The 57671-nt window shown below is 61.8% G+C and carries 53 protein-coding genes (2 of these 53 only partly in view); 20 read left to right on the top strand and 33 right to left on the bottom strand.

The genetic code is table 11. The features are described 5' to 3' along the window. The 3 genes in view from B0E55_RS26095 to B0E55_RS26085 are tightly spaced (at most 4 nt apart) and all read right to left on the bottom strand, a layout consistent with a single transcriptional unit that may run on beyond the window. Positions 1 to 315, bottom strand: the 5' portion of a protein-coding gene (locus B0E55_RS26095) for an ABC transporter ATP-binding protein (RefSeq protein WP_031332129.1). 528 nt of this gene lie to the left of the window's left edge; 315 of the gene's 843 nt are visible here — the first part of the coding sequence; it begins with the start codon at positions 313 to 315; its stop codon lies beyond the left edge, outside the window. Continuing rightward, positions 312 to 1169, bottom strand: a complete 858-nt coding sequence (locus B0E55_RS26090) for an ABC transporter permease (RefSeq protein ID WP_020971388.1) — start codon at positions 1167 to 1169, stop codon at positions 312 to 314. The genes B0E55_RS26095 and B0E55_RS26090 overlap by 4 nt, the downstream gene beginning before the upstream one ends. 4 nt (positions 1170 to 1173) lie before the next feature. Beyond that, a complete protein-coding gene (locus B0E55_RS26085; RefSeq protein WP_019746070.1) occupies positions 1174 to 2226 on the bottom strand; it encodes an NrtA/SsuA/CpmA family ABC transporter substrate-binding protein in 1053 nt (350 codons plus the stop codon). A 247-nt stretch (positions 2227 to 2473) separates the two neighbouring features. Between B0E55_RS26085 and B0E55_RS26080 the strand changes: the two genes are divergently transcribed. From B0E55_RS26080 to B0E55_RS26060, 4 genes are all read left to right on the top strand, one after another. Next, positions 2474 to 3223 (top strand): IclR family transcriptional regulator, encoded by a 750-nt coding sequence (locus tag B0E55_RS26080; RefSeq protein ID WP_198538455.1) that lies wholly within the window; start codon positions 2474 to 2476, stop codon positions 3221 to 3223. Between the two features lie 117 nt (positions 3224 to 3340). After that, a complete protein-coding gene (locus tag B0E55_RS26075) occupies positions 3341 to 3811 on the top strand; it encodes an NfeD family protein (protein WP_080910792.1) in 471 nt (156 codons plus the stop codon). After that, on the top strand, positions 3808 to 4623 hold the full coding sequence (locus B0E55_RS26070) for a slipin family protein (RefSeq protein ID WP_080910778.1): 816 nt from the start codon (positions 3808 to 3810) through the stop codon (positions 4621 to 4623). The genes B0E55_RS26075 and B0E55_RS26070 overlap by 4 nt, the downstream gene beginning before the upstream one ends. A gap of 249 nt (positions 4624 to 4872) precedes the next feature. Continuing rightward, positions 4873 to 5541, top strand: coding sequence for a hypothetical protein (locus B0E55_RS26060; protein WP_133053449.1), 669 nt, complete (start codon positions 4873 to 4875; stop codon positions 5539 to 5541). Between the two features lie 101 nt (positions 5542 to 5642). Here the strand turns inward: B0E55_RS26060 and B0E55_RS26055 are convergent, their stop codons facing one another. Further along, positions 5643 to 6350 (bottom strand): pyridoxamine 5'-phosphate oxidase family protein, encoded by a 708-nt coding sequence (locus tag B0E55_RS26055; protein ID WP_069145284.1) that lies wholly within the window; start codon positions 6348 to 6350, stop codon positions 5643 to 5645. 97 nt (positions 6351 to 6447) lie between these two features. Here B0E55_RS26055 and pdxR point away from each other — a divergent pair, with 97 nt between their 5' ends. Together pdxR and B0E55_RS26045 are read left to right on the top strand one after the other, a co-directional pair. Further along, positions 6448 to 7833 carry a MocR-like pyridoxine biosynthesis transcription factor PdxR gene (gene pdxR, locus B0E55_RS26050; RefSeq protein ID WP_080910775.1) on the top strand — a complete coding sequence of 462 codons (1386 nt, stop codon included), beginning with the start codon at positions 6448 to 6450 and terminating at the stop codon, positions 7831 to 7833. Positions 7834 to 7892: 59 nt separating this feature from the next. Then, complete coding sequence (locus tag B0E55_RS26045; RefSeq protein ID WP_070797618.1) at positions 7893 to 10010, top strand: oxidoreductase; 2118 nt, start codon at positions 7893 to 7895, stop codon at positions 10008 to 10010. A gap of 8 nt (positions 10011 to 10018) precedes the next feature. Here the strand turns inward: B0E55_RS26045 and B0E55_RS26040 are convergent, their stop codons facing one another. From B0E55_RS26040 to B0E55_RS26015, 6 genes are all read right to left on the bottom strand, one after another. Further along, positions 10019 to 11077, bottom strand: coding sequence for an isopenicillin N synthase family dioxygenase (locus B0E55_RS26040; RefSeq protein ID WP_019746062.1), 1059 nt, complete (start codon positions 11075 to 11077; stop codon positions 10019 to 10021). A gap of 144 nt (positions 11078 to 11221) precedes the next feature. Continuing rightward, positions 11222 to 12325: an inositol-3-phosphate synthase gene (locus tag B0E55_RS26035; RefSeq protein ID WP_003945979.1), complete on the bottom strand. Its 1104-nt coding sequence runs from the start codon at positions 12323 to 12325 to the stop codon at positions 11222 to 11224. Beyond that, complete coding sequence (locus tag B0E55_RS26030) at positions 12318 to 12881, bottom strand: PadR family transcriptional regulator (protein WP_003946014.1); 564 nt, start codon at positions 12879 to 12881, stop codon at positions 12318 to 12320. Before B0E55_RS26030 ends, B0E55_RS26035 begins: the two co-directional genes overlap by 8 nt. Before the next feature lie 116 nt (positions 12882 to 12997). Further along, positions 12998 to 13768, bottom strand: coding sequence for a DUF1707 SHOCT-like domain-containing protein (locus B0E55_RS26025; protein WP_069145287.1), 771 nt, complete (start codon positions 13766 to 13768; stop codon positions 12998 to 13000). Positions 13769 to 13776: 8 nt separating this feature from the next. Next, entirely contained in the window at positions 13777 to 14598 is an 822-nt protein-coding gene (locus B0E55_RS26020; protein WP_080910774.1) for a DUF1707 SHOCT-like domain-containing protein, read from the bottom strand. Between the two features lie 9 nt (positions 14599 to 14607). Next, on the bottom strand, positions 14608 to 15447 hold the full coding sequence (locus B0E55_RS26015; protein WP_080910773.1) for a DUF1707 SHOCT-like domain-containing protein: 840 nt from the start codon (positions 15445 to 15447) through the stop codon (positions 14608 to 14610). Between the two features lie 128 nt (positions 15448 to 15575). Between B0E55_RS26015 and B0E55_RS26010 the strand changes: the two genes are divergently transcribed. The 3 genes from B0E55_RS26010 (at position 15576) to B0E55_RS26000 (ending at position 20352) form a co-directional block, all read left to right on the top strand. Next, positions 15576 to 15995: a DUF5318 family protein gene (locus B0E55_RS26010; protein ID WP_042448217.1), complete on the top strand. Its 420-nt coding sequence runs from the start codon at positions 15576 to 15578 to the stop codon at positions 15993 to 15995. A gap of 592 nt (positions 15996 to 16587) precedes the next feature. Beyond that, positions 16588 to 18735, top strand: a complete 2148-nt coding sequence (locus B0E55_RS26005; protein WP_019746057.1) for a transglycosylase domain-containing protein — start codon at positions 16588 to 16590, stop codon at positions 18733 to 18735. Positions 18736 to 18774: 39 nt separating this feature from the next. After that, positions 18775 to 20352, top strand: a complete 1578-nt coding sequence (locus B0E55_RS26000) for a glycosyltransferase family 87 protein (RefSeq protein ID WP_029256732.1) — start codon at positions 18775 to 18777, stop codon at positions 20350 to 20352. Between the two features lie 2 nt (positions 20353 to 20354). Here B0E55_RS26000 and B0E55_RS25995 read toward each other — a convergent pair whose 3' ends face one another. Then, positions 20355 to 20654 (bottom strand): helix-turn-helix transcriptional regulator, encoded by a 300-nt coding sequence (locus B0E55_RS25995; protein ID WP_020909716.1) that lies wholly within the window; start codon positions 20652 to 20654, stop codon positions 20355 to 20357. Between the two features lie 187 nt (positions 20655 to 20841). Here B0E55_RS25995 and B0E55_RS25990 point away from each other — a divergent pair, with 187 nt between their 5' ends. Then, positions 20842 to 23409, top strand: a complete 2568-nt coding sequence (locus tag B0E55_RS25990) for an nSTAND1 domain-containing NTPase (protein ID WP_241896152.1) — start codon at positions 20842 to 20844, stop codon at positions 23407 to 23409. Further along, positions 23364 to 24683: a WD40 repeat domain-containing protein gene (locus B0E55_RS32305; protein WP_241896151.1), complete on the top strand. Its 1320-nt coding sequence runs from the start codon at positions 23364 to 23366 to the stop codon at positions 24681 to 24683. Before B0E55_RS25990 ends, B0E55_RS32305 begins: the two co-directional genes overlap by 46 nt. Positions 24684 to 24689: 6 nt before the next feature. Here the strand turns inward: B0E55_RS32305 and B0E55_RS25985 are convergent, their stop codons facing one another. From B0E55_RS25985 to B0E55_RS25975, 3 genes are read right to left on the bottom strand one after another with little or no spacing between them, the layout of a single operon-like run. Further along, positions 24690 to 25469, bottom strand: a complete 780-nt coding sequence (locus tag B0E55_RS25985) for a DUF4190 domain-containing protein (protein WP_020971364.1) — start codon at positions 25467 to 25469, stop codon at positions 24690 to 24692. Between the two features lie 45 nt (positions 25470 to 25514). After that, entirely contained in the window at positions 25515 to 26099 is a 585-nt protein-coding gene (locus B0E55_RS25980; RefSeq protein WP_069145291.1) for a GNAT family N-acetyltransferase, read from the bottom strand. Beyond that, complete coding sequence (locus B0E55_RS25975; protein ID WP_080910772.1) at positions 26099 to 27454, bottom strand: glycosyltransferase family 87 protein; 1356 nt, start codon at positions 27452 to 27454, stop codon at positions 26099 to 26101. The genes B0E55_RS25980 and B0E55_RS25975 overlap by 1 nt, the downstream gene beginning before the upstream one ends. A gap of 210 nt (positions 27455 to 27664) precedes the next feature. Here B0E55_RS25975 and rpsF point away from each other — a divergent pair, with 210 nt between their 5' ends. The 5 genes from rpsF to dnaB all read left to right on the top strand — a co-directional run bounded on the left by rpsF (position 27665) and on the right by dnaB (position 31212). Continuing rightward, positions 27665 to 27952 carry a 30S ribosomal protein S6 gene (gene rpsF, locus B0E55_RS25970; RefSeq protein ID WP_003941237.1) on the top strand — a complete coding sequence of 96 codons (288 nt, stop codon included), beginning with the start codon at positions 27665 to 27667 and terminating at the stop codon, positions 27950 to 27952. 64 nt (positions 27953 to 28016) lie between these two features. Continuing rightward, positions 28017 to 28541, top strand: coding sequence for a single-stranded DNA-binding protein (locus tag B0E55_RS25965; protein ID WP_003941248.1), 525 nt, complete (start codon positions 28017 to 28019; stop codon positions 28539 to 28541). 39 nt (positions 28542 to 28580) lie between these two features. Beyond that, positions 28581 to 28823 carry a 30S ribosomal protein S18 gene (rpsR, locus tag B0E55_RS25960; protein WP_003941245.1) on the top strand — a complete coding sequence of 81 codons (243 nt, stop codon included), beginning with the start codon at positions 28581 to 28583 and terminating at the stop codon, positions 28821 to 28823. Positions 28824 to 28841: 18 nt separating this feature from the next. Beyond that, on the top strand, positions 28842 to 29297 hold the full coding sequence (gene rplI / locus B0E55_RS25955; RefSeq protein WP_007735531.1) for a 50S ribosomal protein L9: 456 nt from the start codon (positions 28842 to 28844) through the stop codon (positions 29295 to 29297). A 508-nt stretch (positions 29298 to 29805) separates the two neighbouring features. Next, the gene (gene dnaB / locus B0E55_RS25950; protein ID WP_019746049.1) at positions 29806 to 31212 is read left to right on the top strand and encodes a replicative DNA helicase; all 1407 of its coding nucleotides are present in this window, start codon (positions 29806 to 29808) and stop codon (positions 31210 to 31212) included. Between the two features lie 98 nt (positions 31213 to 31310). Here dnaB and B0E55_RS25945 read toward each other — a convergent pair whose 3' ends face one another. From B0E55_RS25945 to B0E55_RS25935, 3 genes are all read right to left on the bottom strand, one after another. After that, positions 31311 to 31661 (bottom strand): hypothetical protein, encoded by a 351-nt coding sequence (locus tag B0E55_RS25945; RefSeq protein ID WP_080910771.1) that lies wholly within the window; start codon positions 31659 to 31661, stop codon positions 31311 to 31313. Positions 31662 to 31840: 179 nt separating this feature from the next. Continuing rightward, entirely contained in the window at positions 31841 to 32302 is a 462-nt protein-coding gene (locus tag B0E55_RS25940; RefSeq protein ID WP_080910770.1) for an Hsp20/alpha crystallin family protein, read from the bottom strand. A 631-nt stretch (positions 32303 to 32933) separates the two neighbouring features. Next, a complete protein-coding gene (locus B0E55_RS25935; protein ID WP_080910769.1) occupies positions 32934 to 33899 on the bottom strand; it encodes a hypothetical protein in 966 nt (321 codons plus the stop codon). Between the two features lie 283 nt (positions 33900 to 34182). Between B0E55_RS25935 and B0E55_RS25930 the strand changes: the two genes are divergently transcribed. Then, a complete protein-coding gene (locus B0E55_RS25930) occupies positions 34183 to 35079 on the top strand; it encodes an SDR family oxidoreductase (protein ID WP_080910768.1) in 897 nt (298 codons plus the stop codon). 1083 nt (positions 35080 to 36162) lie between these two features. Beyond that, a complete protein-coding gene (locus B0E55_RS25925) occupies positions 36163 to 36432 on the top strand; it encodes a DUF7218 family protein (RefSeq protein ID WP_080910791.1) in 270 nt (89 codons plus the stop codon). A 633-nt stretch (positions 36433 to 37065) separates the two neighbouring features. On the opposite strand, the gene B0E55_RS25920 is transcribed toward B0E55_RS25925, so the two are convergent. Beyond that, positions 37066 to 37896, bottom strand: coding sequence for an MBL fold metallo-hydrolase (locus tag B0E55_RS25920; RefSeq protein ID WP_080910790.1), 831 nt, complete (start codon positions 37894 to 37896; stop codon positions 37066 to 37068). 1048 nt (positions 37897 to 38944) lie between these two features. On the opposite strand from B0E55_RS25920, the gene B0E55_RS25910 reads away from it, so the two are divergent. Further along, positions 38945 to 40120 carry a glutamate--cysteine ligase 2 gene (locus tag B0E55_RS25910; RefSeq protein WP_080910766.1) on the top strand — a complete coding sequence of 392 codons (1176 nt, stop codon included), beginning with the start codon at positions 38945 to 38947 and terminating at the stop codon, positions 40118 to 40120. Between the two features lie 1037 nt (positions 40121 to 41157). Here the strand turns inward: B0E55_RS25910 and B0E55_RS25905 are convergent. From B0E55_RS25905 to B0E55_RS25830, 15 genes are all read right to left on the bottom strand, one after another. Next, positions 41158 to 41832 carry a HemK2/MTQ2 family protein methyltransferase gene (locus tag B0E55_RS25905; protein ID WP_192713186.1) on the bottom strand — a complete coding sequence of 225 codons (675 nt, stop codon included), beginning with the start codon at positions 41830 to 41832 and terminating at the stop codon, positions 41158 to 41160. A gap of 697 nt (positions 41833 to 42529) precedes the next feature. Then, positions 42530 to 42724, bottom strand: coding sequence for a hypothetical protein (locus B0E55_RS31560; RefSeq protein ID WP_133053448.1), 195 nt, complete (start codon positions 42722 to 42724; stop codon positions 42530 to 42532). A gap of 555 nt (positions 42725 to 43279) precedes the next feature. Then, positions 43280 to 43816: a hypothetical protein gene (locus B0E55_RS25900; protein ID WP_080910765.1), complete on the bottom strand. Its 537-nt coding sequence runs from the start codon at positions 43814 to 43816 to the stop codon at positions 43280 to 43282. A 260-nt stretch (positions 43817 to 44076) separates the two neighbouring features. Then, a complete protein-coding gene (locus tag B0E55_RS25895) occupies positions 44077 to 44664 on the bottom strand; it encodes a hemerythrin domain-containing protein (RefSeq protein ID WP_080910764.1) in 588 nt (195 codons plus the stop codon). Between the two features lie 74 nt (positions 44665 to 44738). After that, positions 44739 to 45629 carry a manganese catalase family protein gene (locus tag B0E55_RS25890; protein WP_080910763.1) on the bottom strand — a complete coding sequence of 297 codons (891 nt, stop codon included), beginning with the start codon at positions 45627 to 45629 and terminating at the stop codon, positions 44739 to 44741. A 999-nt stretch (positions 45630 to 46628) separates the two neighbouring features. Then, positions 46629 to 46976 (bottom strand): cold shock domain-containing protein, encoded by a 348-nt coding sequence (locus tag B0E55_RS32680; RefSeq protein WP_133053447.1) that lies wholly within the window; start codon positions 46974 to 46976, stop codon positions 46629 to 46631. Beyond that, positions 46973 to 47431 carry an SPW repeat protein gene (locus tag B0E55_RS25875; protein WP_198538454.1) on the bottom strand — a complete coding sequence of 153 codons (459 nt, stop codon included), beginning with the start codon at positions 47429 to 47431 and terminating at the stop codon, positions 46973 to 46975. Before B0E55_RS25875 ends, B0E55_RS32680 begins: the two co-directional genes overlap by 4 nt. 180 nt (positions 47432 to 47611) lie before the next feature. Continuing rightward, entirely contained in the window at positions 47612 to 48781 is a 1170-nt protein-coding gene (locus tag B0E55_RS25870) for a zinc-dependent alcohol dehydrogenase (RefSeq protein WP_080910759.1), read from the bottom strand. 15 nt (positions 48782 to 48796) lie between these two features. After that, on the bottom strand, positions 48797 to 49327 hold the full coding sequence (locus tag B0E55_RS25865) for a hypothetical protein (protein ID WP_133053446.1): 531 nt from the start codon (positions 49325 to 49327) through the stop codon (positions 48797 to 48799). A gap of 631 nt (positions 49328 to 49958) precedes the next feature. Beyond that, positions 49959 to 50105, bottom strand: coding sequence for a hypothetical protein (locus B0E55_RS31720; protein ID WP_206745221.1), 147 nt, complete (start codon positions 50103 to 50105; stop codon positions 49959 to 49961). Between the two features lie 296 nt (positions 50106 to 50401). Beyond that, entirely contained in the window at positions 50402 to 51475 is a 1074-nt protein-coding gene (locus tag B0E55_RS25860) for a beta-ketoacyl-ACP synthase III (RefSeq protein ID WP_080910757.1), read from the bottom strand. Positions 51476 to 51741: 266 nt separating this feature from the next. Then, the gene (locus tag B0E55_RS25855; RefSeq protein ID WP_133053445.1) at positions 51742 to 51990 is read right to left on the bottom strand and encodes a hypothetical protein; all 249 of its coding nucleotides are present in this window, start codon (positions 51988 to 51990) and stop codon (positions 51742 to 51744) included. Between the two features lie 1750 nt (positions 51991 to 53740). Continuing rightward, positions 53741 to 54385, bottom strand: coding sequence for a GAF and ANTAR domain-containing protein (locus tag B0E55_RS25840; protein WP_274534461.1), 645 nt, complete (start codon positions 54383 to 54385; stop codon positions 53741 to 53743). A gap of 1564 nt (positions 54386 to 55949) precedes the next feature. After that, the gene (locus B0E55_RS25835; RefSeq protein WP_080910752.1) at positions 55950 to 56648 is read right to left on the bottom strand and encodes a GAF domain-containing protein; all 699 of its coding nucleotides are present in this window, start codon (positions 56646 to 56648) and stop codon (positions 55950 to 55952) included. A gap of 58 nt (positions 56649 to 56706) precedes the next feature. After that, the gene (locus B0E55_RS25830) at positions 56707 to 57498 is read right to left on the bottom strand and encodes a GAF and ANTAR domain-containing protein (RefSeq protein WP_080910751.1); all 792 of its coding nucleotides are present in this window, start codon (positions 57496 to 57498) and stop codon (positions 56707 to 56709) included. Positions 57499 to 57623: 125 nt separating this feature from the next. On the opposite strand from B0E55_RS25830, the gene B0E55_RS25825 reads away from it, so the two are divergent. After that, positions 57624 to 57671, top strand: the beginning of a protein-coding gene (locus B0E55_RS25825) for a GAF and ANTAR domain-containing protein (RefSeq protein WP_080910750.1). The gene runs 720 nt beyond the window's last position; the window shows 48 of its 768 coding nt (coding positions 1-48); it begins with the start codon at positions 57624 to 57626; its stop codon lies off the right edge, out of view.

Raw genomic sequence — 57671 nt, 5'->3', positions numbered from 1 at the left:
GACAACCGTGCGGTCGCGCGGAACCAGCACCTCGCCGCTGTCCGGTGCTTCCAAACCGGAGAGCACTCGCAACAGGGTCGTCTTGCCGGTGCCGCTGGGGCCGAGGAGAACGACGAACTCTCCGCGTGTGATCTCGAGGTCGATACCGCCCAGAACAGTCTTGTCACCGAACGACTTCCGCACTCCGGTGAGTGAGACTGCCACTGGTGATCCGGCTCGTCGTTCGGCCGCGGTGGTACCGGTCCGCTCACGCGTTGCCAACGGTGGTAGAGGTGCTTCGGTGGTCGGCAGCGAGCCGACGGTCGTGTTCGTCATCGCGCCACCGACAATCTCCGCCACGGCATGGAGTACCGCTCGATCAGCCTGACGACGGCGTCGAAGATGAGACCCAGCGCCGCGTACATGACGATGCACAGAACCATGTAATCGGTGCGGTTGTATTCCTGCGCCAGAGTGACCAGGTATCCGATCCCCTCACGTGTGCCGACCTGCTCGGCGGCGATCAATCCGGTGATGCTGAGCGACAGGCAGATTCGAAGCCCCATCAGAACACCGGGGAGGGCGGTCGGAAGAATCGCTCCGAACACCAGTCGCCAACCTGTCAGTCCGAAACCCTGTGCCGCTTCGACCATCTTGCGATCGACCCCGCGCACTCCCAGGTAGGTGTACGCGTACATGGGGGCGACGGTCGCGACCGCGATCAGGACCACCTTGAAAGTTTCGTCGATACCGAACCAGGCGATGAACAGCGGAACGAGCGCGAGGAACGGGACCGCGCGATTGATCTGCATGGTCGAGTCGATCAGTTCTTCACCGAGCGAGGAGAGACCGGACAGAACCCCGAGCACCAATCCGACGATCACACCGACCGAAACACCGAGTGCAGCACGTTGAAGCGACGCGAGACCGAAGTCGACCAACTGACCCGACTGGTAAAGCTCGGCGAATGCCGTCCACACCGCCGGAGGTCCGGCCAGGATCTCTTCGCGGATCAGTCCGGTAGCGGATCCGATCCACCATCCGGCAACCAGCAGCGCGGGCACGAGGAAGCGGAGGGGGATCGAGACCCACTTGGGCCTGCTGCGATTGCGCCGGTAGCGGGGCGTTTCGAGTTGCGGATGTTCCACTGACTGCGACGCCGTTCGTGCGGGGCGGGTCAGCGTCACCATCGGGTCACTTCCCCTCGGTGGTGGGCGCTGCCGCTGCCGAACCTGCCACAGCACCCTGGAGGTCGAAGATCACATCGCTGCCCTTGAGCGGCTGCTGGATCACCTTGTTCTCGGCGAACAGTGTGGAGATCGATTCGAGGTCGGTGGCATCCGCTGCGGTCGGATAGCGGAAGTTGGTGATCTGGCCGCCCAGGGTGATCGCGTCGTCGAGCCGCTGTCCGGAGAGTGCACGCGGACCGGTCTGTTCGAAGACGTTCTCGAAGGCTGCTGGGTCGGCCTGCTGCTTCGCGGTGAGTTCCTGGGTGACCTCGAGGAACTTCTGGACCACCTCGGGATGTGCTTCGAGTACTGCGGTGCGGCCGGCGATGATGGTGCTGTCCACGGAGTCGATGCTCGCCTCGGTTGCGATCTCGACCGCGCCCTTGGCCTTGGCCTCCTGATACGGAATCAGGAACGATGCCCACGCGTCGACCTGCCCGGTGGAGAACGCAGACGCCGCGTCAGCCTGTTGCAGCGGAACACGTTCGACGGAATCGATCGGCACTCCGGCCTGCGTCAGGGCCTTGAGCGTGATGTACTCGCCCTTACCTGCAGGGTTGACGGCGATGCGCTTGCCGGCCAGATCTGCGACGGTCTTGATTCCGGATTCCGGAGTGGCGATGATGCCGGCCTGGTCCTTGTTGTACGGGTCGGACGTGGCGAAGATGCGGACACCCACGTCCTTCGACAGTGCGCCGACGACGGGACTGTATGCGCCGGTTTGGATGTCGAGTTCTCCGCTGTTGAACAGTTTGAGGTTGGAGCTGAATCCCGGTGTGGTCTTGACCCATTCGATCTTTGCGCCCAGCGGTGCCAGCGCCTCGTCGTAGGTTCCGTCACGCTTGCCGACGGCGATGGCACCGGAGTTTCCGGGATCGAAGACTTTGAGCGTGAAGTCGGCGCTGGAATTGCCTGCGGCGCTGTCGGAATCGGAAGACCCACACGCCACCGCCAACCCGGCCAGCGGGATCATGGCGAGCGCAGCGGCAGCTCGTGGCAGTCGGCGGAAGCGGGACATGTATGTGGCTCCTTCAGGCGTTGATTCGTCAGAACTGACGACGATGACGCTATTGGGTGCGTGTCTGTTTTGCCCCCGTTTGTTTTCTGGAGATTGGAAATCTTGACAACATCGGAAGTCTGTTCATCTGGGCTTTTGTGGGTCCGCGTCTGGTTCCTTTCCACCTGATGGAAAGGATGGCCGGACTGCTGGGTCCGTGTTAGCGTCCGATTCTCAGGTCGATCAGGCCACAGCGAAAGGATCGTTCGTGACGGACGCACGCGGCGCGGGAGTTCAGACGGTAACCCGTGCCCTGGCCATGCTCACATGTTTTCGCAGTGGCGAAGAACTGGGAGTCTCGGAAGTTGCGCGGCGACAAGAGCTTGCGGTCAGCACCACGCATCGATTGCTGCAGTCGCTCGTCGATGCGGGGTTCCTCGAGAAGGACGACGCAACCAGTCGGTATCGCATCGGCGCGGCGCTGGCGGCATACGGACAGGTCTCCTACCGGCAGCATCGGATCTATCTGTCCGAGCCCTATTTGGAGCAATTGGCCGCGACGACAGGAGCATCCGCCTCCCTGGCAGTGCGAAGCGGAAGTGAGGTGGTGTTGCTCGGATTCAGCCGATGGCGCGAGGCCGACGGGCACGTGCTCCAGGGTGTCCGCCTTCCCTTGCATGCGAGCGCACTGGGGAAAGCCTTTCTGGCTTGGTCCGATGTCGACGATTCCGAGCTCGCTGCGCTGCCACGTGAAGCGACCACTCAGCGTGCGATCACCGATGTTGCCGGTATCCGCCGGGAATTGGAACTGACTCGTGAGCGAGGATACGGATTCAACGACGAGGAGTTGACCCCGGATTACCGAACGATCGGAATTCCGATCATCGATGGATCCGGCACTGTGCGTTACGCTCTCGGGCTTCGTGGTCCGGTCGAGCTGATGATCGACGAACGGATTCCGTTCCTCGCCGACCTTGCCAAGGTGACTGCGCGACAGATCGGTGAAGTGCTTCTCTGAACTGGCGTGAAGCGCTTGTGGCAGATCCGGCCGAACGTGATTACCGTTGAAGTCGAGGGCGCGATCGCACAATGGCTACGCGACGTGACCGCGTCCTCGCGAGCGTGGAGACGAGTGATGACGACGATCGGTGTCGTTGCCCTGCTGCTGGGCGTCCTGTTGATCGTGGTCGAGGCGCATGCCCCAACCGCGGGGGTGCTCGGTGTGCTTGGAGCACTCATGATCGGTGCCGGCGTCTGGATGCTTTTCACATCCGACGGTATCGGCCAATTGATCGCGATCCCGGTGACGGCGGGAGTCGCGGTAGTCGGCCTGGGCGTGGTGGCGGTAGCGAGTCGAAAAGCGCTTACCGCGCGCCGCGCTCCCGTGCGTACGGGGACGGAATCTCTTGTCGGTTCCGACGCGACCGTTCGCAGTTGGACCGGCGCGCAGGGTCAGGTCGAGCTTGACGGCGGATTATGGAGTGCTCGAATGGAATTCGGGTACGACGACTCCGTGCCTGCCGTGGGCGAATTCGTCGTCGTAGAGCAGGTACGAGGCCTGACTCTGAAAGTGCGCCGTCGTGAACCGTGGGAGCTGCCGCTATGACCACCGTGCTTGTCATGTTGTCCGTGTTTGTCGTGCTGATTGCAGTCCTTGTGGGAATGTCGGTGAGAGTTCTGCGCGAGTACGAGCGCGCGGTGGTGTTCCGCCTCGGCCGATTGATCACCTTGAAAGGCCCAGGCCTGGTGATTCTGGTGCCGGCGATCGATCGTATGGAACGGGTCAGTCTGCGAACCGTCACGCTGAAAATACCGGTCCAAGAAGTGATTACCCGCGACAATGTTCCGGTGAAGGTCACCGCCGTCACGTACTTTCGGGTCGTCGACGCTGACCGTTCGATAGTCGAAGTCGAGGACTTTTTGGCCGCCACCTCACAGATCGCCCAGACCACACTGCGCTCCATCCTCGGTAAAGCTGAGCTGGACTCGCTGCTATCCGAACGTGAACGCCTCAACGAGGATCTGCAGAAAGTCATCGACCAGCAGACCGAACCGTGGGGCGTCAAGGTCACGACCGTCGAGATCAAGGACGTCGAGATTCCAGCCAACATGCAGCGCGCCATCGCCAGGCAAGCAGAGGCCGAACGTGAACGTCGAGCCAAGATCATCAACGCCGACGCAGAGTTTCAGGCTTCGGCCAAGCTCGCCGAGGCGGCCGAGGTGATCAGCCGCAATCCGACCACCCTGCAATTGCGATATCTGCAGACACTTCACGAGATCGGTAGCGAGAACAACTCCACCGTTGTCTTCCCCTTGCCGCTGGATCTTGTCCGGCCCTTTATCGGTGGCGGAGTTGCGGCAACTCCCGCGACCGAAGAACCTGCCCGTTTCGCATGGAATGCGAAAGTTGTTGATTAGCATCTAGTTTCGGTTCTCCACCCTTGTATTCGAAACTATGTTCGAATATGATTGCTGCATGGATAGTCGGGATGCGTGGCAGCTGGATGGAGAGGGCCTCAAGGGTGAGGTTCTGGATCTGGTGCGCGCCCGGCACGAGTTGCAGTCGCATGGATATCGCGGTCTCTCGCCCTCCGCAATCCGGCAATCAGAAACGGCAGTCCCTTGTGGTAGCGAAACAGAGAAAGTTCCGTCCGGTATGTTTGACGCATGAATATCTTGGCAGACTGGATACCCCAACTAATATCGAGTGGTTCTGTGATCTTCGCTGGCTGGTTGGTGTATCAGAATGGTCGACTGGAACGGGCACATAGCGCTCTGCTGAAGATCGAGATTTATCATGGTGATGAGATTGTGCGCTACCGAGCGATGAATCTGATGCTGAGCAACCCTAGTCGCGAGCCTATTACCGCGTCGCTTTTGAGACTTTCGGACGGTAGGCGGAAGTCACGTTACCTGCCATTGTCCCACACTGGATTCACTGGCAGTCAGTTGGCCCAGAATGCGTTGGCGTCGTCGGTTGTTATGACCAGGCAAATCGACTTAGCGCCAGGGGGTGCGAACACGATGGTGTTATTCCCATCCGCAATCGCCCTTAACGTCGTTTTGTATCGGATCCCGGCGTCCGATTTGAAATTGGAACTGGTAACGGGGCACGGAGTGTTTGTGATTCCGGAAAACGATGACTTCCGGGCGGTCATGGACGGCATGGTTAATGCGTTGGAATACATCGAAACGCATGTTGTGGAACTAGAAACATTACAAATGGAGCAGATAATGTCGATTCTCGGGTATCTCCAGCAATGCGGATTCAATGAATTGGAGACATTTAGGCAATGGGTTCTCCAGCTCTTATCTCAGCCGACCAACGCGGGTTGATATGACTCAAACCTCAGCCCGCCGACGGCAGCCTGAACGGGCGCAACTGAATACGCACACACCGGGGCTTAGCCATGCCCCGGTGTGTACGGCGTGTGCGGTCAGAGCATCGTCGAGATATGGTCCGGAAGCGCGACACCTGAGTCGAGGTCCTCGGACGGGATCGGTTCACCGAAGTGCGTAGCTGCGGGAACTACTCCAGCCCAAACGGTTTCGACACCAATGTCGGCGGCATCGTCGCCGGGGCCGCCGGTGCGGGCCTTGACGGAAGCCTCGTACAACGGCAGGGCAAGAACGATGGTTGCCGCCATTTCCTTGCGCGTGTGATCCCGCAAGTGTTGGGAACGTCCGGGAACCACCTGGTCGACGATCAGATTCAAAGCCTTCACTCGCTCGTCGCCGTCGGTCACGACTCGAGGTGATCCGACGATGACGCCGCTGCGGTAGTTCATCGAGTGGTGGAAGCCCGACCGCGCCAACACGAGCCCGTCGAGGATCGTGATGGTGATGCAGATTTCGCTGTCGGGAGCCAAGCTTCGCGAGGCCACCGAGCCGTGAACATAAATAGACCCGCCGCGGTCAGGGCCGTCGAGGTCGAACCCGTACGCGGTGGGAAACACCATGGGAACTCCGCCGACGGTCACGCCCATGTGGCACAGCTTCGCGGACTGCAAGACGTCGACGAGTGCCGCGCGTTCTGCGACGCCGTGGTGGCGGGCGCGCTTGTGCGTCGTACGTGCTGTCGGGGACAGCGGAATAGGTGCAGTGGGGGCAGGAGCAGGGGCAGCAAAGACAACGGAATCTGTCATGCAGACAATGCTGGTGGCAAAGTGGCTTCAAGTCATGGTCCAATCAGTGGAGACTTCGATAGGCCACTTCGATTTGCCACTTCCGGGAGGGTTCTGAATGTTTCTGCCTTCGGCGGTAGCCGTCGTCCTCGACCGGACAGATCGGCGGGCGCTCCCGGTCCAGATTGCCGACCACCTCAGAGCTGATATCCGCAGTGGTAAGGCGGCAGTGGGACTGAGGTTACCCAGTTCCCGGAAGCTGGCGGCGGAGCTCGAGGTGGCGCGGGGCGTCGTGGAACGGGCGTATGAGCAGTTGATCGCCGAGGGTTGGCTTGTCGCTGTGGACGGCTCGGGCACCTTCGTTGCCGAGGCGCCCTCTCCCGTGCTCACTCCCACGACTACACCGAAGAAGACCGCCGACAAGATGTCGCCCAGGGTGCAGCTCCGGCCAGGCGTGCCGTGGACGCCGCCGCGTGCATCGGCAGCGTGGCGGCGGGCGTGGCGTGACGTCGGGTCCAAACCGCCACCATTCGAGGATCCCGATCCTGCGGGTGACTACGAATTGCGTTCGGCACTATCGGAATTGCTGGCAAGAGCCCGCGGAATGTCGGTTGAACCCGAGAGAATCCTGATCACCTCAGGTGCCACGCATGGTCTCGGCCTCGCCCTGTCGGCTCTGCGTACCCGTGGTGCTGTCCTGGCGATGGAAGATCCCGGATACCGGTATGCGTCCTCGGCCGCAACAGCCTGTGGATGGTCGCTACTCGACGTGCCCGTCGACGCTCATGGTCTCTGTGTCGACCAACTCGAAACGGCGTCGGAGAACGTCCGCGGTGTGTATGTGACACCGTCCCATCAGTATCCGACAGGTGGGCTGCTTCCGGTAGGTCGGCGCAACCAGTTGATCGAGTTCGCACGCGCCCGCGACGTCGTCCTGTTCGAGGACGATTACGACTCCGAATTCCGTTACGACGTAGCGCCTTTACCTGCGCTTGCCCAGCTGGCTCCTGATCGGGTGGTGTATCTCGGAACGGTTGCCAAGACGCTCGGCGCCGGAATTCGATTGGGCTGGTTGGTAGCTCCCCTCGACCTGGTCGACCGCATAGCAGTACACCGCAAGCGAATCGGCGACTTCCCGTCGGTTCCGCTGCAGCAAGCACTCCTGTCCCTGCTCCGTGACGGCGAATGGGATCGAGCGGTACGTACCGCCCGGCGCAGGTACCGCGAGCGCGATCGCGCGGTCGAGGAAGCACTGTCATCGTTCGGTGAACTGCGCGGACTCGGCGCCGGCATGCACACGACGCTCATGCTCGACGCGGATCTGGCAGCGACCGTCGCTCGCGAGGCGCTCATGCACGGCGTCGAAGTGCCCACCCTGGTCGAGTCCACCCGAACGCACGGAGACCCCGGTGGATTGGTCATCGGCTACGGACGAGTGGAATCCGCAGACCTCGAATATGCGCTCGAGGTGATAGCCGGGTGCCTCGCACGTCACAGCGCGTGAAGTCTCGATGATCGGGAGTGCGGCAACGGATGGGCGTGGTCCAGTTCTAGCGTCTGCTCGTGACGATCCGAAGCCAGACCTTTCCGCACCTGCTCGCACCAGGCACCATCGGCCCGATGACCGTGCCCAATCGTGTGGTTCTCCCTGCGATGGACATGAACCTGTGTGAAGACGGGGAAATCGAAAAGGGCGACATCGACCACTTCGTGGCTCGTGCGGCCGGTGGAACGGGTCTGATCATCACCGGTTGCTGCGCTGTTGCGTATCCGCTGGGCTGCACCAGCCGCAAGGAACCGGGGCTCTCCGAAGACCGGTTCATCCCCGGACTCAAAGCGCTGGCCGACGCGGTGCACGACGCAGGCAGCAAGCTCTGTGTGCAGATGACACACCACGGCAAGGTGGCGCGCATCGATACCCTCGACGGCCGACCCCAGTTGGTCCCGTCCACACCGAAGCCGCCGGGTGACATGAGTGCGATGGCCGATTGCACGCCCGAAGAACTGGGCAAGATGGCTGCCATCAACGAGGGCAAGAGGGCGACCTACCACGAGGCCACCAAGGAAGATCTTGATTGGCTCGTCCGCATGTTCGCCGAGGCTGCCGGACGGGTGAAAGCGGCCGGCGGCGACGCCGTCGAGATTCACTGTGCCCACAACTACGTCCTCGGAGCGTTCCTGAGTCGCTACACGAATCAGCGCAGCGATGAGTACGGAGGTTCCATGGAGAACCGTGCACGCCTGGCTTGTGAGGTCATTCGGGCGGTCAAGGAGGAGGTCGGCGGTGCGCTTGCCGTCATCGTGCGTCTGGCCGGTCAAGAGTACGGCGAAACCGACGGGCTGACCGTCGACGAGGCTGCTGCGGCCGCCAAGATGTTCGAAGAGGCCGGCGCTGACGCCATTCACGTCACCGGTACCGCGCTGAATGCTTTTGCCAACTTCACCGACGGCCCCCTGCCCGACAAGGTCGGCTACTACACGGACAATGCAACGCGAATCAAGCAGGCGATATCGATCCCCGTGATCACGGTCGGACGTATGCTCCCCGAGGTCGGCGAGAAGATGATCGCGGAAGGTCGCACGGACTTCGCCGCGATGGGCCGCCAGCTCCTGGCCGATCCACAGCTGGTGAACAAACTCAAAGACGGTGTACCCGAGCGGGTTCGGCCTTGCATCAATTGCTACGTCTGCGTGCAGGAGAACTTCTGGGACGAGACCCCTCTGTGCGCGGTGAACCCTGCCCTGGGCAACGAAGCGCTGCTCCCCTTCGTTCGGACCAGCACTCCGAAACACGTTGTTGTGGTCGGAGCGGGCCCCGGTGGTCTCGAAACGGCTCGCGTGGCCGCTGAACGTGGGCACCGAGTCACGGTGTTGGACAAATCCGATCGTCTCGGTGGCACCCTGTGGTTCTCGAGCCTCACTACCCCGGACAACGGGCGTCTGCTCAGCTGGTTGAAAGTGGAAATCGAGCGTCTCGGTGTCGATGTTCGACTGAAGACCGAAGCCTCGGTTGCTTCGATCCGGGCATTGAACCCCGACGCCGTAGTCGTGGCCACCGGTGCAGTTCGTGAGCGGCCTAGCGTTCCGGGCGGTGATCTCCCACACGTGCACACCGGTGATTCGTTGCGCGCGTTGATGACCGGAGCGGGAGACGTCTCACAGGTGCCGCCGTTCCTGCGGACGATGGCCAAGTTGGGCAAGCTGTCCGGTATCACCAAGAGCCCCGCGGCGATCCGAGCTGTGACCCGCAAGTTCCTGCCCATGGGTAAGGACGTTGTCGTGATCGGTGGTTCGCTTGTCGGACTCGAGCTTGCGGAGTTCCTGGCCGAGCGAGGTCGCAATGTGACGCTGATCGAAGAAGGCCAGCAGTTGGGTATTCCGATGGCGATGCCGCGCCGCTGGACGGCTGTGCGCCACGCCAAGCATGTCGGTGTGGACATTCACCGCAATTCAACGGTGCAGCGAATCACCAAGGAGCACGTCGAATTCCGTTCCGGTGACAAGACACTGACCGCCCCGGCCGACATGGTTGTCGTCGCATCGGGGGTGTCAGCGCAAGCGCCGCTGGCCGACGCTCTGATCGGCGTCGTCTCCGACGTGCACGTGGTCGGTGACGCGGTGAACGTCGACTACATCGAAGGTGCGATGCACACGGCGTGGAAAGTCGCGATGGATCTTTGACCCATCCCCTAGGTAGCGCTTTGTGCCGCAACGATGTCCGGCCACCATCGGGCCGCGACATCGGGGTGCGCACGTAGTCGACTCTTGAGGGCGTTCGCCCCGTAGGAATCGTGGATCGGGTTGTTCGCGTCCACGGTGACGCCGGTGGCACGCGCCGCCAGCTCGGGCGGTAGGTCGAACTCCGGGATCTGCGCTGCGTAGTTCGGGTTGAAGAAGAACGGCACCGAGATACGTTCACCGTCACCTTCGGGTGAAACTACCCGGTGCACAGTCGCTTTCAAGTAGCCGCCGGTAGCGACCTCGAGAAGTTCGCCGATGTTGACCACCAGCGCCCCGTCGATCGGCGGGGCGTCGATCCAGTCGCCGTCGTGCTCGACCTGCAGACCGCCCTTGCCCGGTTCGACATAGAGCAGAGTCAGCACTCCCGCGTCCTTGTGCCCGCCGACGCCCTGGGAGCCGGCACCTTTCGGGCGGCCCGGGTAACGCACCACCTTGATGAGGATCGACGGATCGTGAGCGAACGCGTCGTCGAAGATGTTCGCATCCTGGCCCAGGGCTACCGCCCATTCGCGTAAGAGGCTCAATGCGATCGAGGTGAGTGTGTCGTTCCACTCGGTGATGACGTCGCGGAGTTCGGGAAGGGCGTCGGGCCACTGGTTGGGGCCCTGCAGGATCTCCCAGGCCGGTGAGGTGTCGGTGCGCTCGGCCGCGGGCTGTTCGGCGCCGATGTCGATCTGCTCGCGCCAGTCCTGCTTGCCTTCGGTCAGTTCGCCGCCGAGCCTGGTGTACCCACGGAAGTGCGGGCTGCGGACGTTCTCGATCGCGAGCTTCTCGGCAGTCGGTAGCGCGAAGAACTCGCGGGCGACGGCGAGGAGGCGGCGCTGCAGTTCGTCGGGAATTCCGTGGCCGACCAGGTAGAAGAATCCGACCTCGTGGGTGGCCTCGCGGAGCTGAGTGCGGAACTGCTCGGCGGTGTCGGGGTTCTGCGCAAGCGACAGATCGAGCACTGGCAGCGACGTAATCGACATGGGGTCCTCGATCCGTGTGATGGTTCTGATGTCCATCATTCCACGCTGATCGGCACCCGGACCCGCGCGGCGATTCGGCAGCCGCAGGCGTGATTACCCGCGCGTATGCGGAAACACCCTGCGGATAACAGAATCGGGGCCTTGCGCCATTGGCGCAAGACCCCGAATCAGCGTGAACCTAAATCAGGCCTCATCGGCTCCGATGATGAACGCTTCGAGCTCGATGCGAGCCTTGTCGTCGGCCATCTGGACCGGCGGGGACTTCATCAGGTAAGCGGAAGCCGGGTAAACCGGTCCACCGATGCCGCGGTCCTTGGCGATCTTGGCTGCGCGGACGGCGTCGATGATGATGCCGGCAGAGTTGGGCGAATCCCAGACCTCGAGCTTGTACTCCAGGTTCAGGGGAGCGTCACCGAAGGCGCGGCCTTCGAGGCGGACGTATGCCCACTTGCGGTCGTCGAGCCACTCCACGTAGTCCGAGGGACCGATGTGGACGTTGCGGTCGTGAACCTTGCCGGCGAGTGCGCCGGTCAGGTTGGACGTCACGGCCTGGGTCTTGGAAACCTTCTTGGACTCCAGGCGATCACGCTCGAGCATGTTCTTGAAGTCCATGTTTCCACCGACGTTGAGCTGGTAGGTGCGGTCCAGCACGACGCCGCGGTCTTCGAACAGTTTCGCCATCACGCGGTGGGTGATGGTGGCGCCGACCTGGCTCTTGATGTCGTCGCCGACGATCGGGACGCCGGCGTCCTTGAACTTGGCAGCCCACTCCGGATCGGAAGCGATGAAGACGGGCAGGGCGTTGACGAATGCAACGCCTGCGTCGATCGCGCACTGTGCGTAGAACTTGTCAGCGTCGTCGGAACCGACGGGCAGGTAGGAGACGAGGACGTCGACCTGAGCGTCCTTGAGTGCCTTGACGACGTCGACGGGCTCGGCGTCGGACAGCTCGATGGTCTCGGCGTAGTACTTGCCGATGCCGTCGAGGGTCGGGCCACGCTGAACGGGAACGTCCAGGGGCGGGACGTCGGCGATCTTGATGGTGTTGTTCTCGCTCGCGAGGATCGCCTCGGAGAGGTCGAAGCCGACCTTCTTGGCGTCGACGTCGAACGCAGCGACGAACTGCACGTCGCGGACGTGGTACTTGCCGAACTTGACGTGCATGAGGCCGGGGACCGTCTGGGTCTCGTCGGCATCCTTGTAGTAGTGGACGCCCTGAACCAGGGACGAGGCGCAGTTACCCACGCCCACAATGGCTACGCGCACCGCGGTGCTGTTCTCACCCATGGTCGGGTTCTCCTTCTTTCCGGGATGTTCCTGTTGTCGATTGCTCGGCTGCGATCAATTCGTTGAGCCAACGCACTTCGCGTTCACTCGATTCGAGTCCGAGCTGATGGAGCTGACGGGTATAGCGGTCCAGCGATCCGCTGGCCCGACCGACGGCCTCGCGGAGCCCCTCACGGCGCTCCTCGACCTGGCGTCGCCTGCCTTCGAGGATCCGCATCCGCGCTTCTGCGGGGGTGCGGCTGAAGAAGGCGAGGTGAACGCCGAAACCGTCGTCGGTGTAGTTCTGCGGCCCGGTGTCGGCGACCAGTTCGGTGAACCGTTGCCGACCTTCCGGAGTGAGCTGGTAGACGCGACGCGCCCGACGCTTGAGCGTGCCGGTGGCAGTGTCGACGTCTTCCGAGATCAATCCGTCGGCTTGCATGCGCCGCAGTGCCGGGTACAGCGATCCGTACGAGAACGCGCGGAATGCGCCGAGCAGACCAGTGAGCCGCTTACGCAGCTCGTATCCGTGCATCGGTGACTCGAGGAGCAGCCCGAGGATTGCGAGTTCGAGCAACTGACAAACCTCCCGAGTCGTTGAACCTAACCGCTTGATGCGATAACCAACTATATCGCGCCGATATATAAAACCACACTGCGGCCCGATACGTGTACCAAGGTGTCACGGCTAGATCAGGGGGTGAACGGGTAGATCGACATGATTTCCCCGTCGAGGCCAGCGGTCAGGTACCCGCTTTCGTCGAGGTCGTTGCCGACGTGGATCTCGATGGTCGGCACGGTTTCGGTGCTTCCGACAGAGACGTACCGAGTGGTCGGATTTTGCACAGACGTTGTGGTTCCGGCGCCGTCGAGCAGGGCGATCACGATGCGAGGATCGAGCTGTGTGACGTCGATCTGTGTCACGCCGGGTTCGCGCGATCCTCCCGAAGTCGTGTCCTCGAGGTCGCCTCGGTAGTAACTGTCGAGGCTCTTGCGCTGCGCAGCAGGATCGGCGCGCGTTACGCGTGCATAAGTGGGATAGATGGTCATCTCGTCGACCAGTCCGCTGCCGTACTCCGTTTCGATGGCACGGAACATCGCCCCCAGGCCGTCGACGGTGTGCAACTGTGGCTCGGGGCTGGAGAAGATCGTGACGTCCGACGCCACATATTTGATTCCGAAGCCGATTGCCGACACCAGTGACAGAGCGATGATCGCAAGGGCGATCAAACGCGTGTCGAGCGAAGGTTCTTTCCGGAGAACAGGCAGAGACGCTTCGGTCTGCAGATCGGACGTCAAATCTTCGAGATCGCCGAGAGTGACTGCCACCGCGGCGAGTTCGGTCAATTCGTCGTGCTCGGTCGCCGTGAGTTGCCCGTCGGCGAAGGCGGAGTCCAGCACTGCGCAGGTAGCCTCGCGATCGGCATTGCGAGCGCGGGTGGTCCTGGTCAGATCGTTCGGCATGTCCGGGCCTATCGAGGAGTGAAGGGAGACAAGCGGATCGGGCGGCCATCCGGGGTCAACTCCATCGAGGCGCTCGCGCCGAGGTCGTTGTCCACGTAGATGGAAATGCGTGGTTCCTGGCTCGACGAGCTCATGCCGATGTGTGAGACCTTGGCGTCGGGGACGTTGAGATTGGCGGACGCTCCGGCCAGGTATCCGGCGAGTTTGTCGATGTCGACCGAGGCGAGGTCGAAGGTAGTCGTGCTGGCCGCCCGGGATGTGGAGCTCTCGCTTGGTGTGAAACCTCCACGAAAGTCGATGTCCTCCTTTAGATTCGGCGAGACAGCGGCGGCGCGAGTGACGCTTGCATGGCCGTCGTAGAAGTTAGCGGAATCGATCATCGTCGTGCCGAACTTGTTGTTGTACCGGGTGATGAACTCCCGTATTCCGCTTGCTGTGACCGTATCGAGCGTCGAACCCACAATGGGGGCAAGCGGTTCGATTGCCTGTGGTGAAACCGGCGGAGGCGCAGGGGGTGAATCGTCGGCGGACAAGGTGAGGTACCCGATCAGGCCGGCGAAGATAGTCGATGCGGCTGCGAGGTACCAGATCTTGTCGATACGACGAACTTTGGCAACGGCATTGCGCAGCGTTGCTTTCTGCAGATCGCGGACCAGTAGATCGAGCTGGCCGAGGGTGGTCGCGGTCATCGCCGCAGCCGTCCGGTTGGCGTGCTCGTCGACCGTGATCTGGCCGTCGGACAGAGCCGTATCGAGAACGGCGCAGGTATCGGAACGGTCGACGTCGCGCGCACGGGTGCGCGTAGAGGTAGTAGTCGGGGACCCACTCACCGGCTCACCCTAGCTCCCGTACGGGTAGGAACGAGAGATCTCGCCCCACGGCGTGACCTCGATTCGTCCTTGGTGGCCGAGTCCGTTCTCCGCATAGATCGCGATCTCCGGGAGGCCGTAGTTCGCGTCCACGATCAAGTGCGTGATCGTGGCGTCCGAAACATTGACGTAGGCGCCGATGTTAACCATGTACGGCGCGAGCTTATCGATCTGGATGGAACCGAGATCGAAGGTCGGCTGGCCCGTCCGCCGCGGAGTGGATGTCACTTCCCGCTCGAAGCCGTCGCGAAAACTGATGGACTCGGCGCGAGCTGGAGCGTCGGGGACCGCCCGGCTCACCAGGGAGAAGTCGCCGTGGAAGCTGGCGTCATCGATGAACATGTCGCCGAACTCGTCGCGATACTTCTCGATAAATGCGCCGATACCCTCGGGAGTCAATGTGTCGATGTGTGCGATCAGGATCGGTTCGACGGTCGGCTCCAGCACCAGGGTGGTGGTCGGCAACGGTGGCGCGAGGGAAGTAGTGCTGGCATAACTGGCGGTGATGTCTTCCGAAGGCGTCAATGGTGAGCGACTCCAGGCCACCGCGGCGACCGCGCCGACGACGATCAGAGCAGCGCCACCGATGTACACGGCCTTGCGCGTCACCGACGTCCGAGGCGCCGTTGTGGTATCGATCTTCGGCACCTGCAGATCGTTGACCAGGCGCGCGAGCTCGAGCAGGGTTTTCGCGGACCTCGCCTTTTCGGTCCGTTCGAAGTAGTCCTCCGCGCTCAACTGCCCTTCGGCGTACGCGGCGTCCAACACATTGCACGTTTCGACGCGATCAAGATCACGAGCACGCGTCATCGGGGAACGGGAAGACTTCACAGGAAGTGATCGTAATGGCTGGTCGCCATGCGTCCGGACCGCAAAATGTGTTCATCGTGACCCTCCCGAACCGTCCGTGGCGGCACGGACGCACGTACGCTGGTCAGGTGCGGATACAGCGGCAAGTTGTGGACTACGCGCTCGCGCGTCGGTCTGTGCTGGCCGAAGTGTCTGCGGGTAGGACCGACGTCAAGCAAGTGTGTGACGCCGATCCGTACCTACTCAGAGCCGCGAAGTTCCACGGCCGGGGCAGCGACGTCGTCTGCCCCATTTGCCGCAAGGAACAGTTGACGCTCGTGTCCTGGGTGTTCGGCGACAAGCTCGGTCAGGTTTCGGGATCGGCCCGAACCTCGGACGAGCTCGCTCGGCTTGCGGAAACAGCAGAGGAGTTCACGGTGCACGTTGTAGAGGTGTGCCGTACCTGCAGTTGGAACCACTTGGTGCAGTCCTATGTGCTCGGCGCAGTACCTGCGCCGCCGCGACCGCGGCGAGCACGCCCACCAAGCCGGCGCACCGCCAGCGAGTAACGCCACACCCGAAGAAGGGCCCGATCGAAGTCTGCACGTGATCGGTCCGTGACCACTGGAGATTTGATTCGTGAGTTCCCCCAGCAACAACAACCCGGGAGGCAACAACCCGGGTGGCCGTCCCGTCGGTCCCAACCGTCCCGCCGGACCTCCTCAGGGTCGTCCGCCGCAGGGACGTCCGATGGGTCCACCACCGCAGGGTCCGCTTCCGCAGGGTCCGCCTCCGCAGGGACGCCCTCCGATGGGTCCGCCCCCTCAGGGTCGTCCGCAGCAAGGCCGTCCGATGGGACCCCCGCCCCAGGGTCGTCCGCCGCAAGCCCGACCTTCGGGCCCGCCTCCTCAGGGCCGCCCCGCCGGTCCCCCTCCTCAGGGTCGTCCGCCGCAAGGCCGGCCTGCCGGCCCGCCGCCTCGAGATCGCGCCGCAGGCGCTCCGGCAAACGAACCGACCCAGCGCGTCGCGGCAGCAGCAGCGACCACCCGTAGCAACGCGGGCACCCGCCCGCCGGTCGGACCTCCGCCGACGAAGCCGCCGACAGGTGGCTCCGGTGGCGGTGGCAACGACGGACAACCACCGAAGGGAAGAAAGAGCACCGTGAAGAAGAAGTCCAAGTGGCGCACAGTTCGCCGCTCGGCCTACGTCTTGGTGGCGCTCGGTCTTGTTCTGCCCGTCCTTGCCTTCATGGCGGCGTACATCGTGCAGGACGTCCCCAAGCCCGGTGACCTCAAGACCAATCAGGTGGCGACGGTCTTCGCCGCCGACGGCACCACGGTGATCAGTACCGTCGTCCCGCCGGACGGCAACCGCGTCGAGGTTTCGCTCGATCAGGTACCGCTTCACGTTCGCAATGCGGTTCTCGCCGCAGAGGACCGCGATTTCTACTCGAACCCGGGCTTCTCGATCTCCGGTTTCGCACGCGCAGCCCGAGACAACGTCCTCGGTCGCGACAGTGCCGGTGGTGGCTCGACCATCACGCAGCAGTACGTGAAGAAGGCGCTCGTCGGCTCGGAGCGTTCGCTGACGCGAAAGATGAAAGAGCTCGTCATCTCCTCGAAGATGGCCAACGAGTGGTCCAAGGACGACATCCTCGCCGCGTATCTGAACACCATTTACTTCGGTCGCGGCGCATACGGCATCGGCGCAGCATCCAAGGCTTACTTCGGTAAGCCCGTCGACCAGCTGACCATCGAAGAAGGTGCCGTCCTGGCATCGTCGATTCAGCTTCCGTCGCTCCTCGATCCCGAGACCAACCCGACCGGCGCGAAGTCCCGTTGGGATTACGTGCTCGACGGCATGGTGTCCGCCGGCACGCTGGATCAGGCCGCGCGCACGCCGATGCAGTACCCCGCCTACATCCCGCTCGCCCAGGTCGACAACAGCAGCCAAGGCTCGACCGGACCCGAGGGCCTGATCAAGCGTCAGGTGCTCAAGGAGATCGGCGACGCCGGAATCAGCGAGCAGTTGCTCAACACCGAGGGCTTGCAGATCACCACGACCATCGACCCGCAGGCTCAGGCCGCAGCGGTCGAGGCAGCCCGTTCCAACATGGAGGGTGAGCCGGAGAACCTGCGCACCGCAGTTGTCTCGGTCGACCCGAAGACCGGTGCCGTCAAGGCGTACTACGGCGGTGAGGACGGCGCGGGATACGACTTCGCGAATGCCGGACTTCAGACCGGTTCCTCGTTCAAGGTGTTCGGTCTCGCAGCCGCCCTGGATCAGGGAATCCCGCTCTCGCAGATGTACGACAGCTCGCCGCTGACCGTCAACGGCATCTCCATCGGCAACGTCGAAGGTGAAAGCTGCGGCACCTGCACCATCGCAGAGGCGCTCAAGCGTTCGCTGAACACCAGCTTCTACCGCCAGATGCTCAGCCTCGACGGCAACGGCCCGCAGGCAATCGCGGACATCGCACACCAAGCAGGCATCCCGAAGGACATCCCGGGCGTCGGCCCGTCGCTCACCGAGGCTGACGGTTCCGGTCCCAACAACGGCATCGTGCTCGGCCAGTACCAGGCCCGCGTGCTCGACATGGCGTCGTCGTACGCGACGCTCGCCGCATCCGGCACGTATCACGCACCGCACTTCGTCCAGAAGGTCGTTGCCGCCGACGGCACCGTGCTGCTGGACCGCGGCGCACCCGCCGGTGAGGACCGCATCGACGCTGCCGTCGCCGACAACGTGACGGCTGCGATGCAGCCGATCGCGGCGTACTCGCGCGGTCACAACCTGGCCGGCGGACGTCTGTCGGCGTCGAAGACAGGTACTGCGCAGCTCGGTGACACCGGAGCCAACAAGGACGCATGGATGGTCGGCTACACGCCGTCACTCTCGACCGCGGTCTGGGTCGGAACTCCCGACGGTGAAGCGATCACCAACTCGGGCGGCGCGATGATCTACGGCTCGGGTCTGCCTTCGGACATCTGGAAGGACACGATGGACGGCGCCCTCGACGGCACCGACAACGAGAAGTTCCCGACGCCGGGCAAGATCAACGGCCAAGCCGGTGGTGTTCCGGAGTACACGGCACCTGCACCGCCCAAGACGTCGGCGCCGCCGACCACCGCACCGACGACGACGGAAACCACTCCGCCGCCCGTGGTGACGACGACGCAGGTCGAGGTTCTGCCGGGAATCACCATCCCGATTCCGGGGATCTCCCGGCCGACGACAACCACGCCGCAGGTACCAGGGGCAGGCGAGACCACCGAGGAAGAACCGGCAGGTGTGAGCCCCGGCCAGTAGTTGGAGGGTGGTCGGTTCGAAAGACGGTAACCTCGCGGAGTGGCCGCGAATGCTGATGATGCCGAACCGACCTCCCCCGCTCCGCTGGCCGAAGATCTTCGTTCGGCGGATTGGCGGGACGTTCCCAGTCGCAACGACGCGATGGTGTCTGCGCTGTCGGGAACCGTCGGCGGTCCGGTAGGTCGTCACGCACTGATCGGACGCACTCGCTTCTTCACCCCGATGCGAGTGATCCTTCTGCTCGCCGTGGTGTTTTTGGCTTTCGGCTGGTTCGCGAAGGCCGGCTGTATTCAGCAGGCGCCGGTCGGCGAGAGCGGGCAGGTCGGCCTCGACTGGAGTGGCAGCCGTCAGTACGTGGCGATGTGTTACTCCGACACCGTTCCGCTGTACGGAGCCGAACGCCTCGATCAGGGAGCATTCCCGTACAAGACGTCGTGGGAAGAAGTACGCGGCGACGGTTCGATCCAGATGCGGTACATGGAGTATCCGGTCATCTCGGGGCTCTATCAGTACGGCGCGATGAAGGTCGCCAAGGCGTGGGATTCGATCACCTGGCTGCCGGGCGCGATTCAGGTGGCGCTCTATTTCAACGTCGTGGCGTTCGGGTTGGCGTTGGCGTGGCTGGTCACCGTGTGGGCGAGCACCCTGCTGGCCGGACGACGAGTGTGGGACGGCGCGCTCATCGCGTGTTCCCCGTTGGTGATCGTGCACGTGTTCACGAACTTCGATCCTCTGGCGACGGCGTTCGCGGCTGGCGGGTTGTTGGCGTGGGCACGCAAGCGGCCAGTGCTCGCGGGAATCCTGCTCGGCCTGGGCGGCGCCGCGAAGCTCTACCCGCTGCTCCTACTCGGACCGCTTTTCGTCCTGTGTCTGCGCGCGGGCAAGACGAGGGACTGGCTGGTGACCGCACTCAGTGCCGTCGCGGCATGGCTTGCGGTGAACCTGCCCATCGCCGCGCTGTACCCGCATGGTTGGTACGAGTTCTTCCGGCTCAACTCCGAGCGCGGGGCCGATCCAGATTCCCTCTACAACGTGATCGCGTCGTTCACGTCGTGGAAGGGCCTCGACGGTCCTCTCGCACAGGGCGAGTCACCGTCGAATCTCAACGCCGTCTCTCTGCTTTTGTTCGTGGCCGTCTGCATCGGTGTCGGATACGTCGCCCTGACGGCGCAGCGTCGTCCGCGCGTTGCGCAGTTGTGCTTCCTGTTGGTGGCGGGCTTCTTGCTCACCAACAAGGTGTGGAGCCCGCAGTATTCTCTGTGGCTGGTGCCGCTGGCCGTGTTGGCCTTGCCGCACCGCAGACTCCTGCTCGCGTGGATGACCATCGACGCCCTGGTCTGGGTTCCTCGAATGATGTATTACCTCGGGGTGTCCAACAAGGGGCTGCCCGAGCAGTGGTTCACCGGAACCGTCGTGATCCGGGACATCGCGGTACTCGTTCTGTGCGCGCTGGTGCTCCGTCAGATCTACCGGCCGTCGGAGGATCTCGTGCGGTACGGGTTCATCGACGATCCGGCGGGCGGTGTTCTCGATCAGGCTCCGGACAAACAACCTGCCTGGCTACCCGGTTGGTTGAAGCCGTCCAAAGCGAAGGAACCGGAAACCGTCGCGGTCTGAGGTCACCACTCGTCGAGGGTGGTGTACCCGTCCTGGACCGCGCGGGCGAACAACGCTGCCTTCGTGGGAGCCGGCCGCCCGACGTCGCTGTACTTCGTGCGTACCCGAGTGATGTGTGTGTTGACGGTGCAGACGCGTAGGCCGAGTGTCTCGGCGACCTCGGACTTGGAATCCGAACGAAGCCAGGCGAGAAGTACTTCGATCTCGCGGACGCTCAGCTTCGGCTTGTGCTTGCCGTGCTTGGGGTTGCCGACTCGGGACACGTTTGCCTCGATCTTCGGAGAAAAGCCGATTGAAGACATGCGCGCAGCGCCTTTCGACGGAGGGAATGGGCGTCGACTGCCGTATTTGCAGAAGGGCTGCTGAGGTGGGGCGCGACTGAGAACGAGTATTTCGATCTAGGCGTCTCAGTGGAACGGACGCAACTCTCTCGATACAGAGTCCATACAACGGACAAATCTCCTACCTGCTCCGATAGAGTGCCTCGCTATGAACTCGAAGGCGGAAGCCGGTAGGCACAATCAGGTCGATCCGGGCCAGATCGAGTCGCGTGGACAGTTTGCTGAGGCGCTCACGGCGTTGCGGAAGGCAGCCGGACTGACGGTCCGCGAAGCCGTCGAGCGTTCGGGTGGTTTGCACGGAACCGTCAGCGGATGGTTCGCCGGCCAACACCTGCCGACGCCGGCGAGTACCCCGATGTTTTTTGCGCTCCTCGAGGCCTGCGGTGTCGACTCCGAGGATGAGCGGCAGCGCTGGATCGGTGCGGTGCAACGAGTGAGGCAGCTGACGGCCAGACGACGCGGCGACGCCACCGTTCCGTATCGAGGTCTCGAATCTTTCCGACAAGAGGACGCCGAGTGGTTCTTCGGTCGAGACGAACTCACTGCCAACTTGGTCGAGCGGGTGGCGTCGGCGATACGAGGTGTCGGCCGCAGTCAGTTCATGGTGATCGGTGCTTCCGGATCGGGTAAGTCGTCGTTGCTGCGGGCGGGACTCGCCCCCAAGGTTGCCGAGGGCGATTCACGGTTCGACGGCTGGCGGGTGGAAATCCTGCAGCCGGGTACGGGAGGAATTCCGTCGTCGATTTCCGACGAACCAACCGTCTTGATCCTCGACCAGTTCGAGGAACTGTGGACGCAGTGCGACGGTGATCGGCGCGAGGAAATACTGCGGACTCTCGCGGAACTCGGTGAGAACACCATCGCCGTCATCGGAATGCGCGCCGACTTCTACGGTCTCGCGGCGGAGGAACCGCTTTTGGTGCCGCTGCTCGACGATTCGCCGATGGTGGTCGGGCCACTGACCGACGAACAATTGCGCGAGGTGATCGTCGAGCCGGCGGTCAAGGCCGGGATGACCGTGCAGAGCGAATTGGTTCAGGTTCTGGTCTCCGAGCTGACACCACGCGGCTCGCGTACGGCGAGCGACCCCGGAGCTTTGCCCTTGCTGTCACACGCACTGTTGGGGACCTGGCAACGGTCGACGCGTAAAACTCTGACCGTCTCGGATTACTACGCCACCGACGGGATTGCCGGAGCCGTCCAGCAAAGCGCGGAGGAAGTGTACGGCGAGCTCACAGAGCGGCAGCAGCAGTTGGCGCGCAGGATCTTCCTCCGATTGGTCAACGTCGACGAAGTGACGCAGACGCGTCGGCGTGCACCGCGCACCGAACTCTTCCTCGGTGACGACGTCGACGACGTGAACACCGTCATCGACCGGTTCGCCTTACGGCGCCTTCTCACCGTCGACGAAGAGACGGTCGAGGTTTCGCACGAGGTCTTACTGTCAGCGTGGAGTCGGCTTCGCGATTGGATCGACTCGGACCGCGCCGGCCTGGCGGTGCATCGCCGGTTCACCTACGCGGCGCAGGTGTGGGAAGACAGTGGACGCGACCCCGGCGCGCTGCTCGGACCCGCACGTCTTCACCTGACGGAAGAATGGCTGAACTCGGGTGAACTCGGTCTCCCACTGGAACCGAGTCGGACCCGCGCCGCCGACCTCAACGCCACCGAGCGGGAGTACCTCGCTGCGAGCATCGAGCATCGTGATCAGCAGGAATTTGCCGATCGCCGACGTACACGCGTTCTGCGACGGCTCGTGACTGCGTTGGCAGCTGCGTCGGTGATCGCTCTGGTGTTGGCGGTGGTTGCGACCGTCGCCGGTATCGGAGCCAATCGTCAACGTGTCCAAGCAGATACCGCGCGAGACGAGGCGATGTCGCGTCAGGTGGCCACCGAGTCGATCAGGATGCGCGAGCGGGATCCGTCGCTGGCGTCGCAGCTTGCTCTGGCGGCATTTGCGGTCAACGAAACAACCGAAGCCCGCTCGGCATTGCTGGATGCGTCGGGCGTTCATTCGGCTACTCGCATCATCGGACCGCCCGGCGCGATGAAGGCCCGGATAAACCCAGCCGGAACTGTTGTGGCGGTGGGTGGTTCGGATGGGAAGGTCAGACTTTATCCGATGGTGGACGGTGTGGCCTCAGCTGTTCCGCAGGCGGAGTTCCTCGGAGTCTCGGAGGGCACGGCGCTCTTTGCCGTCGCCTACAGCCCGGACGGACGGCTGCTTGCGACCGGTGGCGCCGGCGGCGCTGCGCTGTGGGACGTGTCGGATCCCGAGAATCCGGTCCGTGGAACTCTTCCCGTCGACGGTGAACGCGTAGTGCAGGACATGGAGTTCAGTCCAGACGGAACCAAGCTGGTCGCCGGTACCTCGACGCCCGACGTCCTGCGATGGAACATCGACGTTTCCGCGAATGCCGTTGCTTTGCCTGCTCTTCCGCACCCAGCTGACGGCATCGTCACCGCGACGTTCAGTCCTGACGGACGTTTCCTCGTGGCAGGCGGGCGTCAATCGACACTTCGTGTGTGGGACGTCGCGAAGTGGGGTGAGGAATCGGCGCCGATCTTCGCGACCGAGCCGAACGGCACCACCGTCCACTACCTCGGTGTCGCCTTCAGTCCGGACGGACGCGAGCTTGCGGCGGGAACCACTGGCAGGGAGGTGGTTCGGTGGGACATGAGCGATCCGGCGCGCCCCACTCCCTGCCGGCACTGACGGGATTTTCCAGCTACGTCAACGAACTCAACTACGGCAAAGACGGAACACGTCTTGCCGCAGGAAGTTCCGACAACTCCGTGCGCGTGTGGGACCCACGAACCGGGGCGTTGATCGAAACACTTCCGGACAGTGGGGCGGTGACCACCGTCGACTACAGCGACGACGGCCGCAACCTGGTCACCGGAGGACTCAACGGTGTGACTCGCGTGTGGGCTCTACCGGGTCCGGTCTGGGCGGGACCTCGGGACACGATTTTCACCAGTCCCTTTGCCGCGGACGGCTCGCGTCTGGTGGCCGGCGTCGGGGCCAGGGGTGGCGCGATGTTGGCGTGGAACACCGAGGATCTCGATCGCCCCGCGGTGATGCCGGAGTTGAAACCGCAAGGGGACGACTCTTTCAGCGGTGCGTCGGCGGTGTCGGCAGACGGGAACCTGGCTGTGAGCGGCACCGGCGGCGGCGGTGCATATCTTTGGGACCTGAGTGATCCGGCGTCGCCACGGATCTACAGCGAACCCGCGGTGTACGTGAAGGGCATCGTGGCGGTCGTCGCGTTGAATCCCGCCGGAGATCTGCTGGCGGTGTCCTCGCAGGACGACAACAGCATTGCGTTGGTCGACGTTTCCGATCCATCGGAACCGAAGCTGCTGTCGTCGACCGATGTCGGCTCTTACCCGCAGATGATGGCATTTCAACCGGGCGCCGACATCCTGGCGATCGCGAACGCCAAGAACGAAGTGGATCTGTGGGATGTGTCGAACCCAGCGTCGCCCCGGGTGGCGGCGACGGTGGGTGGATTCGAAAGTTACGCACTAGCAGTGTCTTTCAGCGCCGACGGGACGTTGTTGGCCGCCGGAAGTGCGGATCACAGGGTCGCCGTGTGGGACGTACGCACACCGTCGGCACCCGAGGAGCTCGCTCGTCTTCTCGGTCCCGAGGGCGCAATCTATTCGATCTCGTTCAACCGCGCCGGTGATCGGCTCGCTGCCGGTGTCGGCGACGGAACCGTCTGGCTCTGGGATATCGAGACCCCCTCGCGGTCAACACGATTTGCGACGCTGTCCGCCTACCCGGGTCGCGTCAACGACGCTCAGTTCGCCGGCGAGAGTGACATGATCGCGGGCAGCGGGTCGGACAAGACCGTTCGCTTGTGGGGAATCGACCCCGACAGCGTCGTTGATCGATTGTGCCGCACCGCAGGATCTCCCATCACGGAAGCCGAATGGGAGCGTTACCTGCCCGGTGTTCCCTATCAGGATCCGTGCGCCGGCTGACGTGGGTCAGTTCATCCAGAACTCGAGCGCCGGTTCCCGACCCAGCTCGCCTCCGCTGCCGGTGATCACCAGTCCGGCGGAGGTGAGCTGGTACGTCACGTCCTTGTTGGTGACGGTGAATCCGTTGCCGGTGGGCGTCGGATCGTCGAGTTCGATGGTGGCGCCGTCGCTCAGCCGTTGACCCTTGTAGTAGTAGCGGCCGACTCCCGTTTCGCAGATGACGATTCGTGATCCGGTCGTGACGGCGATGGCGACGGCAGGATTGGTGGAGTTGCAACTGGGGCCGCCGGAGATGAAACCCTGACGGTCGGTGCCAGAGACGGTCGGCGCCGGACCGATCGAGGTTGTGACGCGTGGTGGCGTCGTCGTTTTCGGCGCTGTGGTGGGTGCACTCGGTGCCCGAGTCGTGGTCGTGGAGTACGAGTACGGCGTCGTGTAGGTGAAACTCCGCGAACTCGCGTCATTGGCGGCGTTGCCGAAAGCGGCGGCGAGCAGCCCGAAGAACGCGATCCACACGATCACGGCCAGGATGCCGAGTGCGGTGAAGATGTAGCCGATGATCAGTCCGGCAAGGGCGAGTCCGTCGCCTTCTTCGCCGGTCCGTTTGATCTGGCCGCGAGCGATGTGCCCGAAGACGATCCCCAACGGCGCGATGAGGAACGCGAAGACGAGGGCGAGCACCGCGAGTGTGTTCGTCGGGCGCCTGCCGTACGGATCGGGCTGCCCGTACGGAGCCGGTTGCCAATTCTGATTGCCCTGGTACCCGTACCCACCCTGATCGCTCATGAGGTGAATCTTGGCATGGACTTGGCCGAAGAGTGCAGGTGATCGCTAGTTTCGGGTACGTGTCTCGAGCTGAGGTGCGATGGTCGGCCAGTCTTCGTCGGTCATCGCGAACAGCGCTGTTGTACGCCAACTGCCGTCGACGCGGCGTCGGTGCTTGCGCAGCAGGCCCTCGAACTGAGCGCCGAGCTTTGCGATCGCGGCCCTGGACTGTTCGTTGAACTCGTCCGTGTGCCACTCGACGCGTACGGCCTCGAGCTGGTCGAAGGCGTGGCGAAGCAGGAGCAGCTTCGATTCGGGATTGATCCCGGTTCCCTGAACAGATCGCGACAACCACGTGTATCCGATTGCAAGACTGCGGTTTACCGGGTCGATCTGGTACATGGACGTAGTGCCGACCACGGCGTTCGTCGCGATGTTCACCTGCGCGAAGGCGATCCGATTCGGGTCGTCGAGGGCTGCAGAGATGTACCTCTGTGCCTGTTCCCGATCGGTGATGGGCGCTGCGGTCCAACGAAAGATCGCCGCGTCGTCGGCCGCCGCGAGCAGAGCGTCGGTGTGCGCGAAGCCCAGGGGTTCGAGTCGGACACGATCACCGGTCAGCGTCGGTGATTCGAACCATGATGCAGTCATCAGGCGTGCTCCCGTGAGTGAGTCGGAAGGTTGTTGTCGGAGTTCGCAATCTGATCGGTCCCACCGGCAAGCGGATACCGCAGTGGGACTCGCAGGAACAAGAAGAAGAACACGGCGAGCAGGACGACGTGGCCCCACACACTCGCCTGGACGACGGCTTCGTACTTGCTCGGATCGAGATTCATGTCCAGTTGGTAGAAGTACCGGAAGATGCCGATACCCAACGCCGCGTCGGCGATCAGATAGGCGACGATCCAGAACCACCGGATCTTGAACAGTACGAGGAACGGCAGGATCCACAGTGTGTACTGCGGTGAATTGACCTTGTGCAGCAACACGAATCCGCACAACATCGCGGCACTGACTGCAATCCACGGAAAGTAGCCGTCGCGGACGTATCGTCGCCAACCCAGATACATCGCGAGCGCGAACGAGACCAGGATCATGACCGGAGACAGGATGCTCACCAGTGCGTCGTAGTCGGCGTTGAGTTCGCGAACTCCGAAACCGTAGAACGGGCGCAACCCCCAGAACCACACCGAGTTGGTGGTGATGTCGGCGCTTCGCTTCTCCTGGAAGCTGAACGACGCGCGCCAGCCTTCGTAGGAAATGAGGGCGAACGGCAGGTTGACGAGGACGACGGTGACGATCGCCGCGCCCGCCGTCATCAGCGCCCCACGAACGTCGTAGCGCTTGCCTTCGGTGCCGCGTAGGAGCACATAGGCCATGAGCGGCAGCACGAACATTCCCGGGTACAGCTTCAAACAGAAACCGATCGCCAGGATGACGGCCGCCAGAACCGCGCGAGTTCGCAGTGGAATCCGCTCGAACGTCATCAGGAAGATCGCGCCGACGCTGGTGGCCACCACCGGGAGCTCCCAGTTGTGGAATGCGTACAGAACCAGGGGCGGAGTCGCCGACCACACGAGCGCGTACGCGCCGCTCATCTTGCCGAGCATCCACGCCGTGAGCAGTCCGAAAGGAGCCAGGATCAGTGCCGAGTGCAGAAGGAAATCGGTGTCGGTGTGTGAGCCGATACCGCCCAGCCACATCAGAATTCCGCTGAGCACCGGGTATTCGACGGTTCCGCCGGTCAGGAATCCTTCGGGCGTTATCCCTCCGGTGACAAAGGGGAACAGATGTTGATCGATTCCTCGTCCGAGCCAGAGCAACTGGATATCGGAGTAGCAGACGTCGATGTTCTTGTTGACGTCGAAGTTCAGGCTTCGGCCGTCGGGCGCGAACGGTGCACCGCCGCATCTGGCCTTGTTGAAATAGCCCAGCGCCATCGTCAGCCCGCACAATCCGACGACCAACGCCAGGATCGACGCCGGGGTCTTGCGGTCTGTTCGCATGATTCTCACCCTAGGGGGCGCAGTGGCTCGCGGGGTGATGCGTCTGCGCCACGCGTCGCGCATCGATCTGGTGGTCTTCCTGGAGGGCCGGGACGATTTCCCTGGTCAAGGCCCCTCGTGTAACCTACGAGGGTTGCTGACGCAACGACCCTCCTGCCACGGATAGTCCGTGGCCGTTTTCACTTAGTCCACAGGAGGTGATGAGGTCTTATGCGTCATTACGAATTGATGGTCATCCTTGACCCCAGCCTGGACGAGCGCACTGTCGCTCCTTCACTGGATACGTTCCTCAATGTTGTGCGCCAGCACGGCGGCACGATCGACAAGGTCGATGTCTGGGGTAAGCGTCGTCTCGCCTACGAGATCCTGAAGCATGCTGAAGGTATCTACGCGGTGATCGACATCAACGCCACTCCCGCCACCGTCGCTGAGCTCGATCGTCAGCTCGGTCTGAACGAGTCGGTTCTGCGCACGAAGGTTCTGCGCCACAACAAGTAATTACTGTCGGTAGCGAGCTCTACTCTCGCGCCCAACGGTCTTACATCAATGCAGGAGGAACCACATGGCTGGCGACACCATCATCACCGTCATCGGAAACCTGACGGCTGATCCTGAACTTCGTTTCACCCCGGCGGGTGCCGCGGTTGCAAACTTCACGGTTGCTTCCACGCCCCGCACCTTCGACCGTAATTCCAATGAATGGAAAGACGGCGATGCGCTGTTCATGCGTTGCAACATCTGGCGCGAAGCAGCCGAGAACGTCGCGGAGAGCTTGACCCGTGGTTCACGAGTAATCGTGAGCGGCCGGCTCAAGCAGCGTTCGTACGAAACTCGCGAGGGCGAAAAGCGAACTGTCGTCGAGCTCGAAGTCGATGAAATCGGTCCTTCACTGAAGTACGCCACGGCAAAGGTCAACAAGGCCAACCGTGGTGGCGGCGGTGGAGGCGGCAACTTCGGCGGTTCCTCCGGCGGATCGGGTGGCGGACGTCCGAGCGCTGCACCTTCGGGTGGAGACGATCCTTGGGGCAGTGCGCCTCAGGCTTCGGGCTCCTTCGGTGGTGCGGGCAGCGACGAACCGCCCTTCTGATCCGTACCTGATCAGGAACATCCAGAAAAGAGCAAAGACATGCCGAAGCCGCCCTTGCGCGACAAGGTTATGAAGAAGAAGGTCTGCACCTTCTGCAAAGAGAAGAACACGCAGATCAACTACAAGGACACGACGTTGCTTCGTAAGTACGTCAGCGATCGCGGAAAGATCCGTGCTCGCCGTGTCACCGGCAATTGCGTCCAGCACCAGCGCGACGTTGCCATTGCCGTCAAGAACTCACGTGAGGTAGCACTGCTGCCTTACGCCACCGTGGCTCGCTAAGGAAAGGGAGGAAAGAACATGAAGCTCATCCTCACCGCTGACGTGGACAACCTCGGTGCGCCTGGCGACACCGTGGAGGTCAAGGACGGCTACGGCCGTAACTACCTGCTCCCCCGCGGACTGGCAATCGTCGCCACCCGTGGCGCCGAGAAGCAGGTCGAGGGCATCCGTCGTGCACAGGAAGCGCGCGCTGTGCGCGGCCTGGATCACGCCAAGGAGCTCAAGGCAGCTATCGAGGGCCTCGAGTCCGTAACGCTGACGGTCAAGACCGCCGGTGGCTCGGGCAAGCTCTTCGGTTCGGTTACCGTCGCTGACGTCGCTGCTGCGATCAAGGCTGCCGGTGGACCGGTTGTCGACAAGCGCTCCATCGTGTTGCCGAAGGCTCACATCAAGAACACGGGCAAGCACGCCGTGGTCGTGAACCTGCACCCCGATGTGGTTGCCAAGTTCAACCTGAACGTCGTCGGCGCATAGTCGACTGTTCGTCTCGTCGGGCCCCGCACACTTCGGTGTGTGGGGCCCGACGTTTTGTTTCGGGGTGAGGTGTGCCGCCTGACAGCGTCCCGAATCGGACCTGGGGATAACTCTCACACTGTGATGTTCGACTTGGTGATCAGTGACGAATCGGGCGAGGCAACACGCCCGACACGCCGACGCGCCGACTGTGGAAAAACTATTTTCATCAACAGGCCTGTGAAATTGTGGATAGCCATCTACCTGGTCTTTTGTGGTTGCTAGGCAAAGTAGTCCCCAAATGCTCCACAGGCGGTGCACACCGTGGGGCGGGAGTTTCCACAAAGCATCCACAGGTTTATCCACAGTCCGGTTTGTATGCGGACCTACTAGTCCCTAACGTCATCTCGGCGTCTATCTACAGCCCGGCCGAATGCGGCTAGGGGATGTCGGTGGGGGCAGGTACAAATGATGAGGGCGCTGCGGTTTCTGGCAGTGTCGTCGAGTGTTTTACGGGAAGGTCTCGCTTGTGGCTGTTGTAGATGATCGAGGACCTTCCGACTTCTCGGGGCCGGACTACCCGGGCCCTCCCGAGGCCGAGCCCGACCAGGAGTTCGGACGCCAGCCACCTCAGGACATGACTGCCGAGCAGTCGGTGCTCGGCGGCATGCTGCTGAGCAAGGACGCCATCGCTGACGTCCTCGAGGTACTGCGTCCGGGTGACTTCTACCGGCCCGCCCACCAGTCCGTCTACGACGTGATCCTGGACCTCTACAGCCGTGGCGAGCCCGCCGACCCGGTGACGGTCTCCGCCGAGCTCGACCGTCGAGGTGAGCTCCGCCGTATCGGTGGTGCTGCCTACCTGGTGACGCTGACCCAGACAGTGCCCACAGCCGCCAACGCCGCCTTCTATGCCGAGATCGTGGCCGAGAAGTCCGTGCTGCGTCGTCTGGTCGACGCCGGTACTCGCATCGTCCAGTACGGCTACGCCGGCACCGAGGGCCAGGACGTGGCCGAGGTTGTCGACCGCGCGCAGGCCGAGATCTTCGAGGTCACCGAGCGTCGAACCACCGAGGACTTCGTACCCCTCACCGAGCTCCTCCAGCCCACGATGGACGAGATCGACTCCATCGCCAGCCGAGGCGGAATTTCCCTCGGTGTGCCCACCGGATTCAAGGATCTCGACGAGATCACCAACGGCCTTCACGCTGGTCAGATGATTATCGTCGCGGCTAGACCTGGTGTGGGCAAATCGACCCTTGGAATGGATTTTTTGCGTTCCTGCTCCATCACGCACGGCATGGCCAGCGTCATGTTCTCGTTGGAAATGAGCAAAACCGAGATCGTCATGCGTCTGCTGTCCGCAGAGGCAAAGATCAAGCTCGGCGACATGCGCTCCGGAAAGATGACCGACGACGACTGGACCAAGCTCGCGCGTCGCATGAGTGAGATCAGTGAGGCGCCGCTATTCATCGACGACTCCCCCAACCTCACCATGATGGAAATTCGCGCAAAAGCGCGGCGGCTCAAGCAGAAACACGACATTCGCCTGATCGTCATCGACTACCTCCAGCTGATGAGCTCGGGTAAAAAGGTCGAGTCCCGTCAGCAGGAAGTCTCCGAATTCTCCCGTAGCCTAAAGCTTTTGGCGAAGGAGCTCGAAGTTCCGGTTGTCGCGATCTGTCAGCTCAACCGCGGTCCCGAGCAGCGAACCGACAAGCGTCCGCAGGTCGCCGACCTTCGTGAGTCCGGATCGCTCGAGCAGGACGCCGACATGGTGATTCTGCTGTACCGCCCCGACGCGACCGAGCGAGACGATCCCCGTGGCGGTGAAGCCGACCTGATTCTGGGTAAGCACCGTAACGGCCCGACCGCGACAATCACTGTGGCGCACCAGCTTCACCTCTCGAAGTTCGTCGATATGGCGCGGGGATAGCTGCTGCCGCCATCGCCTGAAGGTGGGACGGATTTCAGATCTTGTGAGATCCTGCTACAGGCACCAATTCGATTCCACTAGTGCAAAATTCGGTTTGTCTACAGGTGGGGTAGTGCTGCAGTGAGGAAGACGGCGCCGAAGGCGATTCCGGCAATGCCGGTGAGGATCCCGACCACGCCGGCGGTGTTGTCGCCCAGATCGCGTCCGGGGGTGTCGGGTCCGCGCGCTGCCAGTGCGGTTCCGATGGCGGCGGCACCGAGGAGGATGCCGAGGCCGAACATCCAGAACGTCAGGATCGAGAGGGCGCCGAGCATCAACGCCATGTCGCTGTATTCATCGCTGTTGATCGGGCGGTGGTGATCCCACCAATCGGGCGAGGTGTGCGGGCGGGATTCGGTGTTGCCTGTGTTGTCGGATTGTTCGTGCGGGGGGAAGGTTGATGCAGTCATGACGGCTAAAGGGTTGTAGTGCTGATTCTTTCGTGTGGTGGATGGGCCGATCGGCCATACGGGTGCAGAGGGGATCGAACGGCGGTGGGGATCGAAAGGGCGGTGGGGTGAGTCCCGAGCACGCATCGCGTGTTTTCGAAACTCACCCCACCGTGGAACGCTTGTCCGGGCCAGCAGGATCAGGCTTCGACCTGGACCTGTGTTGTCGCTTCGATGGTTTCGGTATGTGAGGGCGGTCCGGAGGAGACCTCGATCCGCCGCGGTTTCGCCTTCACCGCGATCGGCAAGGTCACCGTCAATACGCCGTTGTCGTATGAGGCGACGATCTGTTCGGCGTCGATGTCGTCGCTGATCGACAGTTGCCGTCTGTATGTTCCAGCGAAACGCTCACTCGCCAGCCAACTCACACCCTCTTCGGAGAGGGCCGTGCGATGCGCGGTCAACGTCAGAGTCGAGCCGTCGATGTGAACGTCCACCGAGCCTGGATCGACGCCGGGAAGATCGGCGTGCAGGACGTACTGGTCCTCGACCTTGTAGAGGTCCATCGGCATGAACCGTGGACTGCGTCCGTTGCCGGTTCCCGCGGCGAGGACGGACTTGGTGATCGCATCGATGTCGGTGAAAGGATCGAAACGAAGCACAGCAACACACCTCCCATGTCGTGAAACGAAAGGTCACCGCCACTGTCGCGGTCGACCGAACTCACTGTGCGAGAACATGATAACCACACGAATTAGCACTCTGCAACTGAGAGTGCCAGACTTTTTTTAAGGAGTGTCTCGGTCGCGAACAAGGCGGCATCGGAGCAGGAACAACGGCGGTTGCCAACCCCATATGGTTGGGGCGAAACGGGAATTGTCGGTGGCCAGATGCTGTCAGCTGCCGGTCGAGTTCGTGCGGGCTTAAGACTGCCGCTGCGCCCAGCAAGTTCGATGTTCGCGTACAACGGCGATTGCTTCAAACCCGTATTCTTGCAATGTGTTTCGATTCCAAAACTGCCGCGTCTCGTAGATTTCGAGCAGACAGGCGCGTTCTTCCACGGTGAGTTTGCGCTGACAGCCCTAAACTGCAGAAACGGCGGCGGGGGCTGACTTTGAAGCGTGGTCAGCCACCGCCCCGTTTTACCCGGAACCTGTCTTGATGAACGCGTATCGCCGATTTCGTGAGTGCTTCGCAGTTGTGTTCGGAGCGGTCTGGCTCTGCTCGGTTCTTCGGGACACGAAGCAATGCAGAGGCTGTTTTCTCTCGCCCTCCTCAGGCGGATACGAAAGGTCAGTTAATTCCGACGACTTCCTGGGCGATCGCCGCAAGTCTTGCCTGTGCAGCGGATACGACGCCATGTCGGTTCTTGTGCGCTTCCTCGTACGCAACGATGTCTCGCACCTGTGCGGCGTCGGCCAGTTCCTTCACCGCGGAGACGGCCTGGGTGACGTTGAGTTCGTCGAAGTCTTCGATGGGAAGTTCAGCGGGGTCGAGTAACCCACTCGACTTCCGTACCGAACGGAAGACATCCGCGGCACCGTCAGCACCTTCTCGGCGAGTGACTTTCTCAGCCGTGGCGATGGCCGCATCCCTACTGGCCGACAGTGTTTTCACAGTCACGTCACCGGCATATGCGCCCCAGCTGATCAGCTCACCCAATACCGGCGGCGACGTGCGAACAGCGTCGATGGCACGGTCGAGACTGCGGGTGGACCAGGAGACCGGAACGTTGACCAGTCGAATGGCTGCTCCGGTGGCCGCTTGGAAGGGAGTGCGACGCAAAGCTGCCGGCCCCCCGAGTGCCTCCTCGGCAAGGACGGTAGTCAGCCAGTCCACAGTCGCGGAGTGTGCAGTGATGAGGCGGTCGGCCAACGCCGCGACGGTCTGATCGCCGCCGGCAGTGGCCAGGGCCTTGAGGTAGCGGGAGCGGTCGAGGAGTTGATGTTCGAGCGCAAGGTCTCCCAGTACAGCTTCGTCGAAGGGCTGGGCCTGTTCGACCATCGCTTTCACTCCTGCTGTCGCTCGTCCGAGGAACGGACCGACCGATTCCGGAACGCCACCCAGATCGCGAATCGTGGACTCGATGGAACTCGCCCTTTCTCGACCGTTCTCTGCGTTTTCCGTGAGTTCGCGTCGAACCGCTTCGGTTCTGGCCTGAGCGACGCGTGTTTCGGCGACCTGGATCTCGGCATGTGTCAGACCGAGGAGGATGCGCAGCTGGTTGATCAAGGCGGACGTGGTTTCGGAGTTGCTCATATCGGGGTCGTCCCTTCGTCGGTGCGTGCTTTACGTGATGTTCAGCTTGTGCTCGACGAGTGCTCCGCGGACCGCGGAGCCACCGCCGCTACGCGGGCTACCCCGGCCTACCGCGTAGTAACCACAACGAACAAGTGGGGTCGGCGCACCGAGATCGTCGGCGCCAGGACGAGTGAGATCCCGGCCACCCCGAGGTTTCGATTTCTATTCGGCGGGAAGGAGGCATGTGCAGTGCATCCATCCAGAAGCCCACGAGAAACTGCGTCACCCGAGGAGTATCGATATGCCGGACCAGTACGCAATGCAGGACCCGACCACGCGGTTCCCCGCTCCTGTGCGTGAGCGGCAGGCGGAGATCGCACACCCCGGTCTCACCGCAGACATGATTTCTCCTCCCGACCACGGTGAAAACACCTATCGAGGAAGCGGTCGACTCGAAGGAAGGCGTGCGATCGTCACCGGAGCCGATTCGGGCATCGGACGTGCGGTCGCGATTGCATTTGCCAGAGAAGGCGCTGACGTCGTCCTGAATTATCTCGTCGAGGAAGAACAGGACGCTCGAGAAACCGCTCGCTGGGTCGAGGAGGCAGGCCGCAAAGCCATCTCGGTGCCGGGAGATCTCCGAAGCGAGGAACACTGTTCTGCTTTGGTCGAAACCGCGGTACGTGAACTCGGCGGACTCGACATCTTGGTGAACAACGCCGCGTTTCAGATGGTGCAGATGGGCGGCATCGCCGACATAACCACCGAACAATTCGACCGTGTGATGAAAACCAACCTCTACGCACTCTTCTGGCTCTCCAAAGCAGCGATCGCGCAGATGAAGCCCGGATCGACGATCGTGAATACCTCGTCCATCCAAGGTGCGTCCCCGTCGCCCGAGCTGCTCGATTACGCCACGACAAAGGCGGGCATCATCGACTTCACCAAGGGGCTGGCCGCCGATGTCGCACGGAAGGGAATCAGGGTCAATGCCGTTGCACCTGGACCGATTTGGACGCCACTGATTCCGGCGACGATGCCCAAGGAGAAGTTCGAGACGTTCGGGGACGACGTTCCGCTCGGGCGGGCAGGTCAGCCGGCCGAGCTTGCTCCCGCCTATGTATTTCTCGCCTCTGGCGAATCCAGTTACACCACTGGGGAAGTCATCGGCGTGACCGGTGGAAAACCGCTCACCTGAATGTGCGACTAGACAAGGCGTACGACGACGGCGCAACGGTCAACCGTTGTCGAGACCCGCTGCGACCATCGCTGCGGCGGCCTCTCGTTCGGAGAATGAGCCCTTCTCCAGGCCCCGGATGACGCCGGAGCGACCAGCGGGGGAACGGTTTTGGTTCAAATTCGCTTTTCCCTAGACACGGGTCACGTGCAGTTTCGATCCCAACAATCCCTCGCAGCTGCGCATCGGTAAGCCTCCTTGGCTACTCGATGTTGGAAATTGCGCCTACTCAGCCCCGAGTTCCCGATCGACGAACAAGGCTCCTACCCCGCGCGGAGACCTCCCGTTCAGGGTGGCAACGATCGATGTCCAGCTGATCCAAGCATTCCGTCGGCCGGCGAGGACTTCCGAGGCGCCCGTATGCGTGCTGGTCTGCCGACCGAACAAGCGGAGCCCTTCCTCAAAGGTTCGCGACGGTCACTCCGCTACGTTGGGCCGATCGCGGCCGTGCTGCAACGAAAGCCCCGAATCTGCCGGAGAGGCAGCGTGCAGTCCAGTTTCGCGCATGCCGATATCCGCGATCACCCTCGACGCTCAGTTCGCAATGGATCAGCGAGGGGGCAACTTCAGCGTCGAGCACCGAGAGCTTCCCGGCTTGTCACGGACACGGCCCGCCTTCAAGCAGTCGGGCCAGCCGTGGACCCACCGCCGTTCTGCGTCTGGACGGGCGATGACAGGGACGAAGGCTTCCAAACGAACCTCCCACGCCTGCAGCACTTCAGCTCGAAATGGTCTCACGCTGCGCGAGGCGTATCCAGTCGAATGAAGGGGTTCCGGCGCACACTGCCGGAGGTAGCGCTGGCGCGCAACTCCCACCGCCACCGGGAATTTCGGTCGGGATACCCGGGGCTCACTCGCCACAGAAGTCATCGTCTACCGCCAGTTCAAACTGTGCTCAAGAATGCCGAGCCCCGATGCCACCGCATTGCCTTCGAGTGATGGCATGTGACGGCCTTGTTTCCCGGTTTGATCGCCTGCCCGACGGGTAGCACTCGAACGAGGCCGGTACTTCAGTGCCGGAAGACAACGTGGAAAGGACCCACCGTGGCTCGTCAAGACTCACAACCTCAACTCAAGGATCAAGACCTCTATGAAGAACTACGAAAGAAGGGGGATTCGAAGCAGAAGGCGGCGCGGATTTCCAACGCGGCTGCCAATCGTGGACGGTCAAGTGTGGGTAAATCCGGCGGCAAGTCCTCACCGTACGAAGAATGGACGGTCGAAGAATTGAAAAGGCGAGCCAAAGAACTCGACCTGCACGGGTACTCGAAATTGAAGAAGAGCGAACTGATCGACACCCTCCGACATCATTGATCTCACCATTTGGCATGAATCGCGCGGGCCGATCTGGCTCCTCGTTAGCTCCAGCGAACGCTCGCCCCATAATCCTGAAGCGGGTGGCACTCTCTCAGCGGGCGCGGGCAGGGATTCGTCCGTTGAACAGGAAGTCGTCAACGGTTGTGTTGGCCTTCTTGGCGTGCATACGGAGTCGGCCGTAAGGAGCGCTTTTCGACGTCGACCTTGGCGTGGTCGGCTTCGGGCAGTCCTGGCCGGATTCGCCCCGCAGTAAGTCGATCGAGATGATCGTCGGCTTTCCGCTACGCGTTGGCTTCGCCGACGCCGTCGCGGAGGTCCTCGATCCGTTTTGGAATCGACCCCGTAAGCGGCGTTCGGTGTGGCGACTTTCTGATCGATGTGCCAATGTCTCGTCGAGCTTCTCCGCGAGACGTGCTGCGAGAGAACGGAGACAGCGGTCGCCGCCGTCCGGTCACGATGCTCATGTAGCACTGTCCGCTGTACGAACATGTGCAGCACACGAGGTAGGGCGGACAGTTCAGAAGCGATGAGCATCGCGAATCAGCCACCACCATTCGAAAGAACCGTCGACGGTGAGAGTCGCCATCTGGGTCGTAAATTACTATAGGAGCGGAATGCTTTGTATCGGAATTATCGTGGCGGGGGCGGCAATTCGACACTTTGCCCACGAGGGACATGAATAATCCGTTCCGACATCCCCTGTTGTTCCATTTCGTCGAGAAATGCACTCAAAGGCGATGCGAACACTCCGTAGTCGTCGAAGTGCACAGGAATCGCGTAGTCAGGGGAAATCAAGTTCACCGCTTTCACTCCCTCGATCCCATCCATGGTCACCGTCAAACCCCACGGTATTTTGTCGCCGAAAGGCAGCCTCGTCCCACCCAGATGGAAAACGCCACTGTGGATGCGCGGATACCGCCGTGGAATCTCCGCCAAATCCTCGACCGCGAGCGTGTCCCCGGAGACGTACACGCAGAGTTTCGGCGGCTCTGTGCCGGAACCGAATTCGAGGATGCTGCCCATCACCGGCGGTAAAATCCGCGCCGTGGTTGCCCACGACGGCCCGTGCCGGCCAGGCACGGCGGTGACGCGAACCCAGTCGCCGTCCGCCGTGACCGTGCGTGACTCCCAAATCGCCAACCCGGCTGCTTTCTCGAAACCACGACGTCGTAACTTTTTCGCAGCGTGTTCAGTGGTGATGACGGGTAACGCGTGGTCCAAACCCGCCTGCGCACGTCGATCCCAGTGATCGCCGTGCAGGTGCGAGAGAACCACTGCGTCCAGGCGGGGAAGTTGGTCGACGGTCGATGCAGGCGCGCGCAGTCTTTTCGAGGTGAGCCCATGCCCCAGATATGCGTACTCGCCGCGGTGCAGAAAATTAGGGTCGGTCAGTATGGTCACCTTCCCGTACCTGATCAGGAAAGTCGCATTGCCGATAAAGGTGAAAATCCCTTTCTCCATAGGGCTCTGATACCCAGCCTTCACTCCATCAACCGCAGTACGTTTCGAACTCAGGACTCGAACGCCACAAGCCGGTTCAGCATATTGCGCGCCACCGCATGCCAGAGTAATAGGGGGTGGATTTCGAGGCCGGAGAGGCTAGGAAGACTTTTAGTTGACTGGCAGCCTGTGTCATATCCTGCGCGCGAAGCTTGATGTTCCACTTGGCGAGTGGATGTCCGGCGTGGACAGTCTCAGCAACCGATCAGCCGGGCTCTTGCCGAAGTGGAGAGCCTCGGACAGGTCCTGCTGCCACCAAGATCCCCTCGCATGCTCCACGCGGCTTCGACGACGTCGGTGACTGCAATCGGTGTCACTGTTCCAGTCACCACCCCCGTGGCGAGATTCCGAATAGTTTATACAGCAGTCGATGTCGCGATCGCGGCGAAGCGAGAAGTGGACGCGTCAGGATTTTCGAGCACTGGCGGGCGCGGGCATGCAGGGCATGATCGAGGGCGCGAAGGCTGGCGCCGAACGGCGTGTTAGAACACGACACGTGGGGCGCCAGCCACGGTCGAAAGTAACTGGCGGAGAGAGAAAGTGGGTCTTCGGCCGCCGGCATAACTGAAAGGAATCACCGTCTTGATGTACTTCGGCACGAATGGGCGAAGTCACGTTCGGACAGGCAGCGTGCTTCCTTTCTGATTGGTGCATTGTCGCGTTGACCGCTTTCATGCTGTTTCGGCGCTTTCCCGAGATTCACATTCAGACTGAGGAGTTGAAATGTGACAAGGAAGCAGCAACGGACGGGGTGATGGTCATGGCTCGACGTGTGCGGGCGCCATCGGTGCCCACACAGGCGATCGCCAGTGCGGACAACATCGACGAGCACTCCTCGTCTGTCCGCGGGATACCGGGTCCGCAGGCGGCTTCCACGGCAACGCAGAATCAAACCGGCATTGGGTGGAGCCATGTTTGATCCGGTCCCTGTCCGGGAAGGTGAGATTTCTAGTATTCGCGGGCTCAGGGCAGGGACCGCACCGAAAACGCAAGCAGCGGAGGGATTGCCATGACACACCTCACTTCCGACCTGCTCTCGACCGGCATACCGACGCTGGGGGTGGAGGAGGAGTTCTTACTCTGCGAGCCCCGAACGGGACGGCCCAGTTTGCGCAGTAGCGAGGTCGGATCCATTGGCCGCGGACTCGGAGTCTCCCTTCAACGTGAACTTTCCCGTTGCCAAGTGGAAACGTCGACGTCTATAGGGGCCCACATCCGCGATCTTCGTGCTCAACTGTGCGAATCACGCGCCGCCGCCGCTACCGCTGCTGCCGAGGGGGGCTGTCAGCTGCTGGCCGTCGGGACAGCGTTTTACGACCCTCCGCCTGACGCGATTACACCGACGTCGCGGTACCGGCGTATGGCGGGGCAGTACGGCGCGCTCACCACAAGTGTGATTTGCGGTTGCCATATCCATGTGGGGGTCGAGGACCGCGAACGCGCCGTTCAGGTCGTCAATCATCTACGTCCCTGGTTGCCCACAGTCTTGGCATTGACCGCGAATTCGCCGATGAGCGCCGGAGTTGATACCGGTTACGCAAGCTGGCGGCATATCGTTTTCGGCAGATGGCCGAGCGCGGGTCCGCCTCCACGGTTCGAGTCCGCCCGACACTACGAGGACGTTGTGGAAACGATGTTGGAGACGGGGCTCATCCTTGATCCTCATATGGTTTATTGGGACGCACGCCTTTCGGATCATCTTCCTACGGTAGAGATTCGGATCAGCGACGTGCCGGCGACGGTAGAGGAGACGATCACTCTGGCCACGCTGGTACACGCCTTAGTCATCATGGCAACCAAGGCAGTGGTCAGCGGTGAAACGGTCCCGGCTGTTGACCAGGATTTACTCCGCGCAGCATGCTGGCGGGCCGCTCGTGATGGTCTCGATGGCAAGGCACTCGATTTGAAATCCATCCGTCTAGTGACCGCTCGCCAAGCTGTCCGTCGGCTGATGCACCATGTTGCGCCTACACTGACCGCTCTCGGCGAGCTCGACCGTGTCGCGGCCGCGGTGAACAGAGTTCTTGCCCGCGGAAATGGCGCGATCGTCCAACGTCGAGAACTGGCACGGCGGGGAAGCGTCTACGACGTGATCGACCTGTGTGCCCGGCGCACAGTGGAGGGATGCACGCAGCCAAGGGACGTCAGTTTGTTGTCTCACCCCGGTGCAGCTGTCTATCCGTAAACCTCTAGGGCAGTGGTCGGTTGGTTCGACTGGCACTTGGCTGCGGACGACCTCCTGGGCCTCGGAATTTGGTCGATAATATGACGGCTATCGACACTTTGAAGTTATCGTTGCGCCAGGAGGGCTTGGGGCCAGGTCAGTCGCTGTAAGTTTTGGGTCAGGCGGAAAGATGGCACACTCCCAGCACCCGTACAATAGCGTCTGACCTGGCGCGATGCTAAGATTCGCCTGAATTGGGGCTGCGCTGTCTTCCTCAGGTGGGGACCGAATGGAAGTTTGGACGTCCTCATGCCTGACAACGATGCCTTCGAGGTGCCGCAGAGATTGGGACGCGGTTATGTCGAAGCGAGTCAGCAGTATTGAGTAAATTTCACCGTGCCGTCGCCGTCCTCGCCTCGTACCTCGCACAATTCGACTACAGCGATAGAGGAACCGCCGACTCTCACACTGCCGCTTCGGCACTCACGCCTGAGGACCGTCACCGCCGTCGAGGCGACTACGCGGACAGTATTGCTGGGTGACCGCGACAGAAGTCAGTGATGAAGACGTCGCGGCGCTCAACCAGATGCGGGCAACGCTACGGCTTCCTGCCCTCATCGTGACCGCCGACGGCCCTCGTAACGGCAAAGACTCGTCGTCGAGAATAAGGAACCCTATCGGCGAACGGAGGTTACTTTCGAACCCAGTACCGAGGGTGTGCGTCGGTTACGAAGGCCCCTGCATCGCACCGCGCAAGCGCCAACTTCTGCACGAGCACCACCGCACGCGCTTTACAAATGCGCCTCCCACCGGCAACGACGGACCGCCTTACTGGCAAACCGCCGAGCCTCGAAACCCACTGCAGACATCCCGATTACCTACGAAACTACTGGGCTGCCACGCCCCGATACCGCAGGCAATCAACGCCGTTGGGATACGGTTCGCATCCTTCCCCAGTTACTGGCTGCACCGACGTCGTGTCCCGCTCGCACCCGCTGCAGGAACGGAAAATTTCCAGAGCGACAACGTCGACGTCCCGGCACCCCGATGCCTCGCCGTCATCCCATCGTGCTGGTCGAAGGAGATGATTTGGTGGCGCGGAAAACCACGAGTTCCTCAGTAGCCTGACCAGCCACGATCAAACCCCGTTGCTCGAGAACCGCTCGCCGCGAACGCATGACGGGACCGAAAGGAACCAAACTCCTGGCCACCACAGTCACCGTCAAACCGCATTCTTCCAACATTGCCTCCGTCTTCTGCACACCACACAGCGCTGACTGCAGCAACAGTAACGTCCCACCCGGAGCCAACACTTCAGCGCAAGACAGCGCGATCCTGTCAAGTAATGCCCGCCCGTCTTTCCCGGCGTCCCACGCACGCTCGATACCGGTCGTAGGCAACTCATCGCCCCACGCCGGAACATACGGCGGGTTGGAAACGACGACATCGAACAACTCGCCCTGCACCGCCGCCGTCAGATCACCTCGCCGAACATCGATACGCTTTCCGGCAACGACCGCATTGAGTCGCGCATTCAGACACGCCCGGCGAGCAATGTCCACGGCGACAACGTGCCCGGCCCCCGCCTTGGCCGCGGCGACCGACAACGCGCCTGTACCGGCGCACAAATCCAACACCCGAGTGCGCGGTGTCAGACTATGCGCCAAGAGGGCATCGTTGAGCAAGGATGTGTCCTGTTGAGGTGGATATACACCGGGTAAACGCACGATCATCATCGACTCCTCGGTTCTGGCACCATGCACACGCCCATTCCCCGAACAGCACGTACGCAAACCGATCGTCAATTACCTCGCGCTCGAATCGGTCTCGTACCCTGCCGGAAGGCTGTGGCGGGGCAACCGTTCGATTCGACGGTATCCGGCGCACCCCCGCCCGGCGGCCTCGACGCAACGATCATCGACCCGGCGCACGGAATATTGCGCTTGAGGTCGGCCTCTCGCGGCCGTCGCATCCGCCCAACGCGTGCTGTGCGCACCGCGACGAATGAAGTCGGAAGACGTTGCCGGGACACTGAGGACGCGGGTCGTACGAACCCAACCGCTGGATGCGTACCGAGACCACGGGTCGCATCGCCCCGCCGACCCCGCATCTCGCTACTCCTGGCTACGCCGAGGACGTCCCAAATCCTCTCATACGATGTGTTCGACAATGGGGCAACTATCGTCACCGGCAGACCGAAGGACAGGTCCGACCCCCGAAGCGGTTAGGTAGCCGTCAGGCCTTTCCTCTGGCCTTTTTCGGGGCGATAGGGCCCCGGTCGGCGTACATTGCCTCGATCCGAGACTTGATCTCCGTAGTACTCATGGAACCGCTGCGCACAGTCGGTCGCGAGTTTGATGAAGTCGAGGCGGTCATGTGAAATTCCTTGCTGATAGAGAATTCGATCTTCGGAGCGGCTCGGTCGAACCGTCAAATCACGAGAGCAGCGATTCCGATACAGATCACGACAAGCGTCGCGACTCCCACACTCACGGCGACGGATCCGGTCAATATCAACGCCGGAACAGATGCCGGCAATGCCGAGCCGACTGCGATCACCGACGTCGACCGCATTGGTGTCACCCGAGGTTCGTGCGGGGGTAGTTCGAATGCGGGGCGGTTCATGGGTTTTGGCGTCCTTCCTGAGTGGGCCGCGCGGTACGTGGCGCGCCCTTGGCTGCGATGCGAACCTGAAGGGTTCTGCACAAGCCCTGTGATCTCAAGGCGGGGTTCTATGTGTCCGACCGGCACAGTAAGTGTGAAGCAGATCACTTCGTGCCGTATTTCGTTGTACACCTCACGCGGTGTTCATGCCACTCGGACAAGCGTCCACCATCGTTTGTTCATCCGCTCCGCATTGCAACGCCCCACGAAGGGATCGAGATTAGGCCGATGAGGCGGCCAAACCGAACACGGACTCCAATGCCTTGTGCCGTCCTTCTTCCGATGACACGCGGCTTCGAAGCCGCACGGGCAATGAGGGCACGGCTAGGACCGTCCGCCGGACCGTGCCTCGATTCCTGCTCTTTTGTCGTGATACCTATCCGTCCGGCGGTGCCCCTTTTTCTTTCGACGTCCAAGTGGCTACCCCCGAGACGGGGTCTAGTCAGGGGTCGAGCGTCTCGGCGGCATGCGCGCAACCGGGTTCAGCCCCTGGACCTGCCGTCTGGATGATTCTGATCAGCGTCGTAGGTTCACGTCGATGGGAACAAATACTGACTGGCGATGAGTGGGCGGGGCTGAGCGGCCGAGTGCCGACACCGCGACGTCTGAGCAACCGTCTGGCTGGCTTTCACGATCGTCTCCCCCACCCCCGAGCATCTCGTCGAGGAACTCACGCACCACGGCCGACGCCTCCGCCACATGTACACCGGCGAACATAAGGAGCTTGTGGTGGTCACCGTGGACGGCAGCAGCAAGCGCGCAGACCGGACACCAAATGCAGGCGCTGGGCGTGGGTAGTTCGTCAGGAGTCGATGACCTACCCGCGCGCTCCGGTCCTTCGGTGAACGTGGCAACAATCGGCTCGATCCGTGTGAGAGCAGTATTTGCCAGCTTCATCAGCTCTTGCAGGAACGTGGCGGGATCGTCCCAGTTGACGCGATGGTGCCCCTGTCCCCTATGTTCTTTCAACGCGGCTCCTCCGTTGGAGTGGTCTGGTAAGTCCGGGGTGTCGCTACAACCGTCGGCAATGACGCGAGCCGGAGATGACGTCATACGGCGATCCCGCCCAATACCTAGCAGCACGTGACAAGCCGCGAAGCCGTGTACCCGAGACTTTTCCATCCTGGTGACACTTGTTTTTCCGACGACATCCGGGGCATCGACGGTGAAACGCGCGCCTCGACAACGATCTATTCGGCTGCGACTTGGCAGCCGGGACGCTGCCGTGCATCGTCCACACGCCCCTCGCGCGAGCCCAGCCTCCACTGAAGCCCCGGCCGCACCGTCAACGTGCGAAAACTCAAGACGGAAGGTCAAACCGGTGGCGCTTGCGGCGGCTTCTTGGCATCACGGCCGCTGAGTTTGTCACGAACCTTGTCCAGCGCAGCAGCAGCCATCCCCATAGTGTTGAGCACAGCAGGATCCGAAGGGGTCCCCGGATGCGGTCGGGTCGGGGCCATCGGCTTCGCCCGCGCCATCTTCTCCCCCAACGCCTCGAGATCCGCCGCGGTCATCGCCTCCCGCAGCCGCGGCCACACCTGCTCCTGCTCGAACTCGATGTGCTCGCGTGCAGCCTCGACAAAGCGGGCCAGAGCCTCCTCGAACACTGCATCGCCCGCCTCACCGTCCTCGAGCATCTGCAGGATACGTTTGGCCGCGTCCTCCTGCGCAACACCGTGGTCAGCGAGCTCGTCGCCGCCCTCCACTGTCCGGCGCACTGCCGGCCAGAAGAACTGCTCCTCCACTGCCTCGTGCTGAGATTCGGCGATCACCAGCGTGGTCACCATGTCGTTGCGGGCACCGAGCCCCACGCCCTCCCCGGCGCGCGGAACCTCATCGAGTGCCTCGAGCAGGCCGAGCACACTTTCGTGATCAGCGCGAAGGAACGCCAACGCATCCATCTACCTCACCTCCCGAAACTGCCCGCCACACAGAATTTCGATCAAACATGACACTGCACACGAGGACATGGCGATCACACGGTCCCAGCATGCTGTTCGTGCGTGAACGGCTTACTACCCGACACTGCCGGCGCCCCGTCAGGATTGAGCTCACCACCCCGATTCACCGACTCTTCTCCCCCCAGCCACTGCTCGGTCGGCTTCTCGACATACCGCCACTGCATTCCCTCCGGCCACGGCCCCTGCCCCTCGTTCCACGGGCCACGCGTCGACTGACCGTCAGACATGTTGAACGCAACATTCTGAAACCGATCGTCACCAGGAAGTTTGCCGGGCGGAAAGTTCACCGGTAGCTCGTTGAGCGCCGCGGTGAACTGCTGATAGTGCGCAACCTCCCGGGTCATCAGAAACGTCAACGTGTCCTGCACCCCCGGATCATCGGTGAACTGCTTGAGATATTCGTAGACGATCTTCGCCCGGGACTCCGCCGCCAAATTGCTCCGAATATCCACCGACGGTTCACCGTTGGCGTTGACAAACGTCCCCGACCACGGCACACCCGCCGAATTGACGACATCCGGGCCACCACCACTCAACGTGAAAAACAGCGGCGAGACCGCCGCCTGATGAATCACCTGCTCACGTCCGTCGGAGGTCGCGATCGCCGGCATCCAGTCACACCGTTCGTTGGCTTCCTTCAGGTCGTCGTTGAGCCCGTCGAGAAGCATCGTGATCATCGACCCCACGATCTCGAGATGAGAAAACTCCTCCGTCGCGATATCCATGAACAGGTCGTACATCTTCGGGTTCTTGCGACGCAGCGTAAAGGCTTGCGTGAAGTACTGCATCGCCGCCTTCAGTTCACCGTTCTCGCCTCCGAACTGCTCCTGCAGCAATGTAGCGAAACGAGGATCCGGGCCACTGACACGCACATCGAACTGCAAATCCTTGTTGTGAACAAACATCTTTCACTCCCAACGCGAGTAGATACACGACTCCGAGCGGCTACCCACACACATGAGGGACAAACCCGCCAGCACACCAACCGACACTCCCTCCGTCACATTTGATCACCGCCCACCGAAGGAGAACCCTTCACATCGGATCCCGCGTGGCGTCGATCAGCCATCGCCAAACAGGGGCACCAACACCGTGCACCGCAGATCCCGCCACCCGACCGACAACGAACCTCGAACAACCCTGCAGGACATCTCAGCGCAACCTGCGCAGCTTCCAGGTTGTTCCAAGTCGTTGGTAGACAAGTATTTCCGGGTCACGTCGTAGGTTTGTTCGGAGGCGACGGCACGGTTCGATTGCGGGACTACGGCCGCACACGGAGGGTGCTGTGCCGCGCGTGTTGTCGGGGTTGCTACCGCGTCGAACCTCATGATCGATCTGATGTATGCACCATCGGGGTAGATACTGGAAAGACACGTCGCCGACGCAGTCACCGCTGCCAGTGGTGCCTCGGCTTGGGTGTGAGTCGAGACGGGGCCGTCATCGGAATGACGAACTTCGCTGCGCACCAATGGAGAATCGCTTCCGGGCACCGGTCGCGTTATCTCCGCGCCCATCTTGATTCGAGGTCTGACCGCGATAGCCCACAGTGCCGGAGCATCGCGGGCGTGCGAAGTCCGGGCACTGAAGGAATGCCTTGGCGCCCAATCAGTTCGGTTCTGAAAAGGACGAGGTGCGAGCTTTTCGGCGCAACCTATCGCCCAACCGAGGTAGGAAGAAACTGATTTTTTTCCGAGCCGCGATTCGCAACAATGCCGCCCCCTCTGGAGTTAGTGAGATGTCAGGGGGATCGGCGCGGATCGTCCGTTCGAATCTATTCAGTTCTGACGCTATGTGATTCGCTCTGTCGCTGTGTCGGCATCGCCGTCGGGGTAGTCAGTTTGTGCTGCCTCGGTGCGGTACGTCGCTCGTGTTTTCGCCCAGATGGCGTACGGTTGCTGCCTTACCTACCGCAGACGTGGGAAAGTGCATCTGAGCGGCCTCATCCGGTGCGGATGACTACTGTGACCTGACCCGGCGACATCTGCGATGCGGACATTGCGTGCCTGCGGTGGGTGCACGGACCGATCATGTTCGTAAGTGACGACGTCACCGTCTTGCAGGGAATGGTAGATACCGCTTCCGGCAATCTCGGTGAAGTGCACGAAGACGCTCGGGCCACCTTCGTCGGGCAGAATGAACCCGAATCCGTGTTCGAAGTTGAACCACTCGACGAGACCACGCTTCACTTCTCTGGCACGTAAATCGCCCGTACAGGACCCTTCTGTGCCAGAGATTCTCGTATCGACGGTCATCTCGGTTCCTCTCCCGGGCCGCGTCGCTGACGACCGCGGCCCATACCAAGCGCGGCGGTAGCGAGTCCTAGAACGCAGACGAGTGCTCCTACAACCACATTCGACCAGATCAGGGAAGTGCTCGTAGCGACGCCCGCCACAAGCCACGGAGAGACAATCAGCCAGATCCCGAGTAGTGGGGCAACGAATGTCGTGCCGTGGGTGCGGCCGTACGCGGATCCGAACGCCACTGCCAGCAATCCGATCGCAGCACCACATATCAAGTTCGTGGCGGTCAGATTGGTTTGTGCGGTGAAGCCGATGATCCATGCGGACGCCGCTGCGTAGAGTCCAGTGAGCAACATCAGCCCCTCCACCATCTGAGTGGTTGGTTGTTGGGCCGCTCGGTCGTAGCGCTCCCGCATTGCCATGATGTCGGGGTGAGTGTGCATTGGAGCGTGGATTGATGATGACATGGGAATTCAACTCCTCGACGGATCGGAAGGCGCTGCCCCTTGCGATCCGTATGTGCGTTTCTGGGGCACAGGCACTTTCGGAACCGATGAGTGCCCTGAGCCATCAGACACGTACCCAGTCCTCCGTTGATCAATGCACTATCGGCGAAAAAATCGAGAAGTTTTCGGTGTGCGCTGGAGTCACGGTCGAAAGACGGCACGCACGCATCCGTCCTTTTTCTCCTTGAACAGTTCGTAACCGCGGACGGCATCGGCGAGTGGCATGTCATGGGTGATCAAGACTGACGGGTCGAGGTCTCCTTGCAGTACGTAATCGAACATGCGCGGCATATATCGCTGCCCATGTTGTTGCGCCGAACGCAGTGTCAGACTCTTGTTCGTGATCAGACCCATCGGAAACTTGTCGGTGAGGCCGTAAACGCCGAGGACCGACACGACGCCGCCTTTCCTGCACGCGAGAACAGCTTGGCGGAGCGAAGTAGCGCGGTCGGTTTCCAGGCGCAGCAGTTGTTTGGCCCGGTCGTAAAGTTGTTGAACCCCTGTACCGTGGCCTTCCATACCCACAGCGTCGATGCACGAGTCGGGGCCGCGTCCACCCGTCGCTTCACGTAAGGCCTCCTGCACACTGTCGACACGCGAGTAGTCGATAGTTTCGGCACCAACGACGTTGCGCGCCAGCTGAAGCCGCTCTGGAAACCGGTCGATGACAATTACGCGTTCTGCACCGAGCAGACGCGCACTATGGGCGGCCATCACTCCGACACCGCCGCTACCCCAGACGGCAACGGTGTCACCGGGCGAGATATCACAGAATTCCGCACCCATCAGTCCTGTGGGAACTGCGTCCGAAAGGAACAACGCCTGCTCGTCGGTGATGCCCTCCGGAACTGCAAAACAATTGACATCACCGAACGGTACGCGGATGTATTCGGCATGGGACCCTTGGTATCCGCCGAATGGGTGTGTGTAGCCGTAGATTCCGCCAGTGGGATAGCCGAAGACCGGTTGCTGTAACTCGGCATTGGGATTGGTGGTATCGCACACCGAATACAAGTCGCGGTCGCAGTACCAGCACGATTTACAGCCGATGAACGAGGGCACGACGACGCGGGCACCGACGCTTGTCTGCGTCACCTCCGAGCCTGTCTCGATTACCTCACCCATGAACTCGTGTCCGAAGACGTCGCCTTCCTTCATTCCCGGCAGGTAGCCATTGATGAAGTGCAGATCGGATCCACAAGTCGTGGTAAGCCGCACTTGGACAATGACGTCGTGGGGATTGGTTATCCGTGGATCGTCCACCGTTTCCACGGCGAGATCGTTGACCCCGTTCCAGCACAGTGCGCGCATGAAGACCTCCTCCGATCAGTGAGCACCTTTGCGGGCACTTGGATTGTTGGAGAGCGTGGGGGCCTCGCCGGTCTGCAACAGCGCGCGGGCTCGATAGAGCACTTTGAACAGCACTGTTTGGGTGAATAGGTCCGGAAACGGCATGTCGGCCTTCAGGGTGACTTCTGTGCCCATATCAACTGGAGCCGAGCGATACCTGACGACCACGGTAGCGTCGTTACTACTGTCCGAGTTCGCGTCATCACCACTGACCGCGACGAACCGTAACTCGCCGTCAGCGGTGTGAAGTCGCGTACGCCACGTGTGTACCTCACCGGCGCCGATTGACAGCGTCCACACGAAGATTTCGTTCTCAGGCGAGCTGACAGTTGCAACATCGCCAAAGACCTGCGACAGCCTCTCGGGATCTCGCCAGAATCTTTCCATGTCGTCGCTGCCGACGCTGATGGTCACGGTCTGCGAGCTAATACCTCTGCGCCCATCGTGCCTGAGACCCTTGACCACACGCGCGGCAAGTTGTTTCCTCACGTTGTAGAGAATGCCCATCGCCCCTCCCATAGCGGACCGTCCCATTGTTCGGCAGTACCCGATCGCCGGTAATGAAAACGGCATCATCTGCCCTGTCGGCACGCCGTCGTATCCGGACTGAGAGGGGCTATGAGGATGGTTCGTGTCCACTGTGCGCCGCCCACTTATCGTCGCCAGACGCGAAACATCGCGGCTCTGATGTCCCGGCCACCCGCTCTGCACGTGGCCGGACCGATCAACAGAAAAGATCTCGACCATGTGGACTACGAAATCCTGTAAGAGCGTGAACACATCTAGGAATCGATCATCACACCCGTTCAGCGAACCCGCCCGTGAGACGCCTTCGCCGTACGCCGCCCCTTCTCACATTGCGTCGTCGTACCGCCATCGTCGCTCATGGGCCCACCAATTCGAGCGTTGCGCGAACAGGCGATTGAGTGGCTCCACAGATCTGAACGCGGCATAGATGTGGAACCCCAACCGTCCGTTGCCGGCCGGGTTCCACGGGGTGAGACGTCCCCGTGTTGAGCACACAGCACGGGGACCCATTTTCCGCGCCGGGCTCCTTGTTCGACCCCGCGTCTACACCCTGAAACAGTCCGTTAGGTTTGGCCTGCGGAGTATATGAACCGTTACCACCGAATCACTTTCAGCGCTGCGCGATCACGCGGAGCGTCGAACGCGACCAGATCTCCGCCCAAGCTCGGCGCACTCGACGTCGTAGGCGGAAACCCTGACCGGACGCTCCGACGGTCCCCCTCACACCGGCGGCATGCACCGTCTTTCCACCCGCCACGGAAGTCGAAACCTTCCTCACCGGTGACCGATAGTCCAACTGTGAGCCAGAACCAGCCCCTCCGACTTGACCCCAGCCGACGCGGTCGTCGCTACGCGTCAATCAGCGGGCGTCACCCGAACAAGTTCACTCCACCATCTAACGCCTGAACACCAGACCTTGACGCCGCCAAGAAATTGTTCACCGTCGTAGTTGTGTGCGTCGGCCCGGTCCCAGCTGGTTTCTTGTTGGCCACCGCGAGGACGGCGGGCATAAGACCCTCGACGGGTCGTCGCCGGATCGCCAAATCTGCTGGATTACGCCAAAGGTGGTAGGCGAACGACTTGTCCCGCATAAGCCAGGCCGGCACCGAATCCGAGCAGCAGCGCCATGTCGCCGTGTCGGGCCTCGCCGGAACGGAGAAGCTGTTCCATGGCCATGGGAATCGATGCCGCGCTGGTGTTGCCGCTTTCGACGATGTCGCGGGCCACAGCGACGGTGTCGGGCAGACCCAACGTCCGCACGAGCGCGTCGGTGATGCGACTGTTGGCTTGGTGTGGAACGAACGCATCGAGGTCGCTGGCTGTAATTCCAGCTCTGTCCAGTGCGTCGCGGCAGGCCTTCTCCAAAAATGTTATCGCCCAGCGAAATACGGCCTGGCCATTCATTCGAATATAGGGCCGTTCACTGCGTTCGCCGGAAACCTCGGCCGCAGCAACCTCGGCGAAGTACTCGGTGAAGTCCTTGTCCTGCTTGATTGCAGAGGTCTGACTTCCATCCGAACCCCAAGCGACCGGGCCGATCCCCTCGGACTCGGACGGGCCGACCACCACCGCTCCAGCCCCGTCCGCGAAAATGAAGGCACAGGTTCGGTCGGTCGGATCGAGCAGATCGGAAAGCCGTTCCACTCCGATCACCAGCACATGACGTGCCTGCCCCGCTCGGACGAGGGCTGCGGCATTACCGAGCGCGTAGCAAAAACCTGCGCAACCGGCTGAGACGTCGAAAGCTGCAGTGTCGTGCAATCCGAGTTCCGTCGCCACGACCGCGCCCGCGGAGGGCCCCAGCACCATTTGCGACGATGTCGCCAGTACGACTGCATCGATCTGTTCGGCGGCGATACCGGCGGCGGCGAGAGCGCTGCGAGCGGCGCTGACGCTCATCGCCACGATGGTCTCGTCCGGTTCCGCCCACCCGCGCGCTGCAATTCCCGACCGGGTGCGGATCCATTCGTCGGAAGAGTCGATACGATCGACGATTTCGGAATTGGGGACACTCCGTCGGGGCCGGTAGACGCCCAGCCCCAGGAGGGCTGTGTGAGCAACGGAAGGCGCTGTGGAAATGAGCACGGAATCCTCTCCGGGGGACCTGACGGTCCACGTCTCCTGCATCTAACATCAACAGAACTGCACACACAAACGCACGCGCCGCCAATACCCTCTTGTTGGGGGCACAAGCTCGCGCTCACAGCCCTTACCAATGGGCAACTCGACCTTTTGAGTAGGCGCCGGGACGTCAACTTTGAGTTGGTCTCGGAACATCAAGCACCGCTATATCGTTCGAATTGCCAACCCGCGTACCACCGCACGACTGAGGACGGCGCCACGACAGTTCTCGTGGACATTTCCTCCGGCCATTGGCGGCGGATGCACTTCCCTTACCGCATGAACATCGGCATGCGGCCCGGTATCGCCCACAGTTTTGAGTCCAATTCCTGCGTGATCGTGAATTCGTTCAGTCGAATGACGAGGTCACGATCAGCAGACACACGGGTTACCAACCTGAAGCCTCCATCGAAGCAAAGACCCGGGAGCGGGCGCACCCGTGGATCGTATTCCAGCACCGAATCGAATTCGCGAAGTATGTCGTAGAAATCTCGCAACGCACCGAGTTCGAATCTGGACATGCCGACGCCGCCTGTTGCGATGAACCGAACATGACTGCGCACACTACGAGCCGGAAAAGAATTGAGATGCTCCCGTTGGACGACCCAGGGAAGAGGACTCTTGCTGTCGATCTCCGCACGAAAAAGAGTGCCTGTGACAAGAGACCGTGGTGTTGACGGTAGCGATGGACGGGGTCGAGGTGCAGTCATTGCGGTTTCGCGGCCATAGTTTGTCAACGGTTCGATTTGAGCTGGTTCGTCTTGAGTTCACAAACCATTCTGTGCCCTGCCGGCGCCGAACACCGCTCCGTACCAGAAGCCTACTGTGCGAGTACGTGACGTCCACCACGATCAGTGTCACTGCCGCGATTCCTTGATCGGCGACGTCGTGCAAGTAGGCCGCCGCCCATACCCAACTCAAAAAGAAAGTACGTCCCCTTCCGGTGCCCGCGAACCCAGCAGGTAAGTACGTGGCCCTCAGCAGGCGGAACCGCCGCTGAGAATACCTCGGAGACTAGGACGGACGGCGGCTGAGCGCATTGATCCTGACTGCACCAAGTGTTCGGCGACGTGTTCCGCGAAGAGTGAATATTCACGATCGAGCCGCGTCCATCCCGTCGGGCGCGGAAGGCACATCCCACCGATCACGCTCTCCTGCAACGAAATCTCTGCACACGTGAGATCGATCCCCGAACCGTCAGGCACCGGTTCCACCAGTAAGGTCCACGCGCTCACGAACGTCCTCGTGAACGCAAGAGTCCGGTCCTGAGACCGCGTTCAGTTCGTGGATGAACCGAACGAAAGAGTCGGAATCTACCGACGGGACTATCGACTTGCGACCTGCGGGTATCGACGAATCAACTGATCGTGCACGATCTTCAGCCTATGTCTCACCGTCATGAAACCTCCACCGGAATCGCCTTCGCGAGCACCATGCGCCTGCACGATCGCTCAGGGAAGTGCCATCAACGAATCTCGGTCGGCAGAATTTCGGCACTCGCAATCTGTAGAGCCTCTCGACCCGCAAACTTCGGCTCACCATCAACGGGCGGTTACGCGCTGGAAGGGCTTCACGAATGCAACCAGGAATCCCGCCAACCGTCGGTCAAACCCCGCCGTTTGAAACCTCTCGCGCCGGCGGTGTGGACCTGCACCGTCAACACCAACAGCCACCGAACGACGACGTGTGCTCGTCAGTCTCGATCGACTCCTCACGCACCACCACCGACCCGCCGAGCGCGTCGAAATGTAGCACTGAGCTCACGGGGTCATGTCGGACCCACACGGCCACGGACAGTGGATGCCCCGGGCGGAAAATGTATGAAACCAACTCGATCTGCCCCGGTCTCTCCAGGTCGCGGACATCAGACACAGCCGCCCGAATCCGTGGCCCCGACACCTCCGCCGCTGCGAACGCCGTCTCGCCCGCATGCAGGTCAGTCATCGAATCCATGTCCTGCACCGCACCCTCGCGTACTCAGTAGAGATGAAGCAGACCATCGGCGGCCACGGCCTCGACGGAAATGAGGTTTGCGGTGACGTCAACGCGCCGAATCGGCAACCCGCCGAGAGTCGAGTCCGGTCGCTTAGGTGGTGGTCTTTCAATTTCGGCTCAATCCTGCGCAGGCACAGCCTCGTTCAGGCTAGACCCTCGCACGCGTCGCGCGTCCGCGCCGGAAGATCCATTGATGGACTACCACGCGGTTTCTCGGGTGGCATCGGGTAACACCCCAGTTTCCGCGTGCACAGGGCAGTTGCGTCGTTGCCTGGGTCACCGCTTTGGGAGGGTGTCGACTATCTCGGTAGCCACGGACGCGAGTCGGACGTTCAGGCGCTGAGACTGCTGCACCAGCAGCTCGAACGCGCGATCCTCCCCAATCCCGTGCAGCACCATCAACATTCCTTTCGCCCGTTCGATCACTCCCCGCGTCCGCATCGCGGCCTGCATGCCTTCGACCTCGCTCCTCCACATCTCCGCACGACGCGCATTCCACACCGCACCTTCGACCGCAGCCACGAACACTTGCAACAGCACCTCGTCGGTCTCGCTGAACCCACGATCGCCCAACCCGTACAGATTCAGCGCTCCCACCTTGGACTCTCCGGTGAGCAACGGGACAGACAAGTAACTCGCCACGCCCATCCCCGCAACCTTTGCCGCGAATGCGGGCCATCGCTGCTCTGCATCCTCGATCCGCGCCCGCACTACCTTGCCAGTGCGCGCAGCTTCCAGGCACGGGCCTTCGTTCGCCCGGTATTGATGGGCTTCGACATCGAAAGCACGCTCTTCCGTACACGCGATTGTCTCCGGCTGCTTACCAGGGGCCGGCAGGATCGTCACCGCAGCCATGTCCGCGGCTAGCATTGTCGCCACGATCTGCTGGCACACCGATTGCAAAAAAACCGACAGTTGCATAGGCGTCCGCAGTAACGCCCCGAAACGCTCGAGCGCGGTAGCGATGTCGGCGGAATCGTAATCCAGCGACGCTCCGCCAGAGAGCGAAAAAGACCCGACACATGCAACAGAGGGGTCGTTCCGGTTCATCGTGGTCCTGTCTCGCAGGCACCATCCTGCGCGCACTCCAAAGGTGGCGGCGCTGGCTTCACCGTGGCTGCGATTTTACCGCCCACGGATGGATACGACGAAACCTGGTCCCTACTTACACCATTCGAATAGTCAGCCCGCGTCCACCTGGAAATATTTGTCCACGACGATGCCGCGGGTGAGATCTGTGATGAGGCGTTGCGACGAGAATGCTTCGGCGCGCACCGGATCAGCGTCTCCTCACACCGATCCCCACCGCATCACCGGCGCCACGCCGCGACTTGAACATTCCCACTGCGAAACACGGCATCGCCCGGCCGCGAAATCAAGTCATGTGCCGGATCGAGGTCGGCCAATGCCGCGCCCTCGGTCGAATCCGCATAAAGTCGGTGCTGGATACTTGCCCCGATCCGGGATCCACAGGCGCCCCCTGTATCTCAAGCCCATCAGTCCTCGCTTGCTCCCGCTCTCTCGATGTCTTGGCCACCGCAGACGGCCGCCAGATCGTCCTCCGAGCCGTCGATCGGCCGGTCACTGCGCATATAGCGACCGTGGACTGGCTCACCACGGTACGGCCACGCCGAAGTGCTTGGCGGTCCGGCAGCGTTGCACCCCAGCCTTTTCCAAGATGTCGTCGCAACTGCGATACGGTTGGCCAACGTGCCAATGTCGCGGTCCGCTGGTGGCATCGACCGAGCCGTTGACGACCTCCACATCGCACTGCCCGCTCTCAGCGAGCTCACCGGGTGGGTAGCTAAGGCGGGGGCATAGTCGCCAAATACTCGCGGCATGAAGGGATGTGGGCTCGTCATAGTCGAGAAGGTCCCCGCGGAGAAGGCGCCGCTGGCTCCGTTGACGTCCCATGGTCGGTGCGTAAGTCGAGAGGACTGTCGACCGGGGCGAGCTACATGTGTCGACTTGGATGAGCTCTTCTCCACTGAAGCCGTGTTCGCAGTGAAAAATTGAACGAAGCCATCCACGTAGTCCGCCCGCCGCGCGGTCCCGATGGGCTACGATCACGCGAAACGTCGTCGGTATCGACTTCAAACCCGCCACACGAACATCGACCTAGATACCTGGATATCTGCCAGACTCATCGAAAGCGCTGTCGTGCAACGTGTTCCTTTTGAATCTCATACTCACATCGCTCTCCGAGCGACGGAGCGGATTGACGGTTCGGTGATGCGCGGGATATACCGTTGATGCGCTCGTTGGCCTCCCAGTCGACTCACCATGCCTTGACTTTCCATTGCTTCGTTGCGACTTGGATTCGCGTGAGTGCACGCGGACGAAGTTTGTACGTGGATGTTGGCAGACAGCGGGTTCCACCGCGCCGCCAACGATACAGTTCGAGGGCCTCGTGCTGGGCCGCATTACGGAAACTGCCAAGCAGAATCGATGGAACCTTCACTGCACATACCGTGCACCACGCTCCTCACCGGCTGTCAGGGTTCGCCAACACCAACGCCGAATACGCGCCAGCACTGATGCCTCGTCGCCGAGCGTTCTCTTCGAGCCGTGCGGTTGCGAGTTCGATCGAAAGACCCTCGAGTTCGGCAATCATGCCGACCGCCTGCTCCACTTCGCCGCGGACCGTGACCAACTTCTTCACAGACACCGCCACGTGCGAGTGACGATCTTGGCGGCTGTCCGTGGACAACGTCAGGGCAGCCAAATCTGCCATGGACTGCCCGTACGCATTACTGCGCGTGGCACTATCCCACGAATCGCGGGTGAAAACCACGAGTGTGCCAAATGATTTGCGGCCCAATCTCATCGGAAAGCAACGGCACCCACCGAGACCCCGTTCGAGCCCTGAGCGACCGAACTTCTGCCACCGCTCCCCCACATCTGCGAAATTGTCGACCATCACAACCGCCCCACTCTCGGCGCTGAGCGCGGCGGGGCCCGCTATAGCGAGAGTGCGGTCGGGAATAAAGTCGGCATTCGCCGACTCCACCAGCACATCGAGATAATCTGGCTCCCCGTTTCGCACGACGAGGACGCACCACACACCGCCCAGATCCTGCCTCGATCGCTCGACTATCGTCTCGAGTACACGAAGAGAATCGAAGTCGGTGGTGAGAAGATGAGTTACCTCGGCAATGCTCAATTGTATTGCGGAAGTGTTCATCCTGTGCTCCCATCTTGAAGTGCTGCTGACAAGTTGCGCGACGTCCCCAGAGGCGGTGTCATCCGTTTTCACTACCATGCGTGAAACGTGTGCGCCGATTCACGATATCTGCAGCGATCTCCCAGATCGGCCTTCCCGAGGAGTACGCGGCGGCTCGAAGCCGGGAAAGTGATTCGTCGATCGAGACACGAAGTTGGATGGCGATCATTCCGACTGCCTGATTCACTTCCGGTCGGTGAAAGGCGTTGACAAGCGTCCCGGTGTCGAAATCGCCGATCAGAGGAAGTTCGGCCAGGAGCGCCACAGCAATGGCTGCTGCGGTTGCAGTGGCCAATTCGACCTGTTCTTCGTCAAGTGGCAGCGGAGCGAGGCGATACAGTTCGAGCACGCCGAAAACGTCATTTCCACCCTTCAGCGGAAACGCGAACACGGACCCGACCCCGGCTTTGTCTGCCTCACTGGCGAATCCTGGCCAGATGTCACGGTCGTAATCGCTGGATGTGTCGTTACAGAATGTCGGACGCTGGGTGGTGAATGCGTCAACACACGGACCGTCGCCGCCGGTGAACTGGAGTTCGTCGAGGTGCTGGGCTACCGAGTCGGTCGCATACATCAGCTCACGCGATGACGCGCTGTTCAGCACCGTGACAGCCGCGCCTTGAACGTCAGTCAGATTCAGACACTGTTGACACAGTTTCGCGGTCGTGGGCAATTCGACCGCTGCGCGGCGGCCTCTCTCCCTGTCGGCGTCGTTGGGAAATTCGGGTGTGTCCTGGCTTCCTCTCGGATCCGTATTCACAGGACGCACCTCCTCAGTTGCCTTCACGGGACAGAAACGGCGCCCGGTCATCCGATCCGGCGTAAAGTCGAGATTACCGAATAGAGGTACTTCTCAGGCGCGCGGCCGAGTCGGCCGCGTCGGTGCCACTTTTGGTTGGTGGACCACTTCCGCCGCGCGGATCGGGCACGTACACCATGAACTTCGACAGTTCTCATCCGCGCGCGCGCCCGTCGGGTGCGCTC

Origin of the sequence: Rhodococcus sp. 66b, assembly GCF_002076325.1 — a bacterium.
In the GTDB taxonomy this organism is placed as follows: Bacteria; Actinomycetota; Actinomycetes; order Mycobacteriales; family Mycobacteriaceae; genus Rhodococcus_F; species Rhodococcus_F erythropolis.
Note: the sequence above shows the minus strand (reverse complement) of the source record. Positions and strands in the feature narration are given on the sequence as shown.

Excerpts from the sequence above, each read along its gene's own strand:
- B0E55_RS26090 (WP_020971388.1), bottom strand. The coding sequence starts at position 1,169 with ATGGTGACGCTGACCCGCCCCGCACGAACGGCGTCGCAGTCAGTGGAA.
- B0E55_RS26085 (WP_019746070.1), bottom strand. The coding sequence starts at position 2,226 with ATGTCCCGCTTCCGCCGACTGCCACGAGCTGCCGCTGCGCTCGCCATG.
- B0E55_RS26075 (WP_080910792.1), top strand. The coding sequence starts at position 3,341 with ATGACGACGATCGGTGTCGTTGCCCTGCTGCTGGGCGTCCTGTTGATC.
- B0E55_RS26070 (WP_080910778.1), top strand. The coding sequence starts at position 3,808 with ATGACCACCGTGCTTGTCATGTTGTCCGTGTTTGTCGTGCTGATTGCA.
- B0E55_RS26060 (WP_133053449.1), top strand. The coding sequence starts at position 4,873 with ATGAATATCTTGGCAGACTGGATACCCCAACTAATATCGAGTGGTTCT.
- B0E55_RS26055 (WP_069145284.1), bottom strand. The coding sequence starts at position 6,350 with ATGACAGATTCCGTTGTCTTTGCTGCCCCTGCTCCTGCCCCCACTGCA.
- pdxR (WP_080910775.1), top strand. The coding sequence starts at position 6,448 with ATGTTTCTGCCTTCGGCGGTAGCCGTCGTCCTCGACCGGACAGATCGG.
- B0E55_RS26040 (WP_019746062.1), bottom strand. The coding sequence starts at position 11,077 with ATGATGGACATCAGAACCATCACACGGATCGAGGACCCCATGTCGATT.
- B0E55_RS26035 (WP_003945979.1), bottom strand. The coding sequence starts at position 12,325 with ATGGGTGAGAACAGCACCGCGGTGCGCGTAGCCATTGTGGGCGTGGGT.
- B0E55_RS26025 (WP_069145287.1), bottom strand. The coding sequence starts at position 13,768 with ATGCCGAACGATCTGACCAGGACCACCCGCGCTCGCAATGCCGATCGC.
- B0E55_RS26015 (WP_080910773.1), bottom strand. The coding sequence starts at position 15,447 with ATGACGCGTGCTCGTGATCTTGATCGCGTCGAAACGTGCAATGTGTTG.
- B0E55_RS25995 (WP_020909716.1), bottom strand. The coding sequence starts at position 20,654 with ATGTCTTCAATCGGCTTTTCTCCGAAGATCGAGGCAAACGTGTCCCGA.
- B0E55_RS25990 (WP_241896152.1), top strand. The coding sequence starts at position 20,842 with ATGAACTCGAAGGCGGAAGCCGGTAGGCACAATCAGGTCGATCCGGGC.
- B0E55_RS25985 (WP_020971364.1), bottom strand. The coding sequence starts at position 25,469 with ATGAGCGATCAGGGTGGGTACGGGTACCAGGGCAATCAGAATTGGCAA.
- B0E55_RS25980 (WP_069145291.1), bottom strand. The coding sequence starts at position 26,099 with ATGACTGCATCATGGTTCGAATCACCGACGCTGACCGGTGATCGTGTC.
- B0E55_RS25975 (WP_080910772.1), bottom strand. The coding sequence starts at position 27,454 with ATGCGAACAGACCGCAAGACCCCGGCGTCGATCCTGGCGTTGGTCGTC.
- rpsF (WP_003941237.1), top strand. The coding sequence starts at position 27,665 with ATGCGTCATTACGAATTGATGGTCATCCTTGACCCCAGCCTGGACGAG.
- B0E55_RS25965 (WP_003941248.1), top strand. The coding sequence starts at position 28,017 with ATGGCTGGCGACACCATCATCACCGTCATCGGAAACCTGACGGCTGAT.
- rpsR (WP_003941245.1), top strand. The coding sequence starts at position 28,581 with ATGCCGAAGCCGCCCTTGCGCGACAAGGTTATGAAGAAGAAGGTCTGC.
- rplI (WP_007735531.1), top strand. The coding sequence starts at position 28,842 with ATGAAGCTCATCCTCACCGCTGACGTGGACAACCTCGGTGCGCCTGGC.
- B0E55_RS25945 (WP_080910771.1), bottom strand. The coding sequence starts at position 31,661 with ATGACTGCATCAACCTTCCCCCCGCACGAACAATCCGACAACACAGGC.
- B0E55_RS25935 (WP_080910769.1), bottom strand. The coding sequence starts at position 33,899 with ATGAGCAACTCCGAAACCACGTCCGCCTTGATCAACCAGCTGCGCATC.
- B0E55_RS25930 (WP_080910768.1), top strand. The coding sequence starts at position 34,183 with ATGCCGGACCAGTACGCAATGCAGGACCCGACCACGCGGTTCCCCGCT.
- B0E55_RS25920 (WP_080910790.1), bottom strand. The coding sequence starts at position 37,896 with ATGGAGAAAGGGATTTTCACCTTTATCGGCAATGCGACTTTCCTGATC.
- B0E55_RS25910 (WP_080910766.1), top strand. The coding sequence starts at position 38,945 with ATGACACACCTCACTTCCGACCTGCTCTCGACCGGCATACCGACGCTG.
- B0E55_RS25905 (WP_192713186.1), bottom strand. The coding sequence starts at position 41,832 with ATGATCGTGCGTTTACCCGGTGTATATCCACCTCAACAGGACACATCC.
- B0E55_RS31560 (WP_133053448.1), bottom strand. The coding sequence starts at position 42,724 with ATGAACCGCCCCGCATTCGAACTACCCCCGCACGAACCTCGGGTGACA.
- B0E55_RS25900 (WP_080910765.1), bottom strand. The coding sequence starts at position 43,816 with ATGACGTCATCTCCGGCTCGCGTCATTGCCGACGGTTGTAGCGACACC.
- B0E55_RS25895 (WP_080910764.1), bottom strand. The coding sequence starts at position 44,664 with ATGGATGCGTTGGCGTTCCTTCGCGCTGATCACGAAAGTGTGCTCGGC.
- B0E55_RS25890 (WP_080910763.1), bottom strand. The coding sequence starts at position 45,629 with ATGTTTGTTCACAACAAGGATTTGCAGTTCGATGTGCGTGTCAGTGGC.
- B0E55_RS32680 (WP_133053447.1), bottom strand. The coding sequence starts at position 46,976 with ATGACCGTCGATACGAGAATCTCTGGCACAGAAGGGTCCTGTACGGGC.
- B0E55_RS25875 (WP_198538454.1), bottom strand. The coding sequence starts at position 47,431 with ATGTCATCATCAATCCACGCTCCAATGCACACTCACCCCGACATCATG.
- B0E55_RS25870 (WP_080910759.1), bottom strand. The coding sequence starts at position 48,781 with ATGCGCGCACTGTGCTGGAACGGGGTCAACGATCTCGCCGTGGAAACG.
- B0E55_RS25865 (WP_133053446.1), bottom strand. The coding sequence starts at position 49,327 with ATGGGCATTCTCTACAACGTGAGGAAACAACTTGCCGCGCGTGTGGTC.
- B0E55_RS25860 (WP_080910757.1), bottom strand. The coding sequence starts at position 51,475 with ATGCAGGAGACGTGGACCGTCAGGTCCCCCGGAGAGGATTCCGTGCTC.
- B0E55_RS25855 (WP_133053445.1), bottom strand. The coding sequence starts at position 51,990 with ATGTCCAGATTCGAACTCGGTGCGTTGCGAGATTTCTACGACATACTT.
- B0E55_RS25840 (WP_274534461.1), bottom strand. The coding sequence starts at position 54,385 with ATGCAACTGTCGGTTTTTTTGCAATCGGTGTGCCAGCAGATCGTGGCG.
- B0E55_RS25835 (WP_080910752.1), bottom strand. The coding sequence starts at position 56,648 with ATGAACACTTCCGCAATACAATTGAGCATTGCCGAGGTAACTCATCTT.
- B0E55_RS25830 (WP_080910751.1), bottom strand. The coding sequence starts at position 57,498 with ATGACCGGGCGCCGTTTCTGTCCCGTGAAGGCAACTGAGGAGGTGCGT.